Origin of the sequence: Streptomyces sp. NPDC053541, from assembly GCF_044544705.1 — a bacterium.
Taxonomy (GTDB): Bacteria; Actinomycetota; Actinomycetes; order Streptomycetales; family Streptomycetaceae; genus Streptomyces.
Window position 1 is genome coordinate 608607 of sequence record NZ_JBITXM010000003.1, and the last position, 54244, is coordinate 662850.

General features: G+C 75.0%; 59 protein-coding genes (1 of these 59 running past the window's edge). 31 read left to right on the forward strand and 28 right to left on the reverse strand.

All coding sequences use genetic code 11. The features are described from left to right. Positions 1–55 carry the end of a radical SAM protein gene (locus tag ACIGW2_RS09965; protein ID WP_356065895.1) on the forward strand. 1262 nt of this gene lie to the left of the window's left edge, so 55 of the gene's 1317 nt are visible here — the last part of the coding sequence; its start codon lies off the left edge, out of view; it ends in the stop codon at positions 53–55. 43 nt (positions 56–98) lie between these two features. Further along, the gene (locus ACIGW2_RS09970) at positions 99–1844 is read left to right on the forward strand and encodes a serine/threonine-protein kinase (protein ID WP_399842535.1); all 1746 of its coding nucleotides are present in this window, start codon (positions 99–101) and stop codon (positions 1842–1844) included. Positions 1845–1923: 79 nt separating this feature from the next. On the opposite strand, the gene ACIGW2_RS09975 is transcribed toward ACIGW2_RS09970, so the two are convergent. After that, positions 1924–2394, reverse strand: coding sequence for a carboxymuconolactone decarboxylase family protein (locus ACIGW2_RS09975; protein WP_391651844.1), 471 nt, complete (start codon positions 2392–2394; stop codon positions 1924–1926). Between the two features lie 98 nt (positions 2395–2492). Between ACIGW2_RS09975 and ACIGW2_RS09980 the strand changes: the two genes are divergently transcribed. From ACIGW2_RS09980 to ACIGW2_RS09995, 4 genes are all read left to right on the forward strand, one after another. Then, complete coding sequence (locus ACIGW2_RS09980) at positions 2493–3776, forward strand: bifunctional pirin family protein/GNAT family N-acetyltransferase (protein WP_391651843.1); 1284 nt, start codon at positions 2493–2495, stop codon at positions 3774–3776. An 85-nt stretch (positions 3777–3861) separates the two neighbouring features. Then, positions 3862–4887, forward strand: a complete 1026-nt coding sequence (locus tag ACIGW2_RS09985) for a PfkB family carbohydrate kinase (RefSeq protein WP_399842540.1) — start codon at positions 3862–3864, stop codon at positions 4885–4887. Continuing rightward, positions 4884–5603, forward strand: a complete 720-nt coding sequence (locus tag ACIGW2_RS09990; RefSeq protein ID WP_399842542.1) for a ribonuclease H — start codon at positions 4884–4886, stop codon at positions 5601–5603. The genes ACIGW2_RS09985 and ACIGW2_RS09990 overlap by 4 nt, the downstream gene beginning before the upstream one ends. Before the next feature lie 360 nt (positions 5604–5963). Beyond that, a complete protein-coding gene (locus ACIGW2_RS09995) occupies positions 5964–6692 on the forward strand; it encodes a GNAT family protein (RefSeq protein ID WP_361584110.1) in 729 nt (242 codons plus the stop codon). 66 nt (positions 6693–6758) lie between these two features. On the opposite strand, the gene ACIGW2_RS10000 is transcribed toward ACIGW2_RS09995, so the two are convergent. The 4 genes from ACIGW2_RS10000 to ACIGW2_RS10015 form a co-directional block, all read right to left on the reverse strand. Further along, positions 6759–7139 (reverse strand): STAS domain-containing protein, encoded by a 381-nt coding sequence (locus ACIGW2_RS10000; protein WP_399842546.1) that lies wholly within the window; start codon positions 7137–7139, stop codon positions 6759–6761. 139 nt (positions 7140–7278) lie between these two features. Then, positions 7279–8169 carry a universal stress protein gene (locus tag ACIGW2_RS10005; protein WP_391651839.1) on the reverse strand — a complete coding sequence of 297 codons (891 nt, stop codon included), beginning with the start codon at positions 8167–8169 and terminating at the stop codon, positions 7279–7281. 266 nt (positions 8170–8435) lie between these two features. After that, positions 8436–10124 carry an FAD-dependent oxidoreductase gene (locus ACIGW2_RS10010; protein ID WP_399842549.1) on the reverse strand — a complete coding sequence of 563 codons (1689 nt, stop codon included), beginning with the start codon at positions 10122–10124 and terminating at the stop codon, positions 8436–8438. Positions 10125–10225: 101 nt separating this feature from the next. Continuing rightward, entirely contained in the window at positions 10226–11140 is a 915-nt protein-coding gene (locus ACIGW2_RS10015) for a diiron oxygenase (protein WP_361584121.1), read from the reverse strand. A 184-nt stretch (positions 11141–11324) separates the two neighbouring features. On the opposite strand from ACIGW2_RS10015, the gene ACIGW2_RS10020 reads away from it, so the two are divergent. The 3 genes from ACIGW2_RS10020 (at position 11325) to ACIGW2_RS10030 (ending at position 13528) form a co-directional block, all read left to right on the forward strand. Further along, positions 11325–11717, forward strand: coding sequence for a DUF4440 domain-containing protein (locus ACIGW2_RS10020; protein ID WP_391651837.1), 393 nt, complete (start codon positions 11325–11327; stop codon positions 11715–11717). Between the two features lie 96 nt (positions 11718–11813). Then, on the forward strand, positions 11814–12710 hold the full coding sequence (locus tag ACIGW2_RS10025) for a sigma-70 family RNA polymerase sigma factor (protein WP_399842553.1): 897 nt from the start codon (positions 11814–11816) through the stop codon (positions 12708–12710). 200 nt (positions 12711–12910) lie between these two features. Continuing rightward, the gene (locus ACIGW2_RS10030; RefSeq protein ID WP_399842555.1) at positions 12911–13528 is read left to right on the forward strand and encodes a hypothetical protein; all 618 of its coding nucleotides are present in this window, start codon (positions 12911–12913) and stop codon (positions 13526–13528) included. A gap of 108 nt (positions 13529–13636) precedes the next feature. Here the strand turns inward: ACIGW2_RS10030 and ACIGW2_RS10035 are convergent, their stop codons facing one another. Then, positions 13637–15547 carry a serine/threonine-protein kinase gene (locus ACIGW2_RS10035; RefSeq protein WP_391651835.1) on the reverse strand — a complete coding sequence of 637 codons (1911 nt, stop codon included), beginning with the start codon at positions 15545–15547 and terminating at the stop codon, positions 13637–13639. Positions 15548–15773: 226 nt separating this feature from the next. Between ACIGW2_RS10035 and rpmG the strand changes: the two genes are divergently transcribed. The 4 genes from rpmG to ACIGW2_RS10055 all read left to right on the forward strand — a co-directional run bounded on the left by rpmG (position 15774) and on the right by ACIGW2_RS10055 (position 18587). After that, positions 15774–15938, forward strand: coding sequence for a 50S ribosomal protein L33 (gene rpmG / locus ACIGW2_RS10040; RefSeq protein WP_361584135.1), 165 nt, complete (start codon positions 15774–15776; stop codon positions 15936–15938). A 7-nt stretch (positions 15939–15945) separates the two neighbouring features. Then, a complete protein-coding gene (ykgO, locus tag ACIGW2_RS10045) occupies positions 15946–16068 on the forward strand; it encodes a type B 50S ribosomal protein L36 (RefSeq protein WP_356073826.1) in 123 nt (40 codons plus the stop codon). 118 nt (positions 16069–16186) lie between these two features. Further along, the gene (locus ACIGW2_RS10050; RefSeq protein ID WP_399842558.1) at positions 16187–17128 is read left to right on the forward strand and encodes a LysR family transcriptional regulator; all 942 of its coding nucleotides are present in this window, start codon (positions 16187–16189) and stop codon (positions 17126–17128) included. Positions 17129–17219: 91 nt separating this feature from the next. Continuing rightward, entirely contained in the window at positions 17220–18587 is a 1368-nt protein-coding gene (locus tag ACIGW2_RS10055; RefSeq protein WP_399842562.1) for a carbohydrate-binding protein, read from the forward strand. Positions 18588–18678: 91 nt separating this feature from the next. Here ACIGW2_RS10055 and ACIGW2_RS10060 read toward each other — a convergent pair whose 3' ends face one another. Further along, the gene (locus ACIGW2_RS10060; protein WP_399842563.1) at positions 18679–19773 is read right to left on the reverse strand and encodes an NAD(P)/FAD-dependent oxidoreductase; all 1095 of its coding nucleotides are present in this window, start codon (positions 19771–19773) and stop codon (positions 18679–18681) included. Then, positions 19710–20006, reverse strand: a complete 297-nt coding sequence (locus ACIGW2_RS10065) for a hypothetical protein (RefSeq protein WP_399842566.1) — start codon at positions 20004–20006, stop codon at positions 19710–19712. Before ACIGW2_RS10065 ends, ACIGW2_RS10060 begins: the two co-directional genes overlap by 64 nt. 281 nt (positions 20007–20287) lie before the next feature. On the opposite strand from ACIGW2_RS10065, the gene ACIGW2_RS10070 reads away from it, so the two are divergent. Next, complete coding sequence (locus ACIGW2_RS10070) at positions 20288–21520, forward strand: chitosanase (RefSeq protein WP_391651831.1); 1233 nt, start codon at positions 20288–20290, stop codon at positions 21518–21520. Here ACIGW2_RS10070 and ACIGW2_RS10075 read toward each other — a convergent pair. From ACIGW2_RS10075 to ACIGW2_RS10095, 5 genes are all read right to left on the reverse strand, one after another. After that, a complete protein-coding gene (locus ACIGW2_RS10075) occupies positions 21510–21815 on the reverse strand; it encodes a hypothetical protein (protein ID WP_391651830.1) in 306 nt (101 codons plus the stop codon). The genes ACIGW2_RS10070 and ACIGW2_RS10075 overlap by 11 nt on opposite strands. 25 nt (positions 21816–21840) lie before the next feature. Beyond that, on the reverse strand, positions 21841–22194 hold the full coding sequence (locus tag ACIGW2_RS10080) for a hypothetical protein (RefSeq protein ID WP_391651829.1): 354 nt from the start codon (positions 22192–22194) through the stop codon (positions 21841–21843). Between the two features lie 9 nt (positions 22195–22203). Beyond that, positions 22204–22473: a DUF6296 family protein gene (locus ACIGW2_RS10085; protein WP_391651828.1), complete on the reverse strand. Its 270-nt coding sequence runs from the start codon at positions 22471–22473 to the stop codon at positions 22204–22206. 61 nt (positions 22474–22534) lie between these two features. Next, positions 22535–23356 (reverse strand): N-formylglutamate amidohydrolase, encoded by an 822-nt coding sequence (locus ACIGW2_RS10090; RefSeq protein ID WP_399842568.1) that lies wholly within the window; start codon positions 23354–23356, stop codon positions 22535–22537. Positions 23357–23498: 142 nt separating this feature from the next. Beyond that, complete coding sequence (locus ACIGW2_RS10095) at positions 23499–24482, reverse strand: aldo/keto reductase family oxidoreductase (protein ID WP_391651826.1); 984 nt, start codon at positions 24480–24482, stop codon at positions 23499–23501. Between the two features lie 197 nt (positions 24483–24679). On the opposite strand from ACIGW2_RS10095, the gene ACIGW2_RS10100 reads away from it, so the two are divergent. Further along, positions 24680–25267, forward strand: a complete 588-nt coding sequence (locus ACIGW2_RS10100; protein ID WP_399842570.1) for an HPP family protein — start codon at positions 24680–24682, stop codon at positions 25265–25267. On the opposite strand, the gene ACIGW2_RS10105 is transcribed toward ACIGW2_RS10100, so the two are convergent. Further along, a complete protein-coding gene (locus tag ACIGW2_RS10105) occupies positions 25255–25944 on the reverse strand; it encodes a beta-glucanase (RefSeq protein WP_391651824.1) in 690 nt (229 codons plus the stop codon). The two genes, ACIGW2_RS10100 and ACIGW2_RS10105, sit on opposite strands and share 13 nt — an antisense overlap. Before the next feature lie 853 nt (positions 25945–26797). Between ACIGW2_RS10105 and ACIGW2_RS10110 the strand changes: the two genes are divergently transcribed. Beyond that, the gene (locus ACIGW2_RS10110) at positions 26798–27298 is read left to right on the forward strand and encodes an ATP-binding protein (RefSeq protein ID WP_391651823.1); all 501 of its coding nucleotides are present in this window, start codon (positions 26798–26800) and stop codon (positions 27296–27298) included. A gap of 51 nt (positions 27299–27349) precedes the next feature. Next, positions 27350–28219, forward strand: coding sequence for a SigB/SigF/SigG family RNA polymerase sigma factor (locus ACIGW2_RS10115; protein ID WP_361584170.1), 870 nt, complete (start codon positions 27350–27352; stop codon positions 28217–28219). Positions 28220–28337: 118 nt separating this feature from the next. On the opposite strand, the gene ehuA is transcribed toward ACIGW2_RS10115, so the two are convergent. From ehuA to ectA, 8 genes are all read right to left on the reverse strand, one after another. Further along, positions 28338–29228, reverse strand: a complete 891-nt coding sequence (gene ehuA / locus ACIGW2_RS10120; RefSeq protein WP_391651822.1) for an ectoine/hydroxyectoine ABC transporter ATP-binding protein EhuA — start codon at positions 29226–29228, stop codon at positions 28338–28340. Then, on the reverse strand, positions 29212–29853 hold the full coding sequence (ehuD, locus tag ACIGW2_RS10125; RefSeq protein ID WP_391651821.1) for an ectoine/hydroxyectoine ABC transporter permease subunit EhuD: 642 nt from the start codon (positions 29851–29853) through the stop codon (positions 29212–29214). Before ehuD ends, ehuA begins: the two co-directional genes overlap by 17 nt. After that, on the reverse strand, positions 29853–30545 hold the full coding sequence (gene ehuC, locus ACIGW2_RS10130; protein ID WP_399842577.1) for an ectoine/hydroxyectoine ABC transporter permease subunit EhuC: 693 nt from the start codon (positions 30543–30545) through the stop codon (positions 29853–29855). The genes ehuD and ehuC overlap by 1 nt, the downstream gene beginning before the upstream one ends. Continuing rightward, the gene (ehuB, locus tag ACIGW2_RS10135; RefSeq protein WP_399842579.1) at positions 30542–31459 is read right to left on the reverse strand and encodes an ectoine/hydroxyectoine ABC transporter substrate-binding protein EhuB; all 918 of its coding nucleotides are present in this window, start codon (positions 31457–31459) and stop codon (positions 30542–30544) included. Before ehuB ends, ehuC begins: the two co-directional genes overlap by 4 nt. 81 nt (positions 31460–31540) lie before the next feature. Then, on the reverse strand, positions 31541–32440 hold the full coding sequence (thpD, locus tag ACIGW2_RS10140) for an ectoine hydroxylase (protein WP_399842582.1): 900 nt from the start codon (positions 32438–32440) through the stop codon (positions 31541–31543). Between the two features lie 48 nt (positions 32441–32488). After that, positions 32489–32899, reverse strand: coding sequence for an ectoine synthase (locus ACIGW2_RS10145; RefSeq protein WP_356071584.1), 411 nt, complete (start codon positions 32897–32899; stop codon positions 32489–32491). Between the two features lie 85 nt (positions 32900–32984). Beyond that, the gene (gene ectB / locus ACIGW2_RS10150; protein WP_399842584.1) at positions 32985–34271 is read right to left on the reverse strand and encodes a diaminobutyrate--2-oxoglutarate transaminase; all 1287 of its coding nucleotides are present in this window, start codon (positions 34269–34271) and stop codon (positions 32985–32987) included. A 91-nt stretch (positions 34272–34362) separates the two neighbouring features. After that, positions 34363–34911, reverse strand: coding sequence for a diaminobutyrate acetyltransferase (gene ectA / locus ACIGW2_RS10155; protein ID WP_391651817.1), 549 nt, complete (start codon positions 34909–34911; stop codon positions 34363–34365). A 327-nt stretch (positions 34912–35238) separates the two neighbouring features. Between ectA and ACIGW2_RS10160 the strand changes: the two genes are divergently transcribed. After that, positions 35239–36483 carry an SLC13 family permease gene (locus tag ACIGW2_RS10160; RefSeq protein ID WP_391651816.1) on the forward strand — a complete coding sequence of 415 codons (1245 nt, stop codon included), beginning with the start codon at positions 35239–35241 and terminating at the stop codon, positions 36481–36483. Between the two features lie 44 nt (positions 36484–36527). On the opposite strand, the gene ACIGW2_RS10165 is transcribed toward ACIGW2_RS10160, so the two are convergent. Then, positions 36528–37007: a DUF5709 domain-containing protein gene (locus tag ACIGW2_RS10165; RefSeq protein WP_391651815.1), complete on the reverse strand. Its 480-nt coding sequence runs from the start codon at positions 37005–37007 to the stop codon at positions 36528–36530. Between the two features lie 246 nt (positions 37008–37253). On the opposite strand from ACIGW2_RS10165, the gene ACIGW2_RS10170 reads away from it, so the two are divergent. The 5 genes from ACIGW2_RS10170 to fusA all read left to right on the forward strand — a co-directional run bounded on the left by ACIGW2_RS10170 (position 37254) and on the right by fusA (position 43165). Then, on the forward strand, positions 37254–37916 hold the full coding sequence (locus ACIGW2_RS10170) for a hypothetical protein (protein ID WP_399842588.1): 663 nt from the start codon (positions 37254–37256) through the stop codon (positions 37914–37916). Positions 37917–38054: 138 nt separating this feature from the next. Beyond that, positions 38055–38288, forward strand: coding sequence for a DUF5708 family protein (locus tag ACIGW2_RS10175; RefSeq protein WP_391651813.1), 234 nt, complete (start codon positions 38055–38057; stop codon positions 38286–38288). 44 nt (positions 38289–38332) lie between these two features. Continuing rightward, on the forward strand, positions 38333–39703 hold the full coding sequence (locus ACIGW2_RS10180) for an AAA family ATPase (RefSeq protein ID WP_391651812.1): 1371 nt from the start codon (positions 38333–38335) through the stop codon (positions 39701–39703). Further along, the gene (locus ACIGW2_RS10185) at positions 39700–40851 is read left to right on the forward strand and encodes a tetratricopeptide repeat protein (RefSeq protein ID WP_399842593.1); all 1152 of its coding nucleotides are present in this window, start codon (positions 39700–39702) and stop codon (positions 40849–40851) included. The genes ACIGW2_RS10180 and ACIGW2_RS10185 overlap by 4 nt, the downstream gene beginning before the upstream one ends. Before the next feature lie 304 nt (positions 40852–41155). After that, a complete protein-coding gene (gene fusA / locus ACIGW2_RS10190) occupies positions 41156–43165 on the forward strand; it encodes an elongation factor G (RefSeq protein WP_399842595.1) in 2010 nt (669 codons plus the stop codon). A gap of 89 nt (positions 43166–43254) precedes the next feature. Here fusA and ACIGW2_RS10195 read toward each other — a convergent pair whose 3' ends face one another. Then, positions 43255–43605: a VOC family protein gene (locus ACIGW2_RS10195; RefSeq protein ID WP_391651809.1), complete on the reverse strand. Its 351-nt coding sequence runs from the start codon at positions 43603–43605 to the stop codon at positions 43255–43257. A 213-nt stretch (positions 43606–43818) separates the two neighbouring features. Between ACIGW2_RS10195 and ACIGW2_RS10200 the strand changes: the two genes are divergently transcribed. Beyond that, positions 43819–44298 carry a hypothetical protein gene (locus tag ACIGW2_RS10200; RefSeq protein ID WP_399842598.1) on the forward strand — a complete coding sequence of 160 codons (480 nt, stop codon included), beginning with the start codon at positions 43819–43821 and terminating at the stop codon, positions 44296–44298. A gap of 6 nt (positions 44299–44304) precedes the next feature. Here the strand turns inward: ACIGW2_RS10200 and ACIGW2_RS10205 are convergent, their stop codons facing one another. Beyond that, entirely contained in the window at positions 44305–45429 is a 1125-nt protein-coding gene (locus ACIGW2_RS10205) for a nitric oxide synthase oxygenase (RefSeq protein ID WP_391652452.1), read from the reverse strand. Positions 45430–45820: 391 nt separating this feature from the next. Between ACIGW2_RS10205 and ACIGW2_RS10210 the strand changes: the two genes are divergently transcribed. After that, positions 45821–46621: a DUF4389 domain-containing protein gene (locus ACIGW2_RS10210; RefSeq protein ID WP_361584210.1), complete on the forward strand. Its 801-nt coding sequence runs from the start codon at positions 45821–45823 to the stop codon at positions 46619–46621. Then, positions 46614–47831 (forward strand): MFS transporter, encoded by a 1218-nt coding sequence (locus tag ACIGW2_RS10215; RefSeq protein ID WP_391651806.1) that lies wholly within the window; start codon positions 46614–46616, stop codon positions 47829–47831. The genes ACIGW2_RS10210 and ACIGW2_RS10215 overlap by 8 nt, the downstream gene beginning before the upstream one ends. 17 nt (positions 47832–47848) lie before the next feature. Here the strand turns inward: ACIGW2_RS10215 and ACIGW2_RS10220 are convergent, their stop codons facing one another. Continuing rightward, positions 47849–48070 (reverse strand): hypothetical protein, encoded by a 222-nt coding sequence (locus ACIGW2_RS10220; protein WP_391651805.1) that lies wholly within the window; start codon positions 48068–48070, stop codon positions 47849–47851. 260 nt (positions 48071–48330) lie between these two features. Here ACIGW2_RS10220 and ACIGW2_RS10225 point away from each other — a divergent pair, with 260 nt between their 5' ends. From ACIGW2_RS10225 to ACIGW2_RS10245, 5 genes are all read left to right on the forward strand, one after another. Then, entirely contained in the window at positions 48331–48702 is a 372-nt protein-coding gene (locus ACIGW2_RS10225; RefSeq protein WP_399842602.1) for a hypothetical protein, read from the forward strand. A gap of 89 nt (positions 48703–48791) precedes the next feature. After that, entirely contained in the window at positions 48792–49373 is a 582-nt protein-coding gene (locus ACIGW2_RS10230; protein ID WP_361584221.1) for a carbonic anhydrase, read from the forward strand. A 14-nt stretch (positions 49374–49387) separates the two neighbouring features. Beyond that, a complete protein-coding gene (locus ACIGW2_RS10235) occupies positions 49388–50926 on the forward strand; it encodes a SulP family inorganic anion transporter (RefSeq protein ID WP_399842604.1) in 1539 nt (512 codons plus the stop codon). Between the two features lie 170 nt (positions 50927–51096). After that, on the forward strand, positions 51097–52578 hold the full coding sequence (locus tag ACIGW2_RS10240) for a glutamate-cysteine ligase family protein (protein WP_391651802.1): 1482 nt from the start codon (positions 51097–51099) through the stop codon (positions 52576–52578). 107 nt (positions 52579–52685) lie between these two features. Beyond that, positions 52686–53276: a hypothetical protein gene (locus ACIGW2_RS10245; RefSeq protein ID WP_399842607.1), complete on the forward strand. Its 591-nt coding sequence runs from the start codon at positions 52686–52688 to the stop codon at positions 53274–53276. 51 nt (positions 53277–53327) lie between these two features. On the opposite strand, the gene ACIGW2_RS10250 is transcribed toward ACIGW2_RS10245, so the two are convergent. Continuing rightward, complete coding sequence (locus ACIGW2_RS10250; RefSeq protein WP_391651800.1) at positions 53328–53612, reverse strand: hypothetical protein; 285 nt, start codon at positions 53610–53612, stop codon at positions 53328–53330. Beyond that, the gene (locus tag ACIGW2_RS10255) at positions 53609–53944 is read right to left on the reverse strand and encodes a hypothetical protein (protein ID WP_391651799.1); all 336 of its coding nucleotides are present in this window, start codon (positions 53942–53944) and stop codon (positions 53609–53611) included. Before ACIGW2_RS10255 ends, ACIGW2_RS10250 begins: the two co-directional genes overlap by 4 nt. Between the last annotated feature and the right edge of the window lie 300 nt (positions 53945–54244).

The following is a 54244-nucleotide window of genomic DNA, read 5'->3' on the forward strand; positions in this document are numbered from 1 at the left end:
CCGCGCGGTCTTCTCGGTCAGCTCCTTCATGGACAGCCTGCCCGCCGGGGACTGACCCCCCGACAGGGCCGGTGAGACACCCCCTAGCATGACGGCCCATGGGAACGAGCGAGGACGGCAGACCGCTGGTCGACGGGCGGTTCCGGCTGATCGGCCGGCTGGGCAGCGGCGGCATGGGCACGGTGTGGCGGGCGCGGGACGTCGCCCTCGACCGGGACGTGGCACTGAAGGAGGTCCGGCCGCCGGACCCGGCGGTCGAGGCGGCCAACCCCGGCTTCGCCGCCCAACTGCGGGAGCGGGCGCTCCGGGAGGCCCGCGCCCTCGCCCGGCTGTCCCACCCGCACGTCGTGACGGTCCACCACATCGTCGAGCCGGGCGACGGCGCCCACCCGTGGATCGTCATGGAGCTGGTGCCGGGCCGCTCGCTCCACGACCGGCTCGCCGAGGGCCCGATGGCACCGGCCGAGGCGATCGCCCTGGGCCGCCAGGTGCTGTCCGCGCTGCGCGCCGCGCACGCGGCCGGCATCCAGCACCGCGATGTGAAACCCGCCAACGTGCTGCTCCGTGAGGACGGCGGCGCCGTCCTCACGGACTTCGGCATCGCCGCCTTCAGCGAGGCCACCTCGCGGCTCACCTCCACCGGGGACGTCATCGGCTCGGCCGAGTTCATCGCGCCGGAGCGGCTGCGCGGCGAGGAGGGCAACCCGGCCTCCGACCTGTGGTCGCTCGGGATGCTCCTGTACGTGGCGGCCGAGGGCCACCACCCGCTGCGCCGCGCCACCAGCCTGGCCACCGTGGTCGCCGTGCTCGACGACCCGATCCCCGCGCCGGTACGGTCCGGGCCGCTGGGTCCGGTGCTCGCCCGGGTCCTGGTGCGCGACCCGGCGGCCCGGCCGGACGGCGCGCTCCTGGACCGCCTGCTCGCCGAGGCCGAGGCCGGCGCGGCTCCGGCGCCCACCCCCGTACCCCCGCACGCTCCCGCTCCCGCAGCCGCTCCCGTAGCCCTTCCCACTCACGAGCCCGCCGCGACCCCGGCACCCGCGGGCTTCGGCCCGCCGTACGCGCACCCGGCCCACGGCACCCCGGCCGTGCCGCCCGCTCCGGCTCCCGCGCCCTCGCCGTGGGGCGCGCCGACCGCTCCGGCCGGCCCGCCCCGTACCCGTGGCCCGGTTTCGGCCGGCCGACGGGCCGCACTCGTCGCCGGTTCCGCGCTCCTCACGGCCGCCCTGGGCGTGGCCGCGATCAAGCTGCTCCCGGGCCCCGGCGACGGTCAGGAGGGAAGCGAGGGCGCGAAGGGCGGCCCGAGCGCGTCGACGGCGCCGCGCACCCCCGGCGGCACGTCCGGGACGCCCACGACCGGCACTCCGGCCGGCTCCACCGCCCCGGCCGTGCAGGGGAGCCTGCTCACCCCGGCCAACGTCCGCGCGGTCGTCGAGGCCTTCCGGGCGGCGACCGGCACCACGAGCATGAAGGAGCTCAACGTCTACGAGGAGCACGCCTCGGCGGAGATCCCGACCCGGCCGGGGGCGAAGACCTACGACCGCTACAGCTACCGGGACGGGGTCGTCACGAAGGAGGGTCCCGGCGGCACCATCGACTCCCCGGACGAGCAGCCCTTCGACATGGCCGGCCTCGCCTGGGACGCGCTGCCCGCGCTGATGAGCCGGGGCGAGCGCGACCTGAAGGTCGAGAACCCGTCGATGCGGTACGTGATCGCGGACCGCTGGTTCGGCAACGACGACCGGCCCTCGATGCGCTTCTACCTGATCAACGAGTACCACGCGACGGGCTATCTGCTGGCCGACCAGAAGGGGAAGGTCGTGAAGGCGTTCCCGGCCTCCTGAGCCCGGCCTCCTGAGCCCGGCCTCCTGAGCCCGGCCTCCTGAGCCCGGCCTCCTGAGCCCGGCCTCCTGAGGCGGCGCGTCAGGGGCGGGCGGGGGTCTCCCGTACGGGGTGCTTGCTGAGGATCGAGACCCGGTTGAAGGCGTTGATGGTGATGGCGACCCAGATCACCGCGGACAGCTCGTCCTCGCCGAGCACCGCGCGGGCCTCGTCGTACGCGCGCTCCTGGGCGTCGGCGTCCGCCGGGTGGGTGGTCGCCTCCGCCAGGGCGAGCGCGGCCCGCTCGCGCGGGGTGAACAGCTCGGTGTCGCGCCAGGCGGCGAGCACCCCGAGCCGGCGGCCGGTCTCCCCGGCCCGCAGCGCGGCACGGGTGTGCACGTCCAGGCAGTAGGCGCAGCCGTTGAGCTGGGAGACGCGCAGGTTGACCAGCTCCACCAGGACGCGGTCGAGCCCGGCCTCGGCGGCGGTCGCGCGGACCGCCTCGGCCGTCCGTACCAGGGCCTGGTAGGCGGCGGGGCTCTGCTTGTCCACGTACACCCGCTGCTCGCTCACCGTGTGCTCCTTCGTCGTCGTGCCGGGTTGTCCTCGGGGCCATTATCGTCCATGATTGTTGAAAGAAAAACAATCTTGCTCTGAAAGGGATTCGCGACATGGGTGCCAACGAGGTCGAGGTCCTCACCGCCCGGGACGTGCCGCTGGGCGGACCGCGCGCCATGACGGTACGGCGCACCCTGCCGCAGCGCGCCCGCACCCTCATCGGCGCCTGGTGCTTCGCCGACCACTACGGCCCCGACCGGGTCGCCGACTCCGGCGGCATGGACGTCGCGCCGCACCCGCACACCGGGCTGCAGACCGTGAGCTGGCTCTTCAGCGGCGAGATCGAGCACCGCGACAGCCTCGGCACCCACGCCTTCGTCCGCCCCGGCGAGATCAACCTGATGACCGGCGGCCACGGCATCAGCCACTCCGAGGTCTCCACCCCCGGGACCACCGTCCTGCACGGAGTCCAGCTCTGGCTGGCCCTTCCCGAGGCCCACCGCCACGCCCCGCGCGACTTCCAGCACCACGCCCCGCGGCCCGTCCGCGTCGACGGCGCCGAACTCCGCGTCTTCCTCGGCACCCTCGCCGGCGACACCTCCCCGGTGCGCACCTTCACCCCGCTGCTCGGTGCCGAACTCCTCCTCGACCCCGGCGCCACCGTCACCCTCGACGTCGACCCCGCCTTCGAGCACGGCCTCCTCGTCGACGCGGGCGACATCCGCCTCGGCGACACCCTCCTGCACCCCGCCGAACTCGGCTACACCGCCCCAGGCCGCACCGCGCTCACCCTCGCCAACACCTCCCCGCACCGCGCCCGCGCCGTGCTGCTCGGCGGTACGCCCTTCGGCGAGGAGATCGTGATGTGGTGGAACTTCATCGCCCGCACGGACGCCGAGATCCGGCAGGCACGGGAGGACTGGATGACCGGCGACCGCTTCGGCGAGGTCCACGGCTATCCCGGCGACCGTCTGCCGGCCCCCGAACTCCCGAACACCCCGATGAAGGCCCGCAGGAACCCCGACCCCGCCCTCACCACGGAAAGGCCCGCCATGACCCAGCCCGCCGGCACCCCCGTCGTCCGCCTCAACGAACCCCGGCACCGCTACGAGATCCTCGTCGACGAGCAGCGCGCCGGACTCACCGCCTTCCGGGACCGTGACCGGCAGCGCGTCTTCTTCCACACCGAGGTCGACGACGCCTACGCGGGCCAGGGTCTCGCGTCGATCCTCGTCGAGCAGGCGCTGAACGACGTCCGCGCCGCCGGGAAGCGGATCGTGCCCGTCTGCCCCTACGTCGCCAAGTTCCTCAAGAAGCACGACGAGTACGCCGACATCACCGACCCGGTCACCCCCGAGATCCTCCAGTGGCTGGACGCCCAACTCGCCCAGCGCTGACCGGACTCGGCCCGGACCGCCCGCCTTGCGGAAAAATCCTGCAAGATCTTGCGTGGCGGTCCGGGCCGCTGTTTGACTGCCCGGCATGAGCAGCGACGCCACCACGACCACCGGCACCGACCCCCGCGCGGCGGCCGCCGCCGACCCCGACCGGGACATCGACGTCCTCGTCCTCGGCGGGGCCGGGGTCGACACCATCGTCCACGTGCCCGAGCTGCCGCTCCCGCTCGCCGACAGCCACATGATCGGCACCGGGATCGTCACCCGCGCCGGCCAGACCGGCGACTTCGTCGCCCTCGGCCTGCACCGCCTCGGCCTGCGCACCCACCACCTCGACCACCTCGGCGCCGACCCGGAGGGCGAGCTCGTCCGCGCCTTCCACCGCGACCACGGCATCGGCCTCACCGCCGTGCCGCAGCCCGCCGGCACCAAACGGGCCGTCAACCTGGTCGGACCCGACGGACGCCGGCTGTCCCTCTACGACGCCACCCGCGGCCGGGACGAGGACCGCCTCCCGCCCGCGACCGTACGCGCCCTCGCCGCCCGCAGCCGGCACGTCCACGTCTCGATCACCCAGCCCTGCGCCCACGCCCTGCCCGACCTCCGCGCCGAGGGCGTCACCCTCTCCACCGACCTGCACGACTGGGACGGCCGCGCCGCCTACCACGAGCCCTTCGCCCTCGCCGCCGACCTCGTCTTCCTCTCCGCCACCGCGCTCGACGACCCCGAGCGCACCCTGCGCGAGATCCTCAGCCGCGGCCGGGCCCAGCTCGCCGTCGCCACCGACGGGGCCGCCGGCGCCCACCTCCTCACCGGCGCCGACGAACCGCTCGTCCACGTGCCCGCCGTCACCCCGGCCGCCCCCGTCGTCGACAGCAACGGCGCCGGCGACGCCTTCGCCGCCGGCTTCCTGCACGCCTGGCTGGCCGGCGCCCCGGCCCGTACCTGCGCCCTGCACGGCAGCATCGCGGGCGCCCACGCCTGCACCGTGCCCGCCACCCGCGCCGAGGCGATCGGCCGCGACGCCCTGCTCGCCGAGGCCGCCCGGCTCGGCGCCGCCGCCGGCGGTGGTCCGGGGCACCACGCGCGGCATGTCAGGATCGAGGGATGACAGACAAGATCATCGCGGCGTGCGACGGCGCGTCCAAGGGCAACCCGGGACCGGCCGCCTGGGCCTGGGTCATCGGGACCGAGGACGGCGAGATCGCCCACTGGGAGGCCGGACCGCTCGGCACGGCCACCAACAACGTGGCCGAACTGACCGCCCTGCTCCGCCTGTTGGAGCGGATCGACCCCGCCGTGCCGGCCGAGGTGCGGATGGACTCGCAGTACGCGATGAAGGCCGTCACCACCTGGCTGCCCGGCTGGCGCCGCAAGGGCTGGAAGACCTCCGCCGGCACCCCCGTCGCCAACAAGGACCTCGTCGTGCGCATCGACGAACTGCTCACCGACCGGCGCGTGGAGTTCGTCTACACCCCCGCCCACCAGGTCGACGGCGACCCCCTGAACGACGCCGCCGACCGGGCCGCCAGCCACACCGCCCGCAGCCAGCTGCCGGCCGGCTCGGCGGCCGGCTCCGAGCTGCCCCCGCCGGAGCCGGCCTCGGCCCGCCCGGCCGCCGCGAAGCGCCCCCGCAAGGCCACCGGCGCCTCCGGCTCCACGCGCGCCGGTACGCGCTCCGGTACGCGTTCCGGATCCTCCGCCCCGAGCCTCAAGGCGCGCTTCCCCGGGCGCTGCCGCTGCGGGCATACGTACGCCAAGGGCGACACCATCACCAAGAACGCCGAAGGCTGGGGCCACCCCGCCTGCGCGGAAGCCGTCTCCTAGGCTCTGACCTGCGCCTTCAGGGCCCCGGCAGCCGCTCGACCAGGCGGCGTCCGGGGCCCTTGGCCATGCCCGCGCGGGGCTCGCGCCGGGCGGGCGCGAGCCCCCGGAAACCTTGCGCTGGGCCGAATGAGGGATGGGGTAAACCGGACATTCACTCAGCCGTGCGCGCGGGTTCGTGTGGGGTTCTGTTCTCAGGGGCCGCGGGGCTGCATACTGTTCCTCCCGCCACCGATGGCGAACCGTTTCACTTGCCCTTTTCCCCTGGGCAGGGCGGTCGGCACCGGGCCGGGAACCCCTCCCTTTCATCGCCGCCGCGATCCGGCGTGCGATGACCCCTGCCCGTGAAAGACCCGAGGACCCGTGCCAGTACCTGTAGTCCTGACCGGGCGCACCGTGCGCCTGGAGCCGCTGGCCATGCGCCACGCCGAGGGCATCGCCTGGGCGGGCGCACTGGACCGTGCGGCCTATGCCTACACCTCCGTGCCCCACGGCCTTGATGCCTCCTGCGACTACATCGCCCGCGCGCTCGCCGAACAGGCGTCGGGCCGGGCCCTGCCGTTCGCCCTGGTCGACCCCCATACCGGCCGGGTCCTCGGGTCGACCCGCTTCCTGGAACTCGACTACTGGCGCGGCCCGGTCATCTGGCCCCCGGTCACCGGGGTTCCCTACGGCGACCCCCTGACCGCGGTGCCCGACGCCGCCGAGATCGGCAACACCTGGATCTCCAGCGAGGCCCGCGGCACCGGCGTCAACACCGAGGCCAAGTACCTCATGCTGCGGCACGCCTTCGAGACCTGGGGCCTGCGCCGGATCTCCATGCGCGCCGACGCCCGCAACACCCGCTCGCGCGTCGCCATCGAGCGGCTCGGCGCCACCTGCGAAGGGGTCCGCCGGGCCCACTCGCGCGGCCTGGACGGAGTGGTCCGCGACACCGCGTTCTACTCGATCCTCGACGAGGAGTGGCCCGCCGTCCGCGGCATCATCGAGCTCCGGCTCACCGGCCTGCGCCCGCCGGCCCCGCACCCGGCGACCGGCTTCCCCGGCCAGACCCTGGAACCGGGCGGCGCCGGCGAGCTCCTGCCGGCCTGAGGCACCCGCCGCGCCGTCCGCGACCGCCCCACCCGGGCGGCCGCGGACCGCGCGGCCCCGGGGCCGCTACACCCGGAGTCCTCCCGGCCGGTCCGCGGTGCGCGGGCCCGGCGGGGCGGCGGGCGGCGACGGGCACAGGACCTCGTCGAGGCCGGCCAGCCGGATCAGGCGCAGGAACACCGGCCGGTCGCACACCAGCCCCCACTCCGCGCCCCGCTCCCGGACGCGCTGCGCACAGCGCACCAGGAGCCCCAGCCCCGACGCGTCGCAGAACGTGACGTGGCGCAGGTCGACGGTGAGCGCGGGCGCCTCGCGGGCCAGAACGTCGAGTTCGGGCCGGACGCGCTGCACCAGCACCAGGTCGAGCTCTCCGTACAGCTCGACCGTGGTCAGGCCCTCGCTCGACCGGACGGCGAGATCGGCCTCGCCGAGTCGGATCAGATGCATGGACACGCTCCACTGGATCGGTCCCCGTGCAACGAGGTTCCCGGCACGTCCGGAGGCAGACACGTTTCTCCACATCCGCCATCACCTGAAGAGGTGAAAACCTCCCCTTCCCGCCCGCACGCCCCCGCCGGCTGCTCGCTCACCGCCGCGACGCGGGCGGCACCACCGCGACCGGACAGTGCGCGTGGTGCAGCACCGCGTGCGCGACCGAGCCCATCAGCAGCGTCTCGATCCGATGCCCGCGGTGCCGCCCCACCACCACGAGCCCCGCCTCCCGGGAGTCCTCGACCAGCCGCCCCGCCGGATCGGCGGGCGTGACCGCCGGGACCACCTCGACCCCGGGATGCCGCTCCGCGAACGGCCGCAGCCGCTCCTCCTGCCGCCGGGTCGTGCTCGCCACCAGCTCCGGGGTCTCGTCCGGCAACGGCGGCGGCACCTGGAGCGCGGGCGCCGGCGCGCCGATCAGCAGCGCCGGGGACGGCGGCACCGGATAGGCGGTGACCACCTCCAGCGGCACACCGCGCCGCTGTGCCGCCTCGAAGGCGAACTCCACCACCTCGTCGGCCGTCTCGTCGGTCTCCAGACCGAGCAGCACCCGTCCCGCCGCCGCCCCGCCCTCCAGCGACGCGGCCCGCGCCTCGTGCGGCACCACGACCACCGGGCACGGCGCCGCCGCGGCGAGCGCCCGGCTGTTCGACCCCAGCAGCAGGCTGGCGAATCCGCCCCGCCCGCGCGAGCCGACCACGAGCAGCCGGGCCCCCTCGGCCGCCTCCACCAGGGCGTCCACGACGGAGCCGTCCAGCGAGGCGTACCGCACGTCCAGGCCCTCGGCGCGCGGCCCGACCTCGGCCGCGAGCGCGTCCACCACCGTGTCGGGCAGCTCCGGCGCCGGGCCGAGCGAGGCGATCCGCGCGCTGCCCAGCTGCAGGGCCTCCGCGCGCACGTGCGCCACGGTCAGCGGCGCGTCCAGGCTCCGCGCCGTCCCCAGCGCCCACTCCAGGGCCAGCAGACTGTGCTCGGAACCGTCCACCCCGACGACGACGGCACCCCGCGCACCCGCGCCTCCGCCCGCCCGGGGGTTCCCGCTCCCGCTCCCACTGTCACTCTTGTTCATGCTTCGCACTCATATCGGGATCATTCGCCCCGGTCCGAGTGCCACGCCGGGGCCGGCCCGTTCCGCCGCGTCCGGCGGTACGGCACGCACGTCCGGCGGTACGGCGAGGGGCGCGGGTCTGACCACCCGCGCCCCCACTCCTCCCCGTCCGAGCCCGGAGGCCCGGTGTACGAACGGCCGGCTCAGCGCGCCGCGCGCCGCCGGCCCCGCGCCGCCGCGACCAGCTCCGGCAGCGTGCCCAGCTTGACCCGCGGCCGGCCGGCCTCCTCGCCGCGAGCCCGTTCCGCCCGCTCGATCGCGGCGAGCCCCCGCGCGTCCACCACGTGCCCGGCCCGGCGGCGGGCGAGCCGGTCGAAGCCGCGCGCGGTGCCGGTCGGGGCCGGCAGCGCGCCCGCGACGGCGTCCTTGAGGAGCGTGCTCACGGTCTCCGCCGCACAGGTGCGGTTGGCGCCGATGCCGCCCGAGGGGCCGCGCTTGATCCAGCCGACCACGTACGTGCCGGGCCGGCCCTCGACCCGGCCGCCGGTGTGCGGCACGGTGCCGGTCGCGCCGTCGAACGGCAGGTCCGCCACCGGCAGTCCGCGGTAGCCGACCGCCCGCAGCACCAGCCCGGCCGGGATCGCCTCGGAGCCGGAGCCGGAGCCGGAGCCGGAGCCGGTGTCAGTGTCGGTGCCGGTGTCGGTGCCGCCCGTGACCCGTACGGCCCCGTCGAGGATCTCCTCCGGTGCCGAGTGGAAGCGGAAGACCACCCGCCGCTCCGCGCCCGCCGGCGCGGCCCAGTCCACCCGCTCACGGAGCGCCCCGCGCAGCAGCGCCGCCTTGTCGCGGGGACCGGCCGCCTCCACGGCCGCCCAGACCCGCGGGTCGTGGTCGTCCACCACCAGGCGGACGCCCGGCAGCTGCCCGAGCGCGAGCAGTTCGGGCGCGGTGCACGCGAGGTCCTCCGGGCCGCGCCGCGCGAGCAGCACCACCTCGCGCACCGCGGAGGCGCGCAGCGCCGCGAGCGCGTGGTCGGCGATGTCGGTGGCGGCCAGCGCCTCCGGGTCGGCGACCAGGATGCGCGCCACGTCGAGCGCCACGTTCCCGGTGCCCACCACCACGACCCGCTCGGTGCCGGACAGGTCGATCGCCTCGGGCGCGACCTCCGGGTGCGCGTTGTACCAGGCGACGAACTCCGTGGCCGAGAGGCTTCCGGTGCGCTCCTCGCCGGGGATCCCGAGCCGCCGGTCGCCGGCCGCGCCCACCGCGTACACGACGGCGTCGTGGTGCGCCGCCAGCTCCTCGGCCGTGACGTGCGTGCCGACCTCGACGCCGAGGTACATCCGCACCCGCGGGTGGGTGTGGAAGCGGGCGAAGGTGTCGCCGATCCGCTTGGTCGCCGGGTGGTCGGGCGCCACTCCGTAGCGCACGAGTCCGCCTGCCACCGGCAGCCGGTCGACCAGGGTCACCTCGGCGTCGGTGTGCAGCAGCAGGTCCTCGGCGGCGTACATGCCGGCCGGTCCGGTGCCGACGACCGCGACCCGCAGCCGCCCGAAGTCGGAGGGCAGGCTGCGCTCGAACGACGGGGCGCCCCAGGCGTGGAAGACGGGCCCCTCGGCCGGTGCCTCGCGCGGCGCCCGGTCCTCGTAGAAGGCCGCGTTGACGGCGGCGTACGCCTCCTGCCCGGGGCGCAGCGCGTCCGCCGGGAAGATCGCGTCGACCGGGCAGGCGTCGGCGCAGGCACCGCAGTCGATGCAGGACTTCGGGTCGATGTAGAGCATCTCGGTGCGGCCGAAGTCGGGCTCTTCGGGGGTGGGATGGATGCAGTTGACCGGACAGACGGCGACGCAGGTCGCGTCGTTGCAGCAGGTCTGGGTGATCGCGTAGGTCATGGCGTCGTCAGCTCGCGGGGCTCCGGGGAAGGGACTCGGACCGGGGGATGCGTACGGGTACGGGTACGGGGGTGCGTGCGGGGCCCGGGCGGGCCCCGGGGTCAGATGAGGTGGGCGCGCCGGTAGACCGCGACCGCCGGGCGCGTGAGCAGTCCCGCCGACGACAGGAACTCCATCAGGCCCGCGCAGCTGGACCGCATCATCGACTTGTAGTGCTCGTTGGCCTTCGCCTCGGCGAGCGCCCGCTCGACGTCGAGCCCGGCCCGCTCGTACACCTCGCGGCTGACCATGCTGGTCACGATGAAGTACGAGGCGATGGAGACCACCAGGGCCTGCGTCCGGCGGCGCAGCCCGCCGGCCCGGCGCAGCCGCGCCCGGGTCTCCTCGCGGGCGAACTTCATGTGCCGCGACTCCTCGACGACGTGGATGTTGTTGATGGTCCGCACGAAGGGGACCACCCGCTCGTCGCGCATCCAGTCGCGCTGCATGACGTCCAGCACCTCCTCGGCGACGAGGATCGAGGCGTACGCGGCCTCGCCGACGGCGAGCGTCTTGAAGGCGCGGCCGAGTTCGCGCACGAAGCGTCCCGGGCGGTAGGCGGGGGCGCCGAGCTTGGCCGCGCCGCGCCCGAACATGATCGAGTGCCGGCACTCGTCGGCGATCTCCGTCAGCGCCCACTGGAAGCGCGGGTCGGTGGGGTCCTTGGCGTACATGTCCCGCAGCACCATCTGCTGGAGGATCATCTCGAACCAGATGCCGGTGCTGGCCACGCACGCCGACTCCTGGCGGGTCAGCTCCTTGCGCTGCGCCTCGGTCAGCTCCTGCCAGTACGGGGTGCCGTAGAGGGTGCTCCACTCCGGGCTCATGCCGTGGAAGTCCTTGTCCAGGGGCGTGTCCCAGTCGACCTCGGTGGCGGGGTCGTAGGACAGCTTGGCGGAGGACTCGAGCAGCCGGCGGGCCGCCTCTCGTTCGGGCTGCCGGGTCTGGTCCGCCGGCTGGACGGTGCTGCTTGCCATGGTGCGGCTCCTTGGGGACCTCGGGGGCGGGTGTCGGGCCTTGCCGGGCGAGGCACGCCCGGCGCTTGTTAGACGCGGTGTCTAGCAAGCTGTTGGACGGACCGTATAGCAAGAAGGCGCGCGCGCCTACCCGTCGGTACCGAATTTCGTTGCCGAGGTGCCCCGAGCGGGAGAGGATGCGTTCATGATCGACACGACTCGCTCCGCGGAGGAGGAGGCCGCCGTCGCCGCGGCCACCGACGGCGAACTGCGCCTGCACGACCCCGCCGTCCGGGCCTCCGCCGACGGCGTCCGGCTCCTCGACCCCGAGTTCGTCGAGGTCGGGGCCTCGGGACGGCGCTGGACGTACGAGGAGATGGTCGCCGCCCTGCCCACCCTGCACGGCGGAGCCGAGAGCCCGCCCATCGAGACCTCCCGACTGCGCGGGGCGCTCCTCGCCCCGGACCTCGTGCACCTCACGTACGAGACGCTCATCGCCGGCCGCCGGGCGCTCCGCAGCTCCCTGTGGCGCAAGGGCGACGGCGACACCGGATGGCGGCTCTACTACCATCAGGCCACCCCCGTTCCGGAGGCCTGAACAGGCCGGCCGGACGGACCTTTCGGGCCGAGGGCCGCCGCACGAGGACAACGGCAGGGGGACGGGGAGAACGGACGCACGGGGGAGTGGGAGCACGTGGGGGCGACGAACGAGGACGCGCTGCTGACGGAGCGCTTCGAGCGGGACCGGCCGCACCTGCGCGCCGTCGCCTACCGCATGCTCGGCTCCCTCGCCGAGGCCGACGACGCCCTCCAGGAGGCCTGGATCCGGGCGAACGAGGCCGGCGTCGCGGGCGTCGAGAACCTCGGCGGCTGGCTCACCACCGTCGTCTCCCGGGTCTGCCTCAACATGCTGCGGTCCCGTGACCGCCGCCGCGAGGACCCCCTGGACGTCCGGCCCGGCGAACCCCGCACCGCCGCCGGACCGGCCGGCCCCGATCCCGAGGAGGAGGCGCTGACCGCCGACTCCGTCGGCGTCGCCCTGCTCGTCGTCCTCGACACCCTAGGCCCGGCCGAGCGCGTCGCCTTCGTCCTGCACGACCTCTTCGCCGTGCCCTTCGAGGGCATCGCGCCCCTGCTGGAGCGCACCCCGGCCGCCGTGCGCCAGCTCGCCAGCCGCGCCCGTCGCCGCGTGCGGGGCACGACCCCCGCCCCGGCGCCCGACGCGCTCCGGCGGCGGCGCGTCGTCGAGGCTTTCCTGGCCGCGACCCGCGGCGGCGACCTCGCGGCCCTGCTCAACCTGCTCCACCCGGACGTCGTGCTGCACGCCGACCGGATGGTCGTCCCGACGCCGGAGCCGATCGTCGTCAGCGGCGGCCTGACCGTCGCCCAGGGCGCGATGGCGGCCATGGGCCGCGCCCGCTTCACCGGCCTCGCCCTCGTCGACGGCGACTTCGCCCTGGCGATGGCCCCGCAGGGCCGGCTCCGCCTGGTCCTCGTCTTCACGCTGGCGGACGACGGGCTCGTCACCGGCATCGAGATCGTGGCGGAGCCGGACCGGCTGGCGGGGATGGAGCTCGCGGTCCCCGCCTGAGCCCCTGACGGCCCGGCCGCCGGGCCGAACTTCCGGGTGCGGGCGGCCCGTTCGCCCGTCAGGCGAGCGTGGCGCCCGTCCCGTACGCGTACGCGTCGACGTGAGTCTGGGCGAGCGTGTTGCCAGGCCGGTGCCCACCACAGTCGGCCTCGATCCGGTGCGGGGCCACACCGCTTGACGGTGCCCGGAGAATGCGTGGCATGGGTACTGACATAAGCGGCTTCGTCGAGTATCGAGTGGCGCGAGACGATCAGGAGCCGGTCTGGCACAGTGCGCACGACCTCGGCTCCCTCAACGATGTGCGCGATTACGATGCGTTCGGATGTCTCTTCGGGGTCCGCAACTACGCGAACTTCCGCCCCTTGGCCGCAGGCAGGGGGTTTCCGGCCGATGCCTCGGCCGCCGTGAGCGCGCGGTTCGCCCAGCTGACCGAGTGGTACGGCGAGAACGGCTTCCACGGCACCACGTGGATCACGTGGGCCGAGGTGAACGCCGTTGACTGGGACGAGCTCGCCGAGAAGCCCGACGGCCGGCTCCATCAATACCGCCGGACGCCGAACGGGCTCAGGATGACGGGCAAGTCGTCCTGGAGCCGCGCGTTCGCCGAAGCCGTCGGTCTCCAGCCGGGCGAGGTGCGGGAGTGGCCCGAAGGGGGTGAGTGGCTCGTCGGGGACACGCTGTACCGATCCGTCACCATCCGCCGCAGGGATGCCGTCACCGAAACCGGCGAGTGGCAACCCGTCTGGAATGCCATGGAGAAACTCGCGGAACAGTACGGAGACGACAATGTGCGTCTTGTCGTGTGGTTCGACGACTGAGCGGGTCCATCGACCGAGCGCGTCGCACCGGGACTTCGGGCGGACGCCTCCCGTGGCACTCCGTGCGCGGGAGGCGTCCGGTGCCCGGCCGGAGCCGGAGGGAACGGGCTACACCGCGCCGTTGCGCCAGACCGTGAGGTCCAGGGTCATGTAGGTGCTGGGCGACTCCTCCGGGGAGAAGGCCTTCACCGTGACCAGGCCCATGTGGCCGGTGCCCGTGGTGACGCAGACCTGGCGGCCGGGGGAGAGCTTGTTCACGTGCACGTTGCGGGTGAAGCGGGTCTCCGCCCGGCAGACCTCGAGGCTGCCCTCCTGGCCCGGGTCGAGCAGGACCAGGTTGCCGCCGGTGGACTCGGCGTCGAGGTAGCCGCCGGTGTCGTAGGACAGCTCGTAGTCACCGTCCTCGCCGTCCTGCGGCCGGACGACCTCGTCGCCGAGCGTCAGGTGGTAGCCGGCCGTGAGGTTGATGTTCTGGTACTCGACGGGCTTCGGGTCGGCCTTCTCGGCCGGCTTCCCGCTCGCCGCGGACCCGCCCGAGCCGCCGGACGCGCCGCCGCCGGACGACGACGCGCTCGCGCCGCCCTTGCCGGTGCTCTGGCCGGGGGTCCGGCTGCCGCTCGCGGAGTCGGTGCCCTTGGCGTCGTCCTTCGTCAGGACGTACGCCGCCGTCGCGCCGCCCACGCCGAAGACCAGCGCCGCGGCCAGCGCAACGAGCAGCGTCCGCTTCGCCGCGCTCTTGGGCGCCGCCGGCGGCTGCCCGCCCGGCGCGCCCTGGCCGGGGTACGGCGTCGGGTACGAGGGCCCGCCCGGGCCGGTCGGGAAGGTGCCGGTGACGGCCGGGTAGCCGCCGGTGCCCGGGTACGGAGCGGGGGCGGGAGCCGCGCCCGTGTGCGTCGGCGCGTGGGCGTGGCCCGGGTGCGGCGGCGCCGCGGCGGGGGCGCCGTACCCGGCGGGCGGGGTCGCGTGCGCCGCCGGGGTGTAGCCGGGGGCCGGGCCGGCGGGCGCGGTCGGCGTGTACCCGGGCGCCGCCGGGGGCCCGGCCGGGGGAGTGGCGGGGGCGGCGGGCTGCTGCGGCGGCGTCTGCACCGGCGCGGGGGTCGCGGCACGGACGGTGATGTCCGCCGAGACCGCGCCCGGCAGCCAGTCCTCCGGACGGCGTAGCACCGTCCCCGCGTTGGCCTCCTGGCACAGCCGGATCACCTCGGCGACCGAGGGGCGCTCCTCCGGGTCCTTGGCCAGGCAGCGGGTGACCAACTGGCTCAGGCGCTCCGGGACCGCGCTCAGGTCCGGCTGCTCGTGCACGATCCGGTACAGCACCCCGTGCCCGGTGCCCTCGCCGAAGGCGGGCACGCCCGTCGCCGCGTACACGGCGACCTGGCCGAGCGCGAAGACGTCGGTGGCCGGGGTGACCCGGCGGCCGGCCGCCTGCTCGGGGGCCATGAAGGACGGGGTGCCGATGGTGACGCCGCTGCCGGTGAGGGAGGTCGCGTCGGCGGCGTGCGCGATGCCGAAGTCGATGACGCGGGGGCCGTCGGAGGCGAGCAGCACGTTCGAGGGCTTCAGGTCGCGGTGCACGAGGCCGGCGCCGTGGATCACCTGGAGCGCCTCGGCCATGCCCGCGACGAGCAGCAGCACCGTCTCGGTCGGCATCGCCCCGTGCGCGACGACGGCGTCGGCGAGCGACGGCCCCGGCACGTACGCCGTCGCCAGCCACGGCCGGGTGCCCTCGGCGTCGGCGTCGATGACGGGCGCGGTGAACAGCCCCTGCACGCGCTGCGCGGAGCGCACCTCCTGCGCGAAGCGGCGGCGGAACTCGGCGTCCTCGCCGAACTCCGGCCGGATCACCTTGATGGCCACGGGGCGGCCCCCGGGCGTGTACGACAGGTACACCTTGCCCATGCCGCCGGCGCCGAGGCGGGCGGCGAGCCGGTAGCCGGCGACGGTCGTCGGGTCGTCGGCGGCGAGCGGCTGGAAGACCGCTGCGGCGTCGCCGGCGCTGCCCGGCTGCTGACCAGTCATCAGTATCTTTCTCCCCGTGCGGAACTGCGAATCCCGGTTTATCGCTGCGCACCCTATCCGCTGCGGCGCGTTCCCGTGACCCCGGAGGGTGACGGCCGCGGAACGGACCCCCGGCCGTGCGGCCGGGAATGCCGGGGACGGGGGCGCGGTTACACCCCACGAGGCCGGCACGCCCGAGTCGAACTGGCTCGACGGCGGCGGTTCCGGCCGGTGAGGAGCAGCACCCATGACCCGCACGATCCGGCGCCCCGTGGTCACCCTCCGGTCCACGGCCGGCACCGGCGTCACCTACGTGACCCGCAAGAACCGCCAGAACGACCCCGACCGCCTGGTCCTGCGCAAGTACGACCCGGTGCTCGGCACCCACGTCGACTTCCGCGAGGAGCGCTGACCCGGCCATGAAGGTACGCAACTCCCTGCGCGCCCTGAAGGCGCGCCCCGGCTCCCAGGTGGTGCGCCGCCGCGGCCGGACCTACGTCCTGAACAGGAAGGACCCGCGCGTCAAGGCCCGCCAGGGCTGACCCGCACCCCCGCCCGGCCGTCCCCGGGAGGCCGGCCTCGCCGGCCCGGGGCGGTCGGGCCGCCGAACTCCCCGCACTGGTCTGGACCTTCAGCCCCGGCGGGCGGCAAGCTCGGCCCATGGACTTGGAGCTGAGGCACCTCAAGACGATCCGGGCGATCGCCGACGCCGGCAGCCTCACCCGGGCCGCCACCGCGCTCGGGCTCGCCCAGCCCGCGCTCAGCGCGCAGCTGAAGCGGATCGAACGGGCCCTCGGCGGCGCGCTGTTCGAGCGCGGGCGGGACGGGGTGCGGGCCACGGCGCTCGGCGACCTCGTGCTGGAGCGGGCCCGGGTCGTGCTGCCCGCCGTCTGCGAACTGCAGGAGGAGGCGGTGCGGTTCGCCCGCGAGGGCACCGCCGGACACCGGCTCGGCGGCACCCACGGGCCGCTGCTCGGCGGGCTCGTCGACCGGCTGACCCGCGGCGCGCCGGGCGCGCCCGTCACCACGTACACCTCCTGGTCCGAGCGCGAGATCGCCGCCGGAGTGGCGGCCGGGCGGCTCGACTTCGCGCTCGTCGGCGTCTGCGGCGAGAGCAGCCCGCCCGAGGCGGGGCGCCTCGCCTGGACGGAGGTCGCCCGCGACCCCGTGCACGTCATGCTCGCCACCTTCCACCCCCTCGCCGGCCGCGCCGAGGTCGGCCTCGGCGAGCTCGCCGACGAGGCCTGGACCGACGTGCCCGGCGACGGCTGCTTCGGCGACTGCTTCGCCGCCGCCTGCGTGCGGGCCGGTTTCACCCCGCGCTGCGTCTACGAGACGGACACCGCCTCCTGCGTGCACCTGGTGCAGGTGGGCCGGGCCGTCGGCCTGTGCCGGGCCACCTTCCCCGCCACCCCCGGCCTGGTCACCCGCCCTCTGACCGGCACCCCGCTGATCTGGCGCCACCTCCTCGGCTGGCACCCCGAGGGCCGTGCCGCCCCGCGCGCCCCCGACGTCCTCGCGCACGCCCGCGCGGCCCACGCCGACGCCCTGGCCCGCGCCACGGCCGGCGGCGACACTCCCGGGACCCTGCCCCGGCCATAACGCGAGGGCAGGGGCTGACTGACAACTCCCCTGCGGGGCAAGGGATTTCTACGGTGTGGCGGAGTTCCCCCACGAAACCGAGGAGATCCGCATGCTCCGACGCTCCGTCCGCGCGGCCGGCACCGTGCTGGCCGCCGCCGGACTGGCGCTGGCCGCGCTCCAGGCCGCCCCCGCCACCGCGCACAGCCCCGATGTCCCCGCCGCCCCGACCGTCAGGAACGCCGCCGACACCCTCGGCACCGCCGCCGCCCCGCCCGAACTGCTCCGGGCCATGCAGCGCGACCTGGGCCTGAGCCGGCCCCAGGCGCTGGCCCGACTCGCGCACGAGGCCGAGGCCGGGGCCACCGCCGCCCGGGTGCGACAGGACATCGGCGGGGCGTTCGCCGGCGCCTGGGTCGACGGGGCGGAGTCCGCCACGCTCACCGTGGCCACCACCCGCGCCGCCGACCTGCCCGCGATACGCGCCATCGGCGCCCGCGCCCGCCTCGTCGCGCACAGCCTCGGCGACCTGGAGCGCGCCCGGGCCGCCCTCGACCGGGCCGCCACCGCCGACGCCCCGGTCCGCTACGTCGACGTGCGCGCCAACCGGCTCGTCGTCGAGGAGGCCCGCCCCGGGGCCGCCGGCCGGCTGCTCGCGGCGACCGGAGTGCCGCGCGGGCTCGTCACCGTGGTGCGCACCGCCGAGGCGCCGCGCCCGCTCTACGACCTGCGCGGCGGCGACGCCTACCACATGGGCGGCGGGCGCTGTTCGGTCGGCTTCCCCGTCACCCGCGGCACCACCCAGGGCTTCGCCACCGCCGGGCACTGCGGCCGCGCCGGCACCGCCACCACCGGCTACAACCAGGTCGCCCAGGGCTCCTTCCAGGCCTCGGTCTTCCCCGGCAACGACATGGCCTGGGTCGCCGCCAACTCCAGCTGGACCGCCACCCCGTACGTGAAGGGCGCCGGCGGCGCCAACGTCCAGGTCACCGGCTCCGTCCTGCAGCCCGTCGGCGCCTCCGTGTGCCGCTCCGGCTCGACCACCGGCTGGCACTGCGGCACCATCCAGCAGCACAACACCAGCGTCACCTACCAGGAGGGCACCGTCTCCGGCGTCACCCGGACCACGGTCTGCGCCGAGCCTGGCGACTCCGGCGGCTCCTACATCTCCGGCAGCCAGGCCCAGGGCGTCACCTCCGGCGGCTCGGGCAACTGCTCCAGCGGCGGCACCACGTACTTCCAGCCGCTCAACCCGATCCTGCAGAACTACGGCCTCACCCTGAAGACCACCGGCTCCGACCCGGGCCCCGGCCCCGGCCCCGGTGAGCCCGAGCCGGGCGGCACCTGGCAGGCCGGCACGGTCTACGCCGCCGGCGACACCGTCACCTACGGCGGCGCCACCTACCGCTGCCTCCAGGGCCACCAGGCCCAGGCCGGCTGGGAGCCGCCGAACGTCCCGGCCCTCTGGCAGCGCGTCTGAGCACCACGCGCCGACCCGTACCACCACCGCTCCACGACGGGCGGGCCGCCCCGGGGGGTGCGGCCCGCCCGTCCGCGTCGTCCGGGCGTCGTCACCGGCCCCGGTCGGCGGCCAGCAGCACCCGCGCCGCCCGCAGCAGCACCGACGGCCGGGTGAGGGCGCGCGGGTGCTCGATCAGGTTGACCACGTTGAGGTACGTGGTGTTGACCTCGGAGTCGAGGACCGAGGCCTCGGTGATCCGGTCGCCCGCCCAGCGCAGCAGCCGGTAGCCGGGCGGGTAGGGGCCCGTGACGTGTGGCTGGGCCAGGTCGGCCGTGGTGGAGAGCTGCCAGGCCGCGTCGACGACGACCGCGGCACGCCGGAAGTAGCCCCACGCGGGCTCGGCCGGATCCGCACCGGAACGCAGGTGCGCGGCCAGCGAGTTGGCCTGGAGGGCGGCCAGGGTCAGCCCCTGCCCGTACACCGGGTTGACGCTCGCGAGCGCGTCACCGGCCACGACCAGGCCGCCGGGGAAGCGGTCCAAGCGCGCGTGGACGCGCCGTACGCTCTCGCGGAAGTGGAAGGTCGCCACCTCGCTGGTCATCTCGCAGGCATCGGCGACCGTCCGCAGCGGCTCGGCGCAGCGCCGCATCCGGGCGAGGAACTCCTTCGGGTCGGCCCCCGGCCGGTGCCCGGCGTACCCCGCGAGCACCACCGACCAGCGGTCGCCCTCCACGGCGGCCAGCGCGCCCGGCTCGCAGAGCGTGGGCTGGTAACCGCTCGCCGGGCCGGGCGTGTTGTGCGCGACGACGGTCGTGCCCAGCTCGTCCCCGCGTCGGAAGAAGGCCGTCGCGTACCCCAGGTCGATCCGCATCCGCTCGACCGGCGCCTGCCGCCAGCCGGCCTCGGCCAGCCAGTGCCCGAGCCGGCTCGACCGCCCCATCGCGTCGACCGCGAAGTCCGCGTCCAGGACGTCCCCCTCGGCGGTGCGCACCCCGCGCACCCGGCCGCCCGCCAGGACCAGACCGCGGGCCCGCCCCCGCACCAGCCGCACACCGGGCAGCGCGCCGACCCGTCGGCGCACCGCCGCCTCCAGGAACGGGCGGGTCACCCCGAGCATCCGGGTGCCCTCGGCCGGCGCCTTCAGCCGGCCGTCCACGTGGAACCGCACGTCCGCGCCCTCGCCGAGCCGGGCCCCGGCCGCCACCAGCTCCGCCGTGATCCCGGGAACCAGCGCTCCAGCTGCGCGTGCCCCATCGCCAGCAGCGCGTGCAACTGCCGCCGCTGCGGCGCGAGCCGCCCCGTCCCGTCCGCCCCGATGTCGTCGGCCTCCAGGACGACCACCTCGTCGGCCCACTCGCTCAGCACCCGCGCGGCGAACAGCCCCGCGTAACTGCCGCCCATGACCACGGCCCGCCGCACACGTTCCCCCACCGTCATGGCACCGCCTCGCCCGGCACCCCGGCCGCGACCCTACCCGCACCCCTTCAGGCGCCCTCGTGGCCGCCCCCGGTCCGAAGCGCGGCGGCCACGTTTCAACTCGCTTTGCCTTCCGCCCCCTTGCGGGCACGCCACCGCGCCCATACGCTCCAGCCTCAAGTTAGGAAGCTTTCCTAACCGTTCTTGGTCAGGAATCCGTCCACCTGAACACGGGACCCTCCGGTGCCCGCACGGGCCCACCCCGCGCGCACACCGGAGCCGCCCCGAGAAAGCGGAGCCACATGCCCCCCACCATCAACGCCCTCCGGCGCCACCGCACCGCCGCCCTCGTCGCCGCCGCGGCGACCGGACTCCTGCTGCCCGCGCTCTCCGGGCTCTCGCCGTCCGCCAGTGCGGCGACCGGGAACCTCGCCCAGGGGCGCTCCGTCACCACCTCGTCCAACGAGACCAGCACCCTCACCGGCAGCAAGGCCGTCGACGGCTCCACCTCCACCCGCTGGGCCAGCGCCGAGGGCGTGGACAACCAGTGGATACGGATCGACCTCGGCGCCGGCACCGCCGTCAAGCGGGTCGTGCTCAAGTGGGAGGCCGCCTATGCCAAGGCCTACCGCGTCGAACTGTCCGACGACGGCTCCACCTGGCGCCAGGTGTACGCCACCACCACCGGCGACGGCGGCACCGACGACCTCGCCGTCGACGGCACCGGGCGCTACCTGCGCGTCTTCGGCACCCAGCGCGGCACCCCGTACGGCTACTCCCTCTGGGAGGTCGAGGCCTACGGCACCGGCTCCACCACCCCGCCGCCCACCACCGGCACCAACCTCGACGACCCGGCGAAGAAGGAGATCGCCATGAAGCTGGTCTCCTCCTTCGAGAACTCCTCGCTCGACTGGCGCGCCCAGTTCGGCTACATCGAGGACATCGGCGACGGCCGCGGCTACACCGCCGGCATCATCGGCTTCTGTTCCGGGACCGGCGACATGCTCGACCTCGTCGAGCGCTACACCGCCAAGAAGCCGAGCAACCCGCTCGCCCGCTACCTGCCCGCGCTCCGCGAGGTCAACGGCACCGACTCCCACGAGGGCCTCGACCCCGGCTTCACCACCGCCTGGAAGCAGGCCGCCCAGGACTCCGTCTTCACCCAGACCCAGGAGGAGGAGCGCGACCGGGTCTACTTCAACCCCGCCGTCTCCCAGGCGAAGACGGACGGCCTGCGCGCGCTCGGCCAGTTCGCCTACTACGACGCCGCCGTGATGCACGGCGAGGACGGCTTCCGCTCCATCCGTGCCGTGGCCCTGTCCCGGGCCCTGCCGCCCTCGCGCGGCGGCGACGAGAAGGCCTACCTCAACGCCTTCCTGGACGCCCGCGAGGAGGAGATGCGCAAGGAGGAGGCCCACAGCGACACCACCCGCGTGAGCACCGCCCAGCGGCGCTTCCTCAACGAGAACAACTTCCACCTCAACACCCCGCTGTACTGGAGCGTCTACGGAGACCCGTTCTCCATCACCGGCTGAGCCGGTCGGCACGACGGCCGTGGCGCAGGGCGAGGCGCAACCGCCCGCGCCACCGGCCACCCCGTGGGCCGTCGGGCGAGGGCAGCGGGGCCTTGCGCCGCGACTCCGCCACGATCTCCTGGTGGGCCTCGTAGGAGGTGATCCGGTACGCCTCCTCCCACGCGGCCAGTGCCGCGCGGGCACCGCCGCCGGCCGTGCCGCGCCGCCGCACCCGGGCGGCCAGCAGGGCGCAGCCGCCGAGCACGGCGGCCAGGCCGCCGAAGATCACCGCGAGGGGAAGCACCGTACCGTCCACGGGACGGAGGCTATCCGGTCCGGCCTCAGGCGAGGTCGTGCTCCTCCCAGGTCTCCTCGTCCGGGTCGTACTCCGTGCGCGCGGACTCCCAGGTGGCGGCGGCCAGCTCGACGCCCGGCACGGAGCCGAGGAGCGCGACCGGGTCGATGAAGTGGGCGAGGGAGCCGGAGGGGTCGATGCCGATGGCCTCCACGGCCTCGGCGCGCTCCGCCTCCTCCATGTAGGCGTCGTCCCGGACCTGCTCCAGGGCGGCGGCCCGCAGGGCCTCCTCGTCGGTGATCTCGGCGATGAGTTCTATGGTGACCCGCACGTGACGCGGGCCGGCCGGCTCGGCTCCGGGGTCGGAACCGGCGGCGGGAGAGGGGTTGGAAGTGCTCATCCCGGCAGCTTAGGCGACATCCGGAGCGGCCGGGTCCGGGGAATCCGGCAGCGGCCGGGCGACGACGCCCTGCGGGGTCTGCTGATGCCCGCCCGAGGCGAGCATCCGCACCTCGTCGCGGTCGCTGATCTCGGCCCGGATGATGCCGGTCGGATCGGCGTAGACCGGGTGGCCGCCAGGACCCGCCGCGGAGGTCCGCTCGACCACCACGGCGTCACCGGCCGTACCCGCCCCGCCGGAGAACACCAGCTCGTACCTGCGTGCGCTCACCGTCCCCATTTTACGTGCCCGGCCCGATCCCGCCCGGCCCGATCCGGCACGGTCCCGCCGGACCGGCACCTCAGGAGGCGCCGGGTTCCGGGTCCGTCACCGCGTCCACCAGGGCCGCCAGGGCCACGCCCAGGGCCCGCGCCCCGGGCCCGGCCGGGCCGCCCGGCTCGCTCATGTAGGCGTCGCGGCGGATCTCCACCATCAGCGCCGAGACCCGGGGGTCGCGCCGGTAGTGCGCGAGCGGCACGTACGTCCCCGCGAACGGACTGTCCGTACCCACCCCACCGAACCCGGCGAAGGCCCGCCGCGCCGCCGCGAGCAGCGCCGGCGGGGTGTGGAAGGCGTCCGTGCCGAGGCACACCGGCGGCCGGGGCCCGTCCCCGTGCAGTTCGTACGGCAGCGGGGCCGTCGGGTAGGAGTGCACGTCCACGATCACCGCGCGGCCGGTCGCCGCGAGCCGCGCGTCCACGGCCCGGGTCACGGCCTCGGCGTACGGCTCGAAGTACCGCGCGATCAGCGGCGCCGGGTCGAAACCGGCCGGGCGCAGCTCGGCGCGGTGCGTGGTGCGCGTGTACACGGCGCCCATGCCCACCGCCAGCATCTCCTCGCGCTCGTCGGGGAACCGCTCGGGGTCGACGACCAGCCGGGACAGGCGGTTGACGAACCGCCACGGTGCCGTGCCCGCGCAGGCGGCGGCCACGGCCGCGATCTCCTCGGTGTGCGCGTCGGTGATGTGGTCGAGCTCCCGCTCCAGCTCCGCGTCCCCGAGCACGATCCCGGCGCGCACCTCCGGCGGCACCACCCGGGAGGAGTGCGGCACGTGCAGCAGCACCGGGGAGTCCGGCGCTCCGGCGAGGAGCGCGGGGACGTCGGGAGCGGTGTCGGTGGACATCGGACGGTCTCCTCGGAGGTGGATCGTGGGCCGGCGTGATCCTCGACCGGCGCCGGTCGGTGTCGGGTCGGTGTCGCGGCGACGGTGTCGTACGGGCCCGGTGGCCGGTGTCGTACGGGCCCGGGTGCCGGGGCCCGCCGTCCTACGGCAGGGCGGCGCCCCGGGCGGTGATCCAGAGCCGGTACCACTCCTCGTGGTCCAGGCCGGGTTCGGCGACGGCGGCGTCCCGGCAGGCGCGGACGCGGTCCGGGCTCGTGGTGCCGATCACCGGGACGATCCGGGCCGGGTGGCGCCGCAGCCACCACAGCACGATGGTCTCCGGCGTGGTGCCCTTGGCCTCGGCGAGCTCGGCGACCAGCGCGGCCGTGGCGTGCTCCTCGGGCGTCTCCTGACGTCCCGTGAAACGGCCCTGCGCGAGCGGCCCCCACGCCTGGAGCGCGATCCCGTGCCGCAGACAGTGCTCGACCGTGCCGGCCGGGAAGCCGACGCCCGCCGAGGCGGGGGTGTTCACCAGGACGCCGTCCTCCAGCCAGTCCCGCCGCAGCAGGCTCATCTCCAGCTGGTTGGCGACCAGGGGGAGGCCCAGGCGGTCCTGGATGCGGGCGATCTGCGCCGCGTTCATGTTGGAGACGCCGAAGCGGCGCACCAGGCCCTGCCGGTGCAGGGACTCCAGGGCCGTCGCGATCTCGGCGGGGTCGGCGAGCGGATCGGGCCGGTGCAGCAGGAGCACGTCGAGGACGTCGGTGCGCAGCCGGGTCAGGCTCTCCTCGACCCGGCGCAGGATGCTCGGCCCGCGCAGGTCGTAGTGGCCCGGCCGGTCGCCGTCCGCGAGCCGGATGCCGCACTTCGACTGGATCGTGATCCGCTCGCGCAGCCCCGGCGTCCGGGCCAGCACCTCGCCGAACACCGCCTCCGCCTTGCCGCGGCGGTAGATGTCGGCGTGGTCGAAGGCGGTGATCCCGCTCTCCAGGGCGGCCCGGACCACCGCCTCGGCCGCGTCCACGTCGGCGGCGGAGTACCCGTCGCCGTCCCAGTCGCCGCCCAGGCCCATGCAGCCCAGCAGCACCCGGCCGCCGTCCGCGGCCGCGTCCGCCGTCCGTGTGTCGTTCGTCTCCGTCGAGGTCACGCCGACACCCTCCCACAGGCCGTCGGCGAGCCGTGCCCCGGCAGCCACGTGGCGTCGCCGGGGCGGATTCCGGCGCCCGCGGGCCTGTGACCTGCGACGCATCCGTCTCGGTCCGTGGGATGCGCATCATCCTGGCTTCAACATTTTGTATACCATCGGGCGCTGAGGCCGCCCGCCAGGAGACACCGCACCCCACCATGAGCACGAGCACGAGCGCGAGCACGAGCGCCGACACCGCAGCGCCCGAGACCGCTTCCGGTACCGCCCACGGCTCGCCCGGGACGCGTCCGGCCCCCCGGATCATCGCGCGGCCCCCCGCGCGGCCGGCGCCGGCGGCGGCGTTCCACAGCATCGGGACGGTCACCGTGGTGCTGCTCGGGCTGGTCGCGATCGGTGCGGCCATCCACGAGCCGGTGCTCATACCGCCGCTCGCCGCGAGCGCCGCCCTGGTGCACAGCGCTCCCGCCCTGCCGCTCTCGCAGCCCCGCAGCGTCGTCGTCAGCCATCTGCTCGCGGCCGGCGTGGGCTACGGCATCCTCGCCCTGGCCGGTGCGACCGCCTGGGCCGCCGCGATTGCCGTCGGCGCCACCCTCGCCCTCACCTTCCTGGCCCGCACCCCGCACGCGCCCGCCTGCGCGACCGCCGTCGTGGTCGTCCTCCAGTCGCCCGCGCCGGCCCGCTTCGTACCCCTGCTGTGCGGCGCGTCGATCGTGCTCGTGCTGATGGAGTTCGCGGTGTCCCGGCTCCGCCGCGGTGCGCCGAAGTACCCCGCCTACTGGTGGTGAGGACCGGCACCCCGCCGGAACACCCGCAGTTCGCGCACCTCGCAGGACATCTCCGTCACCTCCGGGTCGGGCCCCGGGTGGTAGCGGCCCGCGCACACCGACAGATTGACGATCAGATACGCGTGCCAGGACCGCCCGACGCCCCGCCCGTCCGCGAAGACCTCCTCGTCGTCGACCCACCAGACCACCGACCGGGCGCCGAACTGGGTGCGCAGCCGGACCCAGCCGCCCGGACGCACCGCCGGTGAGCGGTGGTAGAAGTGGGTGCCGCGCACCCGGTTCGACAGCTCCAGCAGGTCCGGGTTGTCCGGGTGGTACTCGAAGACGTCGACCTCCTGGCCGCCGTCCCGCCAGGTCCAGATCGCCGGCCAGGCGCCGGTCTCCTCCGGCAGCCGCACCCGCGCCTCCAGGACGTCGCCCGCCCGCACCTCGAAGGCCTGCTCGCTCCCCTCGGTGGTCAGCAGACCGGTGTCCCACAGGCCGTCCCGGCGACGGGTCGCCCGGAAGACCCCGGAGCGGCTGTAGGCGGGGTCCTCGACCAGGTGATCCAGCTTGTTGTCCCCGGGGTTGACCGGACCGCCGTTCGGATAGGCCCAGGAACGGCCCGCCACCCACTGTTCCGGTGCGGTGAAGTCCGCGGTGAAGACCGGCTCGTCGGCCGGCTGCCGGCTCGGCATGTGTCCTCCTCGTACGGTCCGGCGGCCGGAGGGTCCGGCCGCGGGTTCTCGTGGCTCGTGTGTGTGGTGCCCGAGGGCGCGGCGACGATGCGGAACCCCCTCGTCCGTGTCGTGGACTCGCCATCCGAGCCCGGCTCAGCCCGGTCAGGCCCCGCGCGCCGCGACGATCACCTCGTCCTCCGCGTCCCACCACGGGACCCCGTCCTTCGGCGGGTCGAGCGCACCCGCCGGTCCGCCGCCGGCCCGAGGCGAAAGCCGATCGCGCACGCGCCCCACCGCCCCGCCCCGCCACGCCGCTGCGCGTGCGCCGCGACCAGCTCGGCCACCACCGTCGGCGTCTGCGCCGACCAGCCCAGCACCAGCGTGTGGCCGCGCTCCACCACCGCCGGACACGCCAGGGCCAGCCAGGCCACCGTTGCCGTCATGCCCTTCGCCACGGTCCGGTCGACCCGGTACCGGGCCCGCTCCCGCAGCCCCGGCGGCCCCGCCCGCCCCGTCCGTACCGCCCCCGCCGTCCGTCCCGGGCGTCGCCCCGTCCCCCGGCCACCGCACCGGCCCGTGCCGGGGCCCGCTCCGCGGGCAGGGTGATCTCGCGTTCCTTGCGCATGCCGGCAGAGTGACGGCGCCCGGGCCGCGAAACGCCGCCCACGTCCCGCGTTCATCCTTTCGGGCAGGCGGACGGGAGGCACCCGTTCGAGCCCTCCATGCTCCGCGCGCCCCCAGGCCAGGACCCGCCCGCGGCGGCACGAGGTGTGGGAAGGCGAAGCCGGGGCAGGAGCGACGGCGCGACCGCGTGACGGCGCGACGCATCCGCCGACGGGAGACGAGACCAGGGAGAGGAGCGGGAAGGGCCATGACCGAGCACACCGCCGAGGCCGGGTGGTGGTACGACGGGGGTGTCGGCACGGTCACCGTGGCCCGGGACGCCACCGCGGCCTTCCTGCGCCGCGCCACACGTCCGGGCGTCCACCCGGACACCCCGTCGGGCCTCGGGCCCGGCGCGGACCCGGCCCCGGACCGGGGCACCGTCGTGGACGTGGACACCGACACGGCCCTCCTCGTCGTCAGCGAACTCGTCACCAACGCGGTCAAGCACGCCCCCGGACCGCTCCGCCTGGAACTCGCGCTGCGCGAGGGCACGCTGGAGATATCGGTGTGCGACGGCTCCACCGCCGGCCCCGTGCTGCGCGCGCCCGACCCCGAGCGGATCGGCGGCCACGGCATGGAGATCGTGGCAGCGCTGTGCCGTTGCGTGGTGACCGAGCCCACCCCGCACGGCAAGCGCGTGACCGCCGTCCTCGGTGTCACGCGCCGTCCCGAACTCGACACGCGTGCGCCCGCGAAGCGGGGGTAGGCGAAGCGCCACAGACGACGAACGATCCGCGAGATACAGGAGGTTGTCCCCGTGCGGACCGAGAGGGTCAAGGCGACGACGACGGCCGGCACGCAAGAGGACCTGCCCGTGCTCGAAGCACCGCTCGAGGTCGCGCCCCAGGACGCGCGCGCCCTGACGAAGGTCTTCCTGCGCGAACTGGCGCTGCGTGAGGAGGGGACCGAGGAGCACCAGTACGTCCGCAACACCCTGATCGAGATGAACACCTCGCTCGTCCGCTACGCCGCACAGCGCTTCCGCGCCCGCGGCGACGAGATGGAGGACATCGTCCAGGTCGGCATCATCGGCCTGATCAAGGCCATCGACCGCTTCGACCTGAGCCGGGAGGTGGAGTTCGCCACCTTCGCCGTGCCGTACATCGTCGGCGAGATCAAGCGCTTCTTCCGCGACACCACCTGGGCCGTGCACGTCCCGCGCCGCCTCCAGGAGGCCCGGGTCGAACTCGCCAAGGCCCAGGACGAGCTCAGCTCGCGGCTCGGCCGCAGCCCGAGGGTGGCCGAACTCGCCGAGCGCATGGACCTCTCCGAGGACGAGGTCGTCGAGGCGCAGATCGCCGCGAACGGCTACCACACCGCCTCCCTCGACGCCGCATACGGCGGCGGGGACGACGAGGACGCCGACGCCTCGCTCGCCGACTTCATCGGCGAGGAGGACCCGGCGCTCGAACTCTTCGAGGACTTCCACACCCTGGCCCCGCTCGTCGAACTCCTCGACGAGCGCGACCGGCTCCTGCTGCACCTGCGGTTCGTGGAGGAGCTGACCCAGTCCGAGATCGGCGCCCGCCTCGGCGTCTCCCAGATGCACGTCTCCCGGCTGCTCGCCCGCTCCCTCGGCCGGCTGCGCGAGGGACTCCTCGCCGAGTCCCCGGCCGAACGCGGCTGAGCACGCGGCGGACGGGCGGAGACAGCGGTGAGCCCGGAACCGGTCCGACCGGTTCCGGGCTCACCCCTTGGCGCCCGATTGACGCCGGATGCGCGAGGACCCCTCGCGCGAAGGCTCCTCAGCGGACCGCGCTGAGGAAGGCCCGGGTGCGCTCGTGGGCGGGCGCGTCGAGCAGCTCGTCCGCTCGCCCCGACTCCACGATCCGCCCCTGGTCGAACATCAGGATCCGGTCGGACACGTCCCGCGCGAAGCCCATCTCGTGCGTCACGCACAGCAGCGTGATGTCGGTGCCCCGCGCGATGTCCCGCAGCACGTCGAGCACCTCCGCGACCAGCTCCGGGTCGAGCGCCGAGGTCACCTCGTCCAGGAGCAGGATGTCCGGGCGCATCGCGAGCGCGCGGGCGATCGCCACCCGCTGCTGCTGACCGCCGGAGAGACGGGTCGGGCGGGCGTCGACCTTGTCGGCGAGGCCGACCATGCCGAGCAGCTCGCGGGCCCGCTCCGCCGCCTCCTCCCGGTCCTCCTTGAGGACGTGCACCGGCGCCTCGACGACGTTCTCCAGGACGCTCATGTGCGGGAAGAGGTTGAAGTGCTGGAAGACCATGCCGATGCCCCGCCGGCGCTCCGCGAGGTACCGCTCGCTCGCCGGTACGAGCCGGCCGGCGCCGGACCCGTCGGCGCCGGGGCCCGGCATGTGCGAGAACGGCTCGCCGTCCACGTGGATGACGCCCTCCGTCACCCGCTCCAGGGTCATCAGCAGCCGCAGGATCGTGGTCTTGCCCGAGCCGCTCGGCCCGATCAGGGTGACCCGCTCGCCCCGCCCGACGCTCAGGTCGAGCCCGTCGAGCACGGTGTGGTCCCCGAACCGCTTGGTGACCCGGTCGAAGCGCACCGCCTCCGCGGCGCCCACGGGCCCGGCGGCCCCCAGCGGTCCCGGAACCCCCTCGGGCTCCGGGACCCCGTCGGGCTCCGGGAGCGGGTCCCGGAGCGTGTCATGCTCCTTCGGCAAGGCGTGCCTCCAGTCGTCGTACCAGCACGGACGTCGGCCAGCTCGCCAGCAGGAACACCGCGGCGGCCAGCGTGAAGCTCTCCAGATAGGCGAAGTGGGCGCTGCCGAAGGTGTTCGCCTCGTGCACCATCTCGTGCACCGTGATCACCGACAGCAGCGGGGTCTCCTTGAACATGGCGACCGCGTAGTTCCCCAGCGGCGGCAGCACGTTGCGCACCGCCTGCGGCAGCACCACCGCCCGCCACACCCGCCGGCGGGGCAGCGACAGGGCCGTGCACGCCTCCCACTGCCCCTTCGGCACCGCGTCGATGCCCGCCCGGTACACCTCGGAGAGGTACGCGGCGTAGTGCACGCCCAGGACGAGCACCCCGAGCACCAGCGCGTCTAGGCCCGGGACCAGCACCCAGGCGGCGAACAGCTGCACCAGCAGCGGGGTGGACCGCACGAAGGCGGCGGCGCCGTTGACCGGCGCGGCCAGCGGGCGGGGCGCGGTGCGCCCCGCCAGGGCGAGCAGCAGACCGAGCACCGCCGCCACCGCGAAGCCGCAGACGGTCGCGAGCAGCGTGAACCCGAAGCCCTTCAGGACCACCGGCAGGGCGTCCATGGCGGCCTGTCCGTCCCACATCACGCCTCACCTCCCGCGCCCAGGCGCGCCCGGGCGGCCCGCTCCAGGGCGTTCATCAACAGGCTCAGCACCCCCGCCAGCACCCCGTACACCACGAGCAGCAGCAGATAGGCGGCCGCCGTGTCGCCGGTCGCCGAGCGCAACTGGTCGATCCGGAAGATCAGATCGGGCACCGTCACGAGCGACAGCAGCGGCGTCGCCTTCAGGAGCTGCACGAGGAGGTTCTTGAACGGCGCCACCATCAGCGGGTGCGCCTGCGGCAGCACCACCCGGCGCAACCGCTGCCCCGGGCTCATGCCCAGGGCGACCGAGGCCTCCCACTGCGCCCGCGGCACCGCCGCGATCGCGCCCCGCACCACCTCGGCCCCGTAGGCGCCGTAGTTGAGGCCGAGCGCCAGCACGCCGCAGGCCAGCGGTTCGAGCCGGAAGCCGAGCATGGGCAGCGCGAAGAACAGCCAGAACAGCTGGACGTACAGCGACGTGCCGCGGAAGAACTCCACCACCGTGCGCGCCGCGCCCCGGACGAGGAGCCGGCGCGAGCGCGAGAGCAGCCCCAGCGCGTACGCGAGGACCAGGGCGAGCGCCGCGCCGAGCACCGTCGCCTCGACCGTGACGAGCAGCCCGTCCCCGAGCCGCGGCAGCGCGTCGCGCAGCTCCGCCAGGAACGGGCTCCCGGCCAGGAACCCGCTCACGCCGCTCCCCGGCCCGCGCACAGATCGGCGGTGCGCAGGGTGCGCGGCGGCGCCTCGCGCTCGGTGAAGCCGTAGCGCCCGACCAGCCGCACGAAGCGGGCGGGGTCGCCGGTGATCCGCGCCAGCTCGCGGTTGAAGGCGTCCCGCAGGCCCTTGGCGCCCGGCCGGAACACCGCCCCGCCCGCGCTCCACTGCTTCACCCCGTCCACCTCGGGCACGAACGGGGAGGTCACCTCCACCGCCGCGCCCGCGTTCGTCCGGGCCAGCCAGCGCAGCGAGATGCCGGTCAGGGCGAAGGCGTCGATCCGGCCGGCGAGCAGCGCGTCCAGGCCGTCCTGCTGCTTGGCCAGCGTCTTCACCGCGCCGTCCGGCACGCCGGCCGCCTTCGCGTACGAGGCCTCCACCGCGGCCGACAGGACGCCCACCGTCGCGCCGGTCCGCGCCGCGGACGCGAGGTCGCCGAGCCGCTTCGGATTGCCCTTGCGCACCATCAGCGCGGTGGGGGAGACGAACTCGGGCTCGGAGAAGATCACCTTGGCGCAGCGCTCGGGCGTGATCGACATCCCGGCGCTCACCACGTCGAACCGGCCGGCGAGGAGTCCGGGTATGAGCGAGCCGAAGTCGGTGAGCGTGGGCCGCAGTTCGCGCACCCCGAGCGCCGTGAACACCTCCCGGTGCAGGGTCGGCGCCTCGCCGGCCAGCCGGTCGCCCTCCTGGAATCCGTACGGCGCCTCGCCGGCGAAGCCGACCCGGACGAATCCCTGGTCGCGCAGCTTCGCCAGCAGGTCGGCGTCCGCCTTCGGCGCTCCCGTGCCCACCTCGGTGCGGCTGCATCCGGCGAGGAGGCCGGCGGCCCCTATCGCGGGGGCCAGGGCGAGGAATCCGCGCCGGTCGAGGCGTGCGGGACGGGACATGACGGTCCTTCCGGTGGAGACGACGGGGGAGGGGATCAGAGGTGCGGCGCGCGGGCGCCGGTGCAGCGGGGGACGGGCGGGTCACCCGATGGGCGTGGTGTCCCGGGAGGCGATGAAGGAAGGACGGCGGACCGGCGCGGCGAACGGCAGCTCCGGCGCGTTCTCCACGCTGTTGAACACCAGGAAGACGTTGCTGCGCGGGTACGGCGTGATGTTGTCGCCCGAGCCGTGCATGGCGTTGCAGTCGAACCAGGTCGCCGAGCCCGGCGCACCCGTGAACTGGCGGATCCCGCACGCCTCGGCGAAGGTCGTCAGCGCCTCGTCGGACGGCGTGCCGGCGTCCTGCATCTGCAGCGACCGCTTGTAGTTGTCCTTCGGCGTCTCGCCCGCGCACCCGAGGAAGGTGCGGTGCGAGCCGGGCATGATCATCAGGCTGCCGTTGGTGGTGTGGTTCGCGGTGAGCGCGATCGACACCGACACGGTCCGCATCTGCGGCAGCCCGTCCTCGGCGTGCCAGGTCTCGAAGTCCGAGTGCCAGTAGAAGCCGCTGGCGCCGAAGCCGGGCTTGACGTTGACCCGCGACTGGTGGACGTACACCTCGGAGCCGAGGATCTGTTGGGCCCGTCCGACGATCCGCGGGTCGGCGGCCAGCCGGGCGAAGACCTTGCTGATCCGGTGCACCTCGAAGACCGAGCGGATCTCCTGGGAGCGGGGCTCGACGATCGCGCGCTCGTCCGCGCGCACGGCCGGGTCGGCGATCAGCCGGTCCAGCTCGGCCCGCAGCTCGACGACCTCGTCCGGGGTGACCAGCTCGTCGACCGTGAGGAAGCCGTCGCGCTCGAACTCCTCCAGTTCGCGGGCCCAGAAGGGGCCGGGCGTGCCGGGCTCGGACCAGACCACGGGGTCCTTGCGGCCGATGAGCTGCTCCTGGGTGCCGCGGGTGGGGTAGAGGTCGACCGGACGGGCGGGGGCGGAGGTCATGACGGGGGCGCTTCCTTTCTCGTACGGAGGTGGGGGCGGGGGAGGGGATCAGACGGTGTCCGGGTCCGGCTCGGTGAGCAGCGGGTAGACGCCGTTCTCGTCGTGGTCCTCGCGGCCGGTGACCGGCGGGTTGAAGACGCACAGGCAGCGGAAGTCCTGCTTGACCTTGAGGGTGTGCCGCTCGTGCCCGTCGAGCAGGTACATCGTTCCGGGCACGATGGTGTAGGTCCGGCCGGTCTCGTGGTCGGTGAGCTCGGCCTCGCCGGCGGTGCACACCACGGCCTCGACGTGGTTCGCGTACCACATCGACGTCTCGGTCCCGGCGTAGAGCACGGTCTCGTGCAGGGAGAAGCCGACCCGCTCGCGGGCGAGCACGATCCGCTTGCTCTCCCAGGTGCCGGAGGCGGCCCGGACGTGCCGCTCGGTGTTCTCGATCTCGGCGAAACTGCGGACGATCATGCGGTGGACCTTTCGGTGGTACGGGGTGGGGCGGGGGTGGTGCGGGGCGGGCGGCGCGCGCCGCGGTGACGCGCGGCCGGGGCGGTCAGGCGGCGAGCCGGCCGGCGGCGTGCCGCACCGAGCGGGCCAGGATGCCGAGGCCCTCGTCGAGCTCGTCGTCCGTCGCGGTCAGCGGCGGCAGCAGCTTCACCACCTCGTCGTGCGGCCCGGAGGTCTCCAGGAGCAGCCCGAGCTCGAAGGCCCGGCGGCACACGGCCGCGGCCCGCTCGCCGCCGGCGAACTCCAGGCCCCAGACCAGCCCGCGGCCGCGGACCGCGAGGCCGGAGCGTCCGTCGTCGCCGACCAGCTCGCCGAGCGCGGCCTCGATCCGGGCGGCCCGGGCCAGGGTGCGGTCGCGCAGCGTGTCGTCGCTCCAGTAGGTCTCCAGCGCGGCGGTGGCGGTGACGAAGGCGGGGTTGTTGCCGCGGAAGGTGCCGTTGTGCTCGCCCGGCCGCCACTGGTCCAGTTCCGAGCGGAAGAGGCACAGGGCCATCGGCAGGCCGTAGCCGCTGATCGACTTGGAGAGGGTGACGATGTCCGGGGTGATGCCGGCCTCCTCGAAGGAGAAGAAGTCGCCGGTCCGGCCGCAGCCCATCTGCACGTCGTCGACGATCAGCAGCATGTCGTGTCGCCGGCACAGGTCGGCGAGGCCGCGCAGCCACTCGGCCCGGGCGACGTTGATGCCGCCCTCGCCCTGCACCGTCTCGACGATGACGGCGGCCGGGTGGTCGAGGCCGGAGCCGGGGTCGTCGAGCAGCCGCTCGAACCACAGGAAGTCCGGCATCCGGCCGTCCAGGTAGTGGTCGTACGGCATGCGCGTGACATGGGCCAGCGGGACGCCCGCGCCGGCCCGCTTCGCGGAGTTGCCGGTCGTGGCGAGCGAGCCGAGCGACATGCCGTGGAAGGCGTTGGTGAAGGAGACGACCGTCTCCCGGCCGGTGACCTTGCGGGCCAGCTTCAGCGCGGCCTCCACCGCGTTGGTGCCGGTCGGACCCGGGAACATCACCTTGTAGGGCAGCGCGCGGGGCTCCAGGACGGTCGAGCGGAAGGTCTCCAGGAAGGCGCGTTTCGCGGTGGTCGACATGTCGAGGCCGTGGGTGACGCCGTCACCGGCGAGGTAGTCGAGCAGCGCCCGCTTGAGGACCGGGTTGTTGTGTCCGTAGTTGAGCGAGCCGGCGCCGGCGAAGAAGTCGAGGTAGGGCCGCCCGTGCTCGTCGTACAACCGGCTCCCGCGGGCCTGCTCGAAGACCACGGGCCAGGCACGGCAGTAGCTGCGCACCTCGGATTCGACGGTCTCGAAGACGGACGGGGCGGCGATGTCGGTGAGGGTCACGGTTCTCCCGTATCTCGGTGTCGCGACCCGCGGCGGTCGCGGGTCGCGGCGGGGGTTCACAGGTGTGGTGAGGGGTGCGGGGCGGTCCCGGTCAGGGGGCCAGCGGGCCGATGCGATAGAGCAGCTCCGGCTCGTGGGCCGGGGCCGCCGGGTCCGCCGGGGCGGCGTCCGGGAACGCCTCGGCGGGGAACAGCACCTCCCGGGTCAGCGCCGCCCCGCGGCGGCGAGCGAACGAACGGAACAGCCGGTCCGAGGCCACGTTGCCCGGAGTGACGGTGGCCTCCAGCCGGCTCGGCCCGCGCCCCTCGGCCGCCAGGCGGCCGGTCAGGGCGTCGAGCAGTGCTCCCGCTACCCCGGTTCCGCGATGCGAATCGTCCACGGCGACCTGCCAGACGAAGAGCGTCCCCGGCGCCTCGGGGCGCAGATAGCCGGTCACGAAGCCGACCGGCCGGCCCCCGGCGTTCCGGGCCACCGCCGAGGTGGCCGCGAAGTCGCGGCACCACAGCAGGTAGCTGTAGGGCGAGTTGAGGTCCAGGCCGTCCGCTCCCCGGGCGATCCGCCAGAGGTCCGCACCGTCCGCCGGGCGGGCGGGGCCGATGTCGACGGCGGCCTTCGGTGAGGTCAGATGTGGTGCGGTCATGGGCGCCGAAGCTACCGAGCGACCGGATGAACTTCCTGGTGCCGCGGTCTTGCGGACCACCGGGATGTGAGGTAGATGCGCAGGCGGATACCGCCGGGGCGCTCCGTCCCATCGTGCCGGGTGAACCGGGAGGTACCCGGTCAAAACCATCGATTGTCACGACTGGATAACGGCTGGAGCGGTCCTCGGCCGCGCCTCGGAATTCCGTGAGAACCTACCCCGCTTGACGTTTGAAGCCTCTCGCTGGGGTCAGGAGTACGGGTTCACCGGGCTCCGGAGCCCGGATCCGGCACCGAGTGCCGCCCCGCGTGCCGGATCATCGACGGCATGCTCTACGAGTCCCTGTCGGCCGGCGCGCTCGCCGTGGTCCTGATCTGTGCCGTCGTCCGGCCCCGCGGCCTGCCGGAGGCCGTCTTCGCGATACCCCCGGCCCTGCTCCTGATCGCCTGCGGAGCGATACCCCTCGCCCACGTCCGGGAGGAGATGGAGCGGCTCGGCCCCGTCATCGGCTTCCTCGCCGCCGCGCTCGTCCTCGCCAAGCTCTGCGACGACGAGGGACTCTTCCACGCCTGCGGGACCTGGACCGCCCGGCTGGCCCGCGGCCGCCCGCGGCGGCTGCTCGGCGCCGTGTTCGCCCTCGCCGCCCTCGTCACCGCCGCCCTCAGCCTGGACGCCACCGTCGTCCTGCTCACCCCCGTCGTGTTCGCCACCGCCGCCCGGATGGGCACGAGCCCCCGCCCGCACAGCTACGCGACCGCCCACCTGTCGAACACGGCCTCCCTGCTCCTGCCGGTCTCCAACCTCACCAATCTCCTCGCCTTCACCGCCACCGGGCTCGGCTTCACCCGCTTCGCGCTGGTCATGCTGCTGCCCTGGCTGGTCGCCGTCGGCGTCGAGTACGCGGTCTTCCGGCGCTTCTTCGCCGCCGACCTCGACGCCCCGGCCACCCCGAGCGCCGCCCCCGAACCGCCCGAGATGCCGCTCTTCGCCCTGGTGACCGTGGGCGCCACCCTGCTCGGCTTCGGCCTCACCTCGGTGCTCGGCGTCGACCCGGCCTGGGCGGCGGCCGCCGGAGCCGCCGTGCTCGCCGTACGGGCCCTGCTCCGCCGCCGCACCACCCCGGCCGCGCTGGTGCGCTCGGCCGCCCTGCCCTTCCTCGGCTTCGTCCTCGCCCTCGGGATCGTCGTCCGGGCCGTCGTCGACAACGGCCTCGGCACCGCCCTCGGCGCCCTCCTGCCCGACGGCTCCTCACTGCCCGCCCTGCTCGGCACCGCCGCGCTCGCCGCGCTGCTCGCCAATCTGATCAACAACCTGCCCGCCGTGCTCGCCCTCGCGCCCCTGGCCGCCCCCTCCGGCCCCGGCGCGGTCCTCGCCGTCCTCCTCGGCGTCAACATCGGGCCGAACCTCGGCTACGCCGGCTCGCTCGCCACCCTGCTGTGGCGCCGCATCGCCCACGCCCACGGGCAGCGGGTCGAGCTGCGCGAGTTCACCGTCCTCGGGCTGCTCACCACCCCCGTCACCCTGCTCGCCGCCACCCTCGCCCTGTGGGCCTCCCTGGCCGTGTTCCTCTGAGGCGGTCGTGTTCCTCTGAGCCGCGGCGCCGCGGGGGACCGGCGTCACTCCTCCTCGACCAGGTGCATGGCCGCCTCCTCGGCGGAGGCGGCGCCGCCGTCGATGCCCACGTCCCGGGCGTAGCCCTCCAGCGGTGACAGGGCCCGTCCGCCGTCCAGGGCCACCAGACGGCCCGAGCGTCGGGCGCCGACCTCCCCGTCCAGCGGCTCGCCGTCGGTGTCCACGGCGTCCCCGATGCCGTCCCAGTCGGGGTCCGGCGCGTCGTCCGGCAGCTCCTCGGCCAGCCGCTGGTCCAGGGACTCGCCGCGCAGCCGCTCGGCCGCCGTCACCCCGGTGTGCTCCACGGCCCACGGGCGGTCCGGGGGGACGTACCCCTCGTCGAGCGGGTCGTCGACAGGGCCGTCCAGGGTGTCCGAGGCGTCGAGCAGCCCCGCGTCGTCCTGGACCTCGCTCCGGGCGTCCGGCTGGTACACCTCGTCGCCCCAGGCCTCGTTCCCGGCCACGTCGGCCGTGTTCTCGCTCATGCGGACACTCCCGCCACTCGCCGGTCTCCACGAGCTGTTTCCCATGCTCCGTGCCCGGCCCCCGGCCCGCCACCGCACGCCTCCCGGGTGCTCGAAATGCGCCCGTCCGGGGGCCGGATCCGGCCGCCACGCGCCGTCCGAGGGGGTCCGGATGTGAACCTGTGCCGCGCACGGGGTAAAACCATGGCCAACACCCCTCTCACCTGAACGGAAACGCGCGCGTTGAGCATGCTCCCAGGATCACGTGTGCCAGGCCGGACCTGGACGATCCGCCTCACCGGCCACCCCGACCACTCGGCGACGGTCACCTGCACCACGCCGGGCTGCCGCATGCCGGCGCGGTCCAAGGACCTCGCCGCCCTGCGGACCTTCGCCGCCGAGCACGTCCGCGCCCACGCCCGCCTCGCCTCCGCCCGCCCGAACGCCGCGTGCGCCTGCGGCGCGAGCGACTGCCGGCACCACACCGCCCGCACCACCTGCACCGGCCGCACGCTCCTGGTCCTGATCCACCACCCGGCGATCGCCGAGGTCTGGACCCTGGCCGAGATCTGCCAGGCCTGCGCCCCGCTGATCGCCCACGCGACCGTCCTCGCCGGCGCCGGCGGCGACTCCACCGGCCGCGACTCGCTCGCCGCCCGCGCCGCCGCCGCGGCGGCCGCGACGCCCGCGAGCCCGGCCCCGGCGACCCCGGCCGCCCCGGCCTCGCCCGGCGCGCCGGTGCCGCCCGCCGTGCCGATGATGTTCTCGTCGCCGGAGGCCGCCGGCGGCCCCGCGGCACCCGTGCCCTCCCCGCACCGCCGCCGCTCGCGCGGAGGCGGAGGCGGAGGCGGCGGTGGACGGGGCGGCCAGGGCGGCCGCGGCGGGCAGGGCGGCCAGGGCGGCAACCGCCGCACCCGAGGCCGCTCCTGACGCCCCCGGCCGAGGGCCCCGCACCACCCGGCCTCCGTCCTTCGACGGAGGCCGGTCTCCTCCGGGAGGGCGAGGAGATCCGGGCGGGCCGCCGCCTACGCTGAGGCGGTCGTCCAGCCCCACGGAAAGGCGCCCCACGTGAAGAGCCGCGGAACCAAGAACCTGCGCGAAGGCGCGATCCTCTTGCTCGTCGGCCTCGGCCTCAGGCTGTTCGCCGGCGACGTGGACATCCCCGTGTTCACCCTCACCAAGGTCGGCGTGGTGCTCATGGTCGTCGGCGGCGTGACGCTGCTGTACGGAGCCTTCCAGACCGTGTCCGCGGCCCGCGGGGCGCGCACCGGCGGCAGCGGAACCGCGGACCGCTCCTCCTGACACCCGGTGCACGGGCGGGCACCGCCGCTTTCTAGGCTGGGGCCATGTCCGACGAGTCCCCGCTGCTCCGCAGCCTGCGTGCCGCCGTGGCCGCCGCCCCCGAAGACGTGCCGCTGCGGCTGCACTTCGCCGAACTGCTCCTCGCGGAGGGACGCCACGACGAGGCCGTCGGCCAGGCCGCGGCGGCCCTCCAGCACGCCCCCGGCGACCCGGCGGCGCGGGACCTGATGGCCCGCGCGATGGGCCTCCCGACCCAGCCCCCGCCCCCGCCGGCCACCGCACCGACGCCGCCCACCGCTCCGGACACCCCGGCGACGCCGGCCACCCCGCCCGCGCCGCCCATCGCGCCGGCCCCGCCCGCCGGCACCCCCGACGAGCCGCCCGCCTTCGACTGGGCCGCCGCCGAGCAGCAGGTCGCCGACCTCGTCGGACCCCGCTTCGCCGACGGCGGCGACAGCGCGGCCGGGACCGGCGGCGGCCTGGAGGCGCCGCTCACCTCCGACGGCCTCGGCGACCCCGGTGACGCCTCGGCCTGGGACGTCGACGCCCCCGGAGCCGTACGCCTCGCCGACGTCGGCGGCATGCGGGAGGTCAAGGAGCGCCTGGAGGCCGCCTTCCTCGCCCCCATGCGCAATCCCGAACTGCGCCGCCTCTACGGCAAGTCCCTGCGCGGCGGACTGCTCCTCTACGGCCCGCCCGGCTGCGGCAAGACCTTCATCGCCCGCGCCGTCGCGGGCGAACTCGGCGCGTCCTTCCTGTCGGTGTCGCTCGCGGACATCCTCGACATGTACATCGGGACCTCCGAGCGCAACGTCCACGACATCTTCGAGACCGCCCGCCGCCAGGCCCCCTGCGTGGTCTTCCTCGACGAGCTCGACGCCCTCGGCGCCAAGCGCTCCCGCATGCACCACAGCGGACTGCGCAACGTCGTGAACCAGCTCCTCACCGAACTCGACGGCGTCGACGGCGACCGCAACGAGGGCGTGTTCGTGCTCGCGGCGACCAACGTCCCCTGGGACGTCGACCTCGCCCTGCGCCGGCCAGGCCGCCTCGACCGCACCCTGCTCGTGCTGCCCCCGGACGGCCCGGCCCGCGAGGCCATCCTCCGCTACCACCTGCGCGAACGGCCCATCGAGTCGGTCGACCTCGCCCGGATCGTCAAGGCCACCGAGGACTTCTCCGGCGCCGACCTCGCCCACCTCTGCGAGTCCGCCGCCGAGGCCGCCCTCCTCGACTCCGCCCGTACCGGCACCGTCCGCATGATCACCACCAAGGACCTGCTGCGGGCCGCCAAGGAGCTCAAGCCCTCCAGCGAGTCCTGGTTCGCCTCCGCCCGCAACGTGGCGATGTTCGCCAACGACGGAGGCATGTACGACGACCTGCTCGCCCACCTCAAGAAGAAGCGCAAGCTGTGACCGCCACCGACCCGGCCGGCCGCGACCTGCTCCAGGCCGACGCGCTCTACGACCTCGGGCGCTACGCCCAGGCCGCCGAGGCCGCCGCCCGCCACCTCGCCCGGCACCCCGACGACGCGAGCGCGCTCGTGCTGCTCGCCCGCTGCCGGCACCGCCTCGGCGACGAGACCCAGGCCCTCGACCTCACCGAACGGGCCCTGCGCGCCGAACCCGACTCCGTCGCCGGCTGGCTGATGCGCACCCACGTCCTGCTCGGCACCGGGCAGTACGAGCAGGCCGAGGAGTGCGCCCGGCGCGCCGTGGCCCTCGCCCCGCACCACTGGGCGACCCACTACACCCTGGGCACCGTCCTCGACCGCTCCGTGCGCCGCGAACGCAAGCGGGCCGCCTACGAGGCCGCCCGCACCGCCGTCTCCCTCGCCCCCGAGGAGAGCGACGCCCACTTCCTCGTCGGCCTCACAGCCCATCGCCTCGGCAACCACGAGGTCGCCGAACGCGCCTACGAGACCGCCCTGCGCCTCGACCCCGAGAGCAGCGAGGCCCACAACAACCTCTCGCTGCTCCACCTGCGCCGCCGCTGGTGGCGGCCCGGCTCCTGGACCCGGGCCGCCGAGGGCTTCGTGCAGTCCGCCGCCCTGGACCTGAACGACCGGCAGGCCCGCTACAACCTGGAGACCATGGCCTGGGGCACCGTCGCCGGCTCCCGCTGGGTGGCCCTCGCCGGATTCGTCGCCGCCTCCATGGCCTCCGCCCACCTGCGCTCCGGCGCCGAGGGCCGCTCGGCGCTCCTCGGCGTGCTGCTCGCCGCCGCCGTGATGGTCGGCGGCTGGGGCGGCTGGTTCCTGTGGCTGGCCCGCCGGGTGCCGCCCCGGCTGCGCCGCCCGCTGCTGCTGGTCTCCCGCGGCTGCACACCGGTCCTCGCCATGGCCGTCGCGGTGGCCCTGATGGCCCTCCACTCGGCACTCAGCCTGCTGCTGTGGCGGGTGCCCGGCTTCGGCGCGCTCGCCTTCCCGCTGTTCTGGGGCGCCGTCATCACGTACTGGGCCAGCCGGGCCCGGCTCCAGCGCCGCGCCCCCCCGGAACTGACCGCGGCCACCCCCCGCTCCTGCGCGAAAAACCGCTGTCCCCACCGGACTTCGGCTGCCTAGACTCCACCGCGTACCGACGGGCGACACCGCCCGCACGCAGCGAAGGGAGACACCATGCACGCCACGGCCACCACCGCCGTCGCCCGCGTCCGTGGCGTCTCCCGTGCCCGGTACGACGTGATCCTGGCCTCTTCGTCGCCCCGGTGCCGGCTGCGCGGCCGTCACCGCTGACCCGCGACGAAATCCACGGGCCCGCCCGCAGCCCCCGGCTGCCGCCGACCCCTGTCCGCGTGCTCCCGCACGCCCGTCACGGGAATCGCGCTGCCCTGCACTCTCGCATCGCACGCGAAGGACCCACGTCACCATGCGTACCCGCATCCGCAACCTCGGCATCCTGGCCCACGTCGACGCCGGCAAGACCACCCTCACCGAGCGCTTCCTCTACCTCACCGGCGCCACCCACAGGCGCGGCGAGGTCCACGACGGCACCACCGTCACCGACTTCGACCCGCAGGAACGCGACCGCGGCATCACCATCTTCTCCGCCGCCGTCAGCTGCGAGTGGGCCGGCCACCGCCTCAACCTCATCGACACCCCCGGGCACGTCGACTTCGCCGACGAGGTCGAGCGCGCCCTGCGCGTCCTGGACGGCGCCGTCGCCGTCTTCGACGCCGTCGCGGGCGTCGAACCGCAGAGCGAGTCCGTGTGGCGCCAGGCCGACCGGCACGGCGTCCCGCGCCTCGCCTTCGTCAACAAGCTCGACCGCGCCGGGGCGGACCTCGACGCCGCCGTCGCCTCCCTCCGCGACCGGCTCGGCACCGTACCCCTCGCGGTCCAGTTGCCGATCGGACGCGAGGACGCCTTCACCGGCGTCGTCGACCTCGTCCACCTGCGCGCCCACCAGTGGCGGGCCGGCTCCGACGCGTACGAGACCGGACCCGTCCCCGACGCCCTGGTCGAGGAGGCGGTACGCCGACGACACCGGCTCGCCGAGACCGTCGCCGAACTGCACCCGGCCGCCCTGGAGGAGTACTGCGCCGACGGCACCCTCAGCCCCGGCACGCTGACCGCCGCCCTGCACGACCTCACCCTCGGCGGCGAGGCCGTGGTCGTGCTGTGCGGCTCCGCCTACCGCAACCGCGGGGTCGAACCGCTCCTCGACGCCGTCGTCGCCTATCTGCCCGCCCCCGCCGACCTCCCGCCGGTACGGGGCGAGCGGCCCGCCGACCCCGCGGCGCCGCTCACCGCCCTCGTCTTCAAGGTCACCACCACCGCCACCGGCCGCCTCACCTACCTCCGCGTCTACGCGGGCACCCTGCGAAAGGGGGACACCGTGCTCGACAGCACCACCGGCCGCACCGAACGCGTCGCCCGCATCCTGCGCGTCCAGGCCGACCGCACCACCGAGACCGACCTGGCCACGGCCGGCGACATCGTCGCCGTCGTCGGACCCAAGGCAGCGCGCACCGGCGCCACCCTGTGCGCCGCCGACGCGCCCGCGATCCGGCTCGAACCGCCGGTCTCCGCCGACCCGGTGGTGTCCGTCGCCGTCGAGGCCCGGCTCGGCCGCGACACCGAACGGCTCGCCGTCGCGCTCGCCCGGCTCGCCGAGGAGGACCCCTCGCTCGGCGTCCGGACCGACCCCGAGTCCGGCCAGACCGTCCTGTCCGGCCTGGGCGAACTCCACCTGGAGGTCGCGGTCGAGAAGCTGCGTCGCGCCCACGGGCTCGACGTCACCGTCGGCCGCCCCCAGGTGGCGTACCGGGAGACCCCGGCCGGGGCCGTCACCGGCCTCACCTACCGGCACGTCAAACAGGACGGCGGAGCGGGCCAGTTCGCGGTCGTCGTCCTCGACGTCGCCCCGCTCGGCGCGGACGAGGACCCGGCCGGCCGGGACCTGGTCTTCCGGTCCGCCGTGACCGGCGGCCGGGTCCCGCAGGAGTTCGTCCGCGCGGTCGAGGCCGGCTGCCGGGACGCCTTGGCCGACGGTCCGCTCGGCGGCCATCCGGTCACCGGTGTCCGGGTCACCCTCACCGACGGCGCCACCCATGTGAAGGACTCCTCCGAGCTCGCCTTCCGCACCGCCGGACGGCTCGCGCTCCGCGAGGCCCTGCGCAAGGGCGGCACGACCCTGCTGGAACCGGTCGTCGAGGTCACCGTCACCGCGCCCGACAGCGCCGTCGGCACGGTGCTCGGCGACCTGGCCGCCCGGCGCGGCCGGATCACCGACTCCGCCACCCACGCGGACACGGCGGTCCTCACCGCGACCGTCCCGCTCGCCGCGCTCTTCGGCTACGCGACCCAGCTGCGCAGCCGCACGCAGGGCCGGGCCGGTTTCACCACCCGCCCGGCGGGATACGCCCCGGCCGGCTGAACCGGCTGAACCGGCTGAACCGGCTGAACCGGCTCAGCCGGCGAGAACCGGGGTCCGGCGCGCCACCGTGCGCCGGACCCCGGTCCGGGTCACTTCGCCGAGAACCCCTCGGGAGCGCCGCCGAAACCGATCTCGTTCCCGTCCGGGTCGCGGAAGGTGGCCTTGCGCACCCCGTTGCCGTAGGTCTCGCGCTGCGCCGGGCGCAGCCCGCGGGCGGCGATGTCGCCGATCACCGTGTCGAAGTCGTCGACGAACAGGGTGTGCATCGCGTGCCCGGCGTGCCCCGGACGGTGCTCGATGTAGAGCGAGCGGTGCTCCGCCAGCTCCCACACCGCCTCGGTGTCGTTCGGCAGGAAGGAGGGCGGCGCGCCGAGCAGGCGTTCGTACCAGGCGACGGCCGCCGCGTAGTCGCTGACGGCGATTCCGGCGAAGAGGTGCATGGGCACGACCCTAAGGGCGGTGCGCCGATCCCGCCGGGTGTGAGGGAGCGGTACTCCTCATGCCTCCCGCGGCCCCATGCCTCCCGCGGCATGACGGCATAGCGGGATTCGTCTTGGACCGGGTGGTCCGGCCCGCCCTACCGTCGGAGACGTCGCGCAGCACGGTCCAAGGAGGCGCGACCACGGGGAAGTTCACCACACGAGGGATGCATCATGCTCATCAAGAGGTTCGTCGCCGTCGCCCTGTCCACCGTCACCCTCGGCGCCCTCGCCGTCGGCAGCGCCGGCGCCGCCGACCCGGCGGCGGCACCCGCCGAGCGCGTCGAGATCCTGGAACTGAAGGTCGGGAACCTGCAGTACGACGGCGTCGACCTCGGCCCGGCCGGGCCGAGCCTCGGGGACGTCAGCGTCTTCTCCGGCACCACGTCGAAGGACGGGCGCGTGATCGGGCTCGGCGGCGGCACCTGCGAGGTCGTCCGCGTCGAGGGCGCCCGGCAGACCTCGCAGTGCGTCATCACCGCCCGCCTCGAACAGGGCACCCTGACCATGCAGGCCCTGCGGGAGGGCGCCTCGCCGGACCTCGCGATGGCCCTCACCGGCGGCACCGGCGCCTACACGGGCGCGCGCGGCACCGCCGTCTACGAGGACATCGCCACCCCGGACGAGCGCATCCGCGTCGAACTCGTCCGCTGATCCCCGCTACGCCGTCGGCGCGGCCCCGGCCCGGGGGAGGAAGGCCGGCCGCAGCGACGGGTCCACGGGGTCGTAGTAGCGGTGGAAGACCGGGGTGGCCGAGCCGGACACCGGCGGAACGATCCAGCTCCAGTCCGCCGGGGTCGGCCGGCCGTGCCGGCGCTCCTGGGCGATGTGCCGCAGGAACCGCTCGGACTCGGTGTGGTGGTCCGCCATCGTCACCCCCGCCTCCTGGAAGGAGTGCAGCACCGCCACGTTCAGCTCGACCAGCGCCCGGTCCCGCCACAGCGTGCGCTCGCTCGACCGGTCCAGGCCCAGCCCGTCGGCCACCCGGGGCAGCAGGTCGTAGCGCTCGCCGTCGGCCAGGTTCCGGGCGCCTATCTCCGTGCCCATGTACCAGCCGTTGAACGGCGCCGCCGGATACCGGATCCCGCCGATCTCGAGGACCATGTCGCTGATCGCCGGCACCGTGTACCAGCGCAGCCCGAGCCCCGCGAAGAACGGATGGTCCGGATGGCTCAGCGGCACCTCCGTGACCGTGCCGTCCGGCAGTTCGAACCACTCGGGCCGGGACCCGGGCCGCTCGCGCACCATCAGCGGCAGCACCTGGAAGTCCTCCTCGTCCCGCTTCCAGCCCAGCGCCCGCGCCTCCTCGGTGAGCGCGGCGCTGCGCGGGTCGCCCGACCAGGACCCGCCGGGCGTCCGGTGCCCCGCGTAGCGGACCAGCTGGTCGTTGACGATCCGCGGCGCGGGCCGCCCGGGCCGGTCCGGGGCGAAGACGGAGATCACCGGGCGGATCCGGCCGTCGTTCCCGGCCAGCCGCAGATGCGCGAAGCACTCCTCGGCGACCTCGCCGGGGTCCGTCACGTGCCGCAGGTCGCGCACCACCAGGCTGCGCCAGTACAGGCGCCCGATGCAGCGCGCCGCGTTCCGCCAGGCGAGCTTCGCGCCGTAGGCCAGTTCGGCGGGGGAGTGCACGTAGGTCCCGGTGCGGTCGATCTCGGCCAGCACCTCCCGGACCCTCGGCTCCGCGTCACCGGCCTGCGGCTGCTCCTCGTGGAACTGGCGCACGAAGCGCTCCGCCTCCCGCCGCAGCGGCGAGGCCACCGCCGCCGGCCGCTGCGGAGGCAGGGGTGCCGGGACCGCGCCGTGGCCGTACGGGCAGGCCGCGGGTCCGGGCGGCGCGACGGAGACCGGGGTGACCGGGGCGACGGGGACGGCCGGCGTGACGGGCGCCGCCGGGGCGGCGGGCGCGACCCGGGCGGACTTGCGGCGAAGGCTCAGACTGAAGACCAAGGTGTTTCCTCCCTGGCCCCATGGCTACCGTACGCGAGCACGCGAGTGTGGAGAGTAGTCGAAAATGCGATGGGCGCGGCCTCCGGGCTGCTAGGGTGCCCGGCTTCGGGCGCCCTTCGCGCGCGTTGCCCCGCCTGGACCCCGCGGCCGTGCGCGCCCGGCGCCGCCGCGCCAGGATCGAGAGGATCCGGCCCCACCCCCGGCGGCCGGGGACACGGAGGCGGCGATGAGCGCAGGCTGGGAACCCCGTCCCTGGGCGGACACCGACGCGGGGGAGTTCCGCCCGCCGCTCGACGTGCCGGCGCCGGGGCGGCAGCGGCGCTGGACGGTGTTCCTGCGGTGGCTGCTGCTCGTCCCGCAGTTCGTGGTGGTGGCGGTGCTCTCGGTCGCCGCGTTCTTCGTGACGGTCGTCGGCTGGTTCGCCGCCCTGGTGCTCGGCCGGCTGCCCGATCCGATCCACTCCTTCCTCGGTGACGTACTGGCCTACCAGACCCGGGTGACGGCCAGCGCGACGCTGCTCGTCGACCGCTACCCGCCCTTCGCCTTCGACGCCCCCGACCACCCCGTGCGGATCGAACTCCGGCAGACGCCGCTCAACCGGCTCGCCGTGCTCTTCCGGATCGTCCTCATGATCCCGGCCGCGATCGTCAGCGGCCTCGCCCAGTCCGGATGGTTCGCCATCGGCTGGATCTTCTGGCTCGTCACCCTCGTGCTCGGCCGGCTGCCCGGGCCGGTGTTCGCCGCGACGGCGGCCGTCGTCCGCTACCGCATGCGGTTCACCGCGTACACGACGATGCTGACCCCCGTGTACCCCAAGGGCGTCTTCGGCGACGAGCCCGCCCCCGCCGCCCAGCAGCCCGTCTCGGGCACCCGCCCGCTGGTCCTCGGCACCGCCGCCAAGGTCCTCGTCTGGGTCTTCCTGATCCTCGGCCTCGCGGGCCAGATCACCAACGGCACGGTGAGCCGCGGCGACGACGAGCCGTACGACGACCGCCTGACCGGCCAGGTCCGGAGCGCCGATGGGTGACGAGGGCGGCAGTGACCCGGCAGCGGCCGAGCGGAGCTGGGCGCGCTGCCTGCTCGCCGGCGCCGTGTTCGTGGTCTGCATGGCCGGCACCACCCTGCCGACCCCGCTCTACCCGCTCTACCAGGAGAAGTTCGGCTTCTCCGAACTGACCGTCACCGTCGTCTACGCGGTCTACGCCTTCGGGGTCATCGGCGTGCTGCTGCTCGCCGGCAACGCCTCCGACACCGTCGGCCGGCGTCCCGCCCTGCTGTGGGGCCTCGGCTTCGCCGCCGCCAGCGCCGGCTGCTTCCTCGCCGCCGACGCACTGCCCTGGCTGTACGCCGGCCGCCTGTTCTCCGGCCTGTCGGCCGGCCTCTTCACCGGCGCCGCCACGGCCTACGTCCTGGAACTCGCCCCGCCCGGCGGCTCCTCCCGCGCCACCTTCGTGGCCACCGCGGCCAACATGGGCGGCCTCGGCTGCGGACCGCTCCTCGCGGGCCTCCTCGCCGAGTACGCCCCCGCGCCGCTCGTCCTGCCCTTCGGCGTCCACCTCGCCCTGGTGGCCGCCTCCGTGCTCGTCCTGCTCCGGCTGCCCGAGACCGTCACCGACCGGCGGCCGCTGTCCGCCGTACGCCCCCGGCGGCCCGCCCTGCCGCCGCAGGTCCGGGCGGTGTTCGTGCCGTCCGCCGTCGCCGCCTTCGTGGGCTTCGCGCTCTTCGGGGTGTTCACCTCGGTGAGCCCCGCCTTCCTCGCGCGCTTCCTGCACGTGGACAACCACGCCGTCAGCGGCCTGGTCGTCGCCCTCGCCTTCTTCGCCTCCACGGGCGGGCAGCTCGCCGTCGGCCGGGTCGGCGTCGCCCGTTCCCTGCCGCTGGGCTGCGCCGTGCTCTTCGCCGGCCTGCTCCTCCTGGCGGGCGCCCTGCGGGCCGACTCCCTGGCGCTCGTGGTCCTGTCCGCCCTGGTCGGCGGCACCGGACAGGGCCTCGCCTTCCGCGCCGCGATGACCGCGGTCGCCCGGGCCGCCCCGGCCGACCGGCGCGCGGCCGTCATCTCCGCGCTCTTCGTCGTGGGTTACGCGGGGATCTCCCTGCCCGTCATCGGCGTCGGCCTCCTGGCCGACCCCCTCGGCCTCGAAGGCGCCGGGCTCGTCTTCATCGCCTGCATGCTCGCCCTGCTCGTCCCCGCGGGCGGCTATCTGCTGCGCCGGCCGGTGCGCACCCCGTCCGGGTGACGCCGCCGGCGGACCGGTCAGTCGCCGCTGCCGCCGTCGCCACCGCCGCCGAGGAACCGCTGCTCCGAAGCAGAGCGCTTGCGGCCGGAGCGCTGCGCGCCGCGGACCAGTTCGCCGGCCGCGAGCGTCGCCGCCGCGATGCCCCGCACCCAGCGCGGGCCTCCGCGCGCGGCCCAGACGACACAGCCGCAGCCGACGACGGCCAGTACGAGGACGGCGCTCAGGACGAGCAGAATCATGCGGGTTCCCCCCTGTTCTCCCGGTGCCCCGGGACGTTCTCCCGGCGTCCCGGGGTCTTGCGTGGTCGGGGCCATTCTCGCAGCCCGCGCGCGGGGGAGGTTTGCGTCAATGTACGACGGGTTCCGGTCGGAAACGGCCCCCGGGCCCGGGGCGTTGGGCCCGCGCCCCCACACCCGGGCATTACTCTTCATTGACCTGCTCTTGAACGCGCCTTGGTGAATCCTTTCGAGTGACGACGACCCGTGCGAAGGAGGGGAAAGTGCCCACGAAACCGCCCCGGCGCGCCCTCGACGGCCTCCTCGCCGTCGCCCTCGCCGCCCTCCTCGCGCTCCTCGGCGCCACCGGCACCGGCCCGCCGGACGACGGCGGCCCCCGCGCCGGCGCGGCCCCGCCGCCCCGCACCCAGGCGACCGGCGCCCCCAACCCGTACGAGATCCTGCCCGCCCACGAGAACGAGACCGGCACCCCCCGCGCCGCGACCCGCACCCGGCGTCCCCCGGGCCGCCCCGGACCCCCGCCGGGCACCGCCGGCGCGACACCACCGCCGTGCGCGACCGCCCCCGCCCGGGACGCGGACCCCCTGCACCACCCCAGCACCGACATCACCGAACTCCAGGTCTTCCGCTGCTGACAGGCCGTCGGCGGACCCCTGTCCGCCCTCCGCCGCACCGTTCCGTCAGCCCGACGCGCCCCGCGGCGCGCCAGGAGGAAACCCACCCCATGCAGCCCCTCATCGACCACGCCCGCCGATTCGGCCAGCGCCCTGAGGAGTTCGCCCCGCTCGCCGCGGGCCAGGCCCCGGCGGCCCTCTTCATCACCTGCTCCGACTCCCGGGTCGTCCCCGCCCTCATCACCGGCGCCCGACCCGGCGAACTCTTCGAACTGCGCACGGCCGGCAGCATCGTCCCGCCCTACGACGGACCCGCCCCCAGCGGCGAGACCGCCACCATCGAATACGCCGTCGAGATCCTCGGCGTGAACGACGTGGTGGTCTGCGGCCACTCCCACTGCGGCGCCGTCGGCGCCCTCGTCCGCGGCGACGACCTCAGCACCGTGCCCGCCGTGCGCGACTGGCTCGCCCACGCCGCGCCCGAGGGCGCGCCCGGTCGTCCCGACGACCCGGCCGTCGCCGAGGCCGTACGCGGCCACGTCCTCGCCCAGCTGCTCCGGCTGCGCTCCTACCCCTGCGTCCAGCGGCGCCTGGCCGCCGGGCGCCTGCGCCTGCACGGCTGGTACTACGAGGTCCACACCGGCGCCGTCACCGCCTACCGCCCCCGCACCGACTCCTTCGAGACCCTGTGAGGGGGACGCCCGTCATGAACCGCACCCTGTCCTCCCTCCGTTCCCGGCCCGCCCCGGCGCACCTGCGCCAGGACTTCGCCGCCTCGCTCGTCGTCTTCCTGGTCGCCCTGCCGCTGTGCATCGGCGTCGCCGTCGCCTCCGGCGTGCCCGCCGAACTCGGCCTGATCACCGGCATCGTCGGCGGACTCGTCACCGGCTCGCTGCGCGGCAGCAGCCTCCAGGTCTCCGGCCCGGCCGCCGGACTCACCGTCCTCGTCCTCGACGCCGTCCGCAGCCACGGTCTGCCCGCCCTCGGCGCGATCGTGCTGCTCGCCGGGCTGCTCCAGATCGTCATGGGGCTGCTGGCCTGGGGGCGCTGGTTCCGCGCCATCTCGCTGTCCGTCGTCGAGGGCATGCTCGCCGGCATCGGCCTGGTCATCATCGCCGCCCAGCTCTACGCCGCCGCCGGGGTCCCGGCACCGGCCGGCGGCCTCGGCAAGCTGACCGGGCTGCCCGGCGCGGCGCTCGCCGCCCTCGGCAGCACGGCCGCGCTCGCCTCCCTCGCCGTCGCCGCCGGCACCATCCTGGTGATCGTGCTCTGGCGGCGGCTGCCGTTCCGGGCCGCCCGGGCCGTCCCGGGCGCCCTGATCGCCGTCCTGCTCGCCGCGGGCGCCACCGCCCTGTTCGGCCTGCCGGTCGCCACCGTCCGGGTGAGCGGCGTCCTGGACGCCGTCCGCCCGCCCGACGCGGCCGCCCTCGGCGCCCTGGCCGACCCGGCCGTCCTCGGCACCGCCCTCGCCTTCGCGCTCATCGCCTCCGCCGAGTCGCTGTTCAGCGCGGCGGCCGTGGACCGGCTGCACGCCGGACCGCGCACCCACTACGACAAGGAGCTCTTCGCCCAGGGCGTCGGCAACACCGTCTGCGGCGCGCTCGGCGCGCTGCCCATGACCGCCGTCATCGTGCGCAGCTCGGCCAACGTCCAGGCCGGCGCCCGCACCAAGGCCTCCCGCGTGCTGCACGGCGGCTGGCTGCTGCTCTTCGCCGCCCTGCTGCCCGCCACCCTCGCCCTCGTGCCGCTCGCCGCGCTCGCCGGCATCCTGCTGCACGCCGGGTGGAAACTCATCCCGTTCCGCGGTGTCGCCACCCTCTGGCGCAGCCACCGTGGCGAGGCCCTGGTCCTCGTCGTCACCGCCGCCGCGATCGTCGCGGTCGGCATGTTCGAGGGCGTCCTCGTCGGACTCGCCCTGTCCGTCGCCAAGGCCGCCTGGGAAGCCTCCCACCTGCGCCTGGAGCACCACGACGAGGGCACGGGACCGGTCCGGGTGCGCCTGGCCGGCACCATCACCTTCCTGCGGCTGCCGAAGATACTCGACGCCCTGGAGGCCCTGCCCCGGGACCGCCCGATCGAACTCGACCTGTCCGCCGTCCACCACCTCGACCACGCCTGCCGCGCCGCCCTCGACGCCTGGGCCGCCCGGCACAGCACCACGGGCCCCGAGGCCATCCGTCTGCACGCCCTGCCCGAGCCGCCCGCCGGCCGCACCGCCCCGGTCCCGGCCGCCGGCTCGCACTGACACCCATCGCCCCGGCCGTACACAGGCCCGTACACCGGCTCGCAAGGCAGTCCGGCCCGCCGCCCCCGTGGCGCCGGGCCGGGCGGCCCGCGCTGGCAGCCCCACGCCCCCCGGTGGCACGCTGAGAGGAGGACACCCGGGTTCCGCACCGACGACACGCGGGAGGGCCCATGGGACGAGACGTCCCGGCGCAGAAGTTCACCCGTGACGACCGCCGCCGGTTCCGTGACCGCACCCACACCTGCCTCGACGTGCTCGCCCGGCTGCTGCGCGAGTCACGCTTCGCCGTCGACCGGCCACAGGTCGGCCTGGAGATCGAACTCAACCTCGTCGACGACACCGCCCGCCCCGCCATGCGCAGCGCCGAGGCCCTGGAGGCCATCGCCGACCCCGCCTGGTCCAGCGAGCTGGGCCGCTTCAACCTGGAGATCAACCTCGCCCCCCGGCGGCTCGCCGCCGGCGGCGGCCCCGAGGCCTGGGAGAACGACATCCGCGGCGCCCTCGACCACGCGGAGGCCCGCGCCGCGGCCGTCGGCGCCCACCTCGTCATGATCGGCACCCTGCCCACCCTGCAACGCGGCGACGTCGACCACCACGCCCTCTCCGAGAACCCCCGCTACCACCTCCTCAACGAACAGATCTTCGCCGCCCGCGGCGAGGACCTCCTCATCGAGATCGAGGGCGTCGAACGGCTCCGCACCTACGCCGACACCATCACCCCCGAGGCCGCCTGCACCAGCACCCAGTTCCACCTCCAGGTCGCCCCGGACGAGTTCGCCGCCCACTGGAACGCCGCCCAGGCCATCGCCGGCGTCCAGGTCGCGCTCGCCGCGAACTCCCCCTTCCTCTTCGGCCGCGAACTGTGGAGCGAGACCCGCATCCCCCTCTTCGAGCAGGCCACCGACACCCGCCCCGACGAGATCCGGATCCAGGGCGTCCGCCCCCGCGTCTGGTTCGGGGAACGCTGGATCACCAGCGTCTTCGACCTCTTCGAGGAGAACACCCGCTACTTCCCCGCCCTGCTGCCGCTCGTCGACGACGAGGACCCCGAAGCGGCCCTCGACCGCGGCGAGATCCCCCACCTCGCCGAACTCACCCTCCACAACGGCACCGTCTACCGCTGGAACCGGCCGGTCTACGCCGTCGTCGACGGCGTCCCGCACCTGCGCGTCGAGAACCGCGTCCTGCCGGCCGGGCCCACCGTCGCCGACGTCATGTCCAACGGAGCCTTCTACTACGGCCTGCTGCGCGCCCTCGTCGACGAGGACCGTCCCGTCTGGACCCGGATGTCCTTCTCCGCCGCCGAGGACAACCTGCACACCGCCGCCCGCCGCGGCATCGACGCCGAACTCTTCTGGCCCGGCATGGGCCAGATCCCCGTCACCGAACTCGTGCTGCGCCGGCTGCTCCCGCTCGCCCACCGCGGCCTCGAACGCCTCGGCCTCGACGCAGCGTGGCGCGAACCCCTCCTCGGCGTCGTCGAACAGCGCTGCGTCACCGCCCGCAACGGCGCCGTCTGGCAGGCGGAGACCTTCCACCACCTCCACGACGTCACCCATCTGCCCCGCCCCGAGGCGCTGCGCCGGATGACCCGTCAGTACATCGAGTACATGCACCTCAACGCCCCCGCGCACACCTGGCCGGTGGACTGATCCCGCGGCCGCGGGCCGGGTTGTCGCTGCGGGGTGCCAGAGTGGGGGCGAGCAGGCCGGCGCGGACGAGGACGGCGGCCGGACCGGACACCGGAGGGGCAGGGGCAGTGGGGGACTATTTCGAGCGGGTCGTCGACGTGGAGGCCACGGACGGGGAGGCCGCGGAGCTCGCGGCCCGCGCCCTGGACTGGCTCGTCGCCGAGGGGGTCGTGACCCGCGAGCGGGACCGCGAGGGCATGTACAGCCCGCACGCGGACGAGGGGTACGCGGCGGGCCCGCACTGGACCCGCGCCGTCCAGGGCGACCCCGGCTGGGGCCCGGGACCGCTCGCCGTCATCACCGGCCGCCACCACTACGCGGGCGGCCAGGGCGAGGACGAACCCGCGTACGCCGTCTGCCCGGAGTGTGCCGTCCGCACCACCGTCATCGGCTACCCGGAGTCCTTCGTGGCCGACGAGGAGGTCTGGGCGCCGTTCCGGGCCGCGGTCGAGGCCTGGGAGCGCACCGGCACCGGGGACGCCGCCTGTCCCGCCTGCGGCACCGCCTCGCCCGTCACCCGTTGGGAGTGGTGCGACTCCTATGCCCTGGGCACGCTCTGCTTCGAGTTCTGGGGCTGGCCCCCGCTCGCGGACGCCTTCGTCGAGGACCTCACCGCCCGCCTCGGCCACCGCACGGCTCGCCACATGGGCAAGTTCTGACCGCGCGGCACACCGGAGCGACCGGCGGGCCGGCGGCCGGGAGACCGGTGGCTACGGCCCGGCGATCAGGAAGATGATCTCCACCCGGCCCGCCGCCTTCCCCACCGGGTCGTGCACCCGGTACAGCAGCGTGATGGTGAGCCCGTTGTCCCCGGCCGGCTGCGTGGCCACGCGCCGCAGCTCCGCACCGCGCACCGGCTGGGGCCGGGACTCGGGAGGCCGGGGGTCGTCGGCGAGCGCGGCCAGGGCGTCGTGCAGGGCGCGGCGGCCGCCGGGGGAGAGGTGGGCGATCTCGTGGTAGAGCCTGCGGGGGATCTCGACGTTCCAGTGGGTCACGAGGCGGCGCCGCCCTTGTCGAGCTCGGCGTACAGGTCCTCCAGCGTCATCAGCTCCGTCTCGCCGGCGAGCGAGGCGCGGATCGCCTCCCGCACCTCGGGCCGGGTCCGGATCGCGACCAGCTGCCGGGCCTGGGCGATGACCGAGCGGTGACCGGTGCCGAACCGGGCGGCGCCCAGACGCGCGTCGAAGGCGGTCAGCTCGGCCGGATCGATGTCGGCGAGCGCGGCGCGCAGCTCGGCCAGGGTCTGCGGGCCCTCGTGGTCCTCGAGCCGGTACGGGCTGGCGTAGCCGGGAGCGGACCCGGCGATGTCGTGGGGCAGAGGACTCATGAGCGGGCCTCCTCGTCTCGTACGGCTTCCACGGTACTGCCGGCCGGGCCCCGGGCGGGAGGTGCCGGACACGGGCAATCGCCCCGGAACGGGCACGTACCGCGCCCGCCTCCCACCTCCGCTGCCGGTGCCGGACGGTGACGGGACGTCACCTCTGGTCGAGTGAACCCTCACCCTCCACTGAAGGGTTACGGTTCTCCCTCGCGCCGTCACGCGCGCGTGCCCCCACCGGCGCTTCCGGGAGCCGGACCGGGCCGAAGGGGATCTCCTTCCACAGCGCCCGGCGGCCCGCGTCCGGCT

What these genes read in the sequence shown, in the direction of transcription:
- ACIGW2_RS09970 (WP_399842535.1), top strand. Translation starts at nt 99, where the DNA reads ATGGGAACGAGCGAGGACGGCAGACCGCTGGTCGACGGGCGGTTCCGG.
- ACIGW2_RS09980 (WP_391651843.1), top strand. Translation starts at nt 2,493, where the DNA reads ATGGGTGCCAACGAGGTCGAGGTCCTCACCGCCCGGGACGTGCCGCTG.
- ACIGW2_RS09985 (WP_399842540.1), top strand. Translation starts at nt 3,862, where the DNA reads ATGAGCAGCGACGCCACCACGACCACCGGCACCGACCCCCGCGCGGCG.
- ACIGW2_RS09990 (WP_399842542.1), top strand. Translation starts at nt 4,884, where the DNA reads ATGACAGACAAGATCATCGCGGCGTGCGACGGCGCGTCCAAGGGCAAC.
- ACIGW2_RS10000 (WP_399842546.1), bottom strand. Translation starts at nt 7,139, where the DNA reads ATGCATCTGATCCGACTCGGCGAGGCCGATCTCGCCGTCCGGTCGAGC.
- ACIGW2_RS10010 (WP_399842549.1), bottom strand. Translation starts at nt 10,124, where the DNA reads ATGACCTACGCGATCACCCAGACCTGCTGCAACGACGCGACCTGCGTC.
- ACIGW2_RS10015 (WP_361584121.1), bottom strand. Translation starts at nt 11,140, where the DNA reads ATGGCAAGCAGCACCGTCCAGCCGGCGGACCAGACCCGGCAGCCCGAA.
- ACIGW2_RS10020 (WP_391651837.1), top strand. Translation starts at nt 11,325, where the DNA reads ATGATCGACACGACTCGCTCCGCGGAGGAGGAGGCCGCCGTCGCCGCG.
- ACIGW2_RS10030 (WP_399842555.1), top strand. Translation starts at nt 12,911, where the DNA reads ATGGGTACTGACATAAGCGGCTTCGTCGAGTATCGAGTGGCGCGAGAC.
- ACIGW2_RS10035 (WP_391651835.1), bottom strand. Translation starts at nt 15,547, where the DNA reads ATGACTGGTCAGCAGCCGGGCAGCGCCGGCGACGCCGCAGCGGTCTTC.
- rpmG (WP_361584135.1), top strand. Translation starts at nt 15,774, where the DNA reads ATGACCCGCACGATCCGGCGCCCCGTGGTCACCCTCCGGTCCACGGCC.
- ykgO (WP_356073826.1), top strand. Translation starts at nt 15,946, where the DNA reads ATGAAGGTACGCAACTCCCTGCGCGCCCTGAAGGCGCGCCCCGGCTCC.
- ACIGW2_RS10050 (WP_399842558.1), top strand. Translation starts at nt 16,187, where the DNA reads ATGGACTTGGAGCTGAGGCACCTCAAGACGATCCGGGCGATCGCCGAC.
- ACIGW2_RS10055 (WP_399842562.1), top strand. Translation starts at nt 17,220, where the DNA reads ATGCTCCGACGCTCCGTCCGCGCGGCCGGCACCGTGCTGGCCGCCGCC.
- ACIGW2_RS10065 (WP_399842566.1), bottom strand. Translation starts at nt 20,006, where the DNA reads ATGACGGTGGGGGAACGTGTGCGGCGGGCCGTGGTCATGGGCGGCAGT.
- ACIGW2_RS10070 (WP_391651831.1), top strand. Translation starts at nt 20,288, where the DNA reads ATGCCCCCCACCATCAACGCCCTCCGGCGCCACCGCACCGCCGCCCTC.
- ACIGW2_RS10080 (WP_391651829.1), bottom strand. Translation starts at nt 22,194, where the DNA reads ATGAGCACTTCCAACCCCTCTCCCGCCGCCGGTTCCGACCCCGGAGCC.
- ACIGW2_RS10085 (WP_391651828.1), bottom strand. Translation starts at nt 22,473, where the DNA reads ATGGGGACGGTGAGCGCACGCAGGTACGAGCTGGTGTTCTCCGGCGGG.
- ACIGW2_RS10090 (WP_399842568.1), bottom strand. Translation starts at nt 23,356, where the DNA reads ATGTCCACCGACACCGCTCCCGACGTCCCCGCGCTCCTCGCCGGAGCG.
- ACIGW2_RS10100 (WP_399842570.1), top strand. Translation starts at nt 24,680, where the DNA reads ATGAGCACGAGCACGAGCGCGAGCACGAGCGCCGACACCGCAGCGCCC.
- ACIGW2_RS10105 (WP_391651824.1), bottom strand. Translation starts at nt 25,944, where the DNA reads ATGCCGAGCCGGCAGCCGGCCGACGAGCCGGTCTTCACCGCGGACTTC.
- ACIGW2_RS10110 (WP_391651823.1), top strand. Translation starts at nt 26,798, where the DNA reads ATGACCGAGCACACCGCCGAGGCCGGGTGGTGGTACGACGGGGGTGTC.
- ehuD (WP_391651821.1), bottom strand. Translation starts at nt 29,853, where the DNA reads ATGTGGGACGGACAGGCCGCCATGGACGCCCTGCCGGTGGTCCTGAAG.
- ehuB (WP_399842579.1), bottom strand. Translation starts at nt 31,459, where the DNA reads ATGTCCCGTCCCGCACGCCTCGACCGGCGCGGATTCCTCGCCCTGGCC.
- thpD (WP_399842582.1), bottom strand. Translation starts at nt 32,440, where the DNA reads ATGACCTCCGCCCCCGCCCGTCCGGTCGACCTCTACCCCACCCGCGGC.
- ACIGW2_RS10145 (WP_356071584.1), bottom strand. Translation starts at nt 32,899, where the DNA reads ATGATCGTCCGCAGTTTCGCCGAGATCGAGAACACCGAGCGGCACGTC.
- ectA (WP_391651817.1), bottom strand. Translation starts at nt 34,911, where the DNA reads ATGACCGCACCACATCTGACCTCACCGAAGGCCGCCGTCGACATCGGC.
- ACIGW2_RS10160 (WP_391651816.1), top strand. Translation starts at nt 35,239, where the DNA reads ATGCTCTACGAGTCCCTGTCGGCCGGCGCGCTCGCCGTGGTCCTGATC.
- ACIGW2_RS10165 (WP_391651815.1), bottom strand. Translation starts at nt 37,007, where the DNA reads ATGAGCGAGAACACGGCCGACGTGGCCGGGAACGAGGCCTGGGGCGAC.
- ACIGW2_RS10180 (WP_391651812.1), top strand. Translation starts at nt 38,333, where the DNA reads ATGTCCGACGAGTCCCCGCTGCTCCGCAGCCTGCGTGCCGCCGTGGCC.
- fusA (WP_399842595.1), top strand. Translation starts at nt 41,156, where the DNA reads ATGCGTACCCGCATCCGCAACCTCGGCATCCTGGCCCACGTCGACGCC.
- ACIGW2_RS10195 (WP_391651809.1), bottom strand. Translation starts at nt 43,605, where the DNA reads ATGCACCTCTTCGCCGGAATCGCCGTCAGCGACTACGCGGCGGCCGTC.
- ACIGW2_RS10200 (WP_399842598.1), top strand. Translation starts at nt 43,819, where the DNA reads ATGCTCATCAAGAGGTTCGTCGCCGTCGCCCTGTCCACCGTCACCCTC.
- ACIGW2_RS10210 (WP_361584210.1), top strand. Translation starts at nt 45,821, where the DNA reads ATGAGCGCAGGCTGGGAACCCCGTCCCTGGGCGGACACCGACGCGGGG.
- ACIGW2_RS10215 (WP_391651806.1), top strand. Translation starts at nt 46,614, where the DNA reads ATGGGTGACGAGGGCGGCAGTGACCCGGCAGCGGCCGAGCGGAGCTGG.
- ACIGW2_RS10220 (WP_391651805.1), bottom strand. Translation starts at nt 48,070, where the DNA reads ATGATTCTGCTCGTCCTGAGCGCCGTCCTCGTACTGGCCGTCGTCGGC.
- ACIGW2_RS10230 (WP_361584221.1), top strand. Translation starts at nt 48,792, where the DNA reads ATGCAGCCCCTCATCGACCACGCCCGCCGATTCGGCCAGCGCCCTGAG.
- ACIGW2_RS10235 (WP_399842604.1), top strand. Translation starts at nt 49,388, where the DNA reads ATGAACCGCACCCTGTCCTCCCTCCGTTCCCGGCCCGCCCCGGCGCAC.
- ACIGW2_RS10240 (WP_391651802.1), top strand. Translation starts at nt 51,097, where the DNA reads ATGGGACGAGACGTCCCGGCGCAGAAGTTCACCCGTGACGACCGCCGC.
- ACIGW2_RS10255 (WP_391651799.1), bottom strand. Translation starts at nt 53,944, where the DNA reads ATGAGTCCTCTGCCCCACGACATCGCCGGGTCCGCTCCCGGCTACGCC.